The sequence below is a fragment of the Chitinophaga flava genome, from assembly GCF_003308995.1.
Lineage (GTDB): Bacteria > Bacteroidota > Bacteroidia > Chitinophagales > Chitinophagaceae > Chitinophaga > Chitinophaga flava.
The window spans coordinates 461,373-519,043 of the sequence record NZ_QFFJ01000002.1; the positions used below are offsets into that span (position 1 = coordinate 461,373).

Consider the following 57,671-nt stretch of genomic DNA (forward strand, 5'->3'; position numbering starts at 1 on the left):
TTGTCAATCTCCGTAACAAACCCTTTAAACTCAGTCCTGTACTGCTCATTGTACCCCAGCTCTATACTCACTGCATCGCCGGCCTTAAACAAGGTGGCTGCGTTTACCTGGTCTTCCTTCTTAATCAAACCCTGCATAACAGTCGCTTTCTTTGGTATAGTCAGGGTAGCCTTGTCTACCAGATCAAAAATGCTCCGGGTGATTTTGGCTTCTATTGGTTTGATGTTACCGTATTGACCGATGCTGATTTTGCTATTAAGAATGAACATTTCCAATAAATTCAAGCGTGTATATATCATCGCTCAGCAACGAGATCTCGTATGGCCTTGCGTTTTCGGTACTTTTCTCCCGGACGAATTTCATTTCGGTGATCATGGCGTAGGGTCTGCCTTTCAGGAAGATGTTGGTGATAATATTATCAATCGTTATCTTTTCCTTAGACAAAAAAAACGCTTCGATCTTACTCATCGCTTCTGTCGGGCCTCCTTCTTCGTCAGAGATGTCTATTCCTTTGATGTTAATGATGTAGTCATCTCTGCCTGTTACTTCCTTTACGGAGCCGTTTCTTTCCGGCATAGGCGTGGCTGTGTATGTCCGCTTGCAGGTAACTTCTACGGTAGCAAAAGGCAATACATAGTCGTTGAGTTTCACCGGAGAGAAATGTGGCCGCTTCTGGTCGTCGGTAAAGGAATAAGGCTTTCCCAGCTTTGTGAGGCCTGTCTCGCCAACCGCTTTCCTGATGTCAAAGTCTTTTCCTGGATTGCGGTTAAATGCTTCATTATAGAGCTTCGCTAAATCAAATTTTGCCATTGTCAAATTGTTTAAGTGGCCAGTCCGTTCAGGGAATAGAATACCCGGCGCATTTCTTCGCGAATCAGTCCAGTCATTTCTTCAATGCCTTCTTTCGCGCTCATGGCGTGGATTTCCAGCGTTTCAATCTGTTTGCCTATGTTGATCGTGATGGCACTTTTTCCGCCGCTGTTAATGGAGTCTGAGCGATTACCGAGGTTTTGGTCCGGTTGTATGGAGGTAGATGCCGGGGGGCCGCTGATTCCGGTTGTTCCGGTTGCTGTGGGCGCTGTGGTGCCTCCGGTTTTCGGGATAACCTTGAGTCCATTGATTCCGGGGAACTGGGCAGGGGCGAATGCTGCGTTTTGCAATGGATTTGGCGGTGCTGCCGTAGCCGGTGCTGCTTTTTCCTTAGGCTCATTCAGCGGAGCCAGCGGATTTTTCGGATCTAAAAGCTCATGCTTCTTTTTCAGTATATTATCTATACCATTGATCTGGCTGGAAAGGTCTGCTCCGGTTACTTTTTGAATGAGACTAAGCACGGCTCTGATACCTTCCATAAACAGCTCCAGTGGTGCCAGTAAGAAGTTAAGAACAAACTTACCAGCTTCCAGCAGGACATTAAAAAATACCTGTACGCCTTTTTTAAACCATTCAAAATGTTTGTAGGCATATATTAGTCCACCTACCAGTAAGGCAAGTCCGGTTACGATCAACATGATCGGGTTGGCATTAGCCAGCGCATTAAACACTGTCATAGCCAGATTTAGTCCACCTAAAGCAATGGCGTTAAAACCGGTGACGATGGCATTCCAGCTCAGTATAAGAGCGAGTCCGCCTAAGCCTGCGGCTAATAGTATGGCACCAATTTCTCCATCCTTCAATGCCATTCCAAAGTCGGCGAATAATCCTACTACTCCCAGTACGGCGCCGCCTATCACTCCCAGTCCGTTGGAGAACGACTCCTGGATCATGGCCCATTTTCCTCCTAGTGTGGAGGCTTTTGCTTCCATCAGGCCAAAGTACTGGCCTCCGGAACTGGTGGCAGACTTGAAGGATTCCTGGATCATGGATGCCGAGATATTACCGGCTTCCATATTGGCTTTCAGCTGATCCATCGACAGTCCGGAAACTTTTGTCATTTCCACCAGCGGATCAAATCCGGCTGATTTTAATGCAGCAAGATTTTCTTTGGTTAATTTTCCTTCGTCCTGGATGCTTGCATAGGCTGCTGTCAGCGCTTTCATTTTTTCTGCGCTGCCAGCGCTGATGTCTCCCAGCATGCCCAGGGTTGGAACGATCTTATCCATGGAAGTGCCGGCCTTGGCTAATGCGAGTGCATTGGGTGCAAGATCTTCCATGTTAAAGGTGGTATTGTCTGCCATCTTCTGAACCTGCTGCTGCATTTGACCACCCTGAGAGCCGAATGCGGCTTTAAACTCGATGTTCATCTGCTCTTTTGCCATGGCTATGTCGAGGCCTTTGCCCAGCAAATCCAGTCCTACACTGGCAATGTTGCCCATTGCCTCCTGGTAGCCTTCTGCGAGATCATTATTGCCTTCTCCTACCATCCGGGGGGCTCCACCACTACCTCTCCCAGTTCCGCCTCTTCCGCCGGCATTGGTAGCTTTAATGACTTTCTCCAGGTCTTTGAAGGCATCCGTTAAATTTTCGACTTCATCTATTGCATCACTGAAAGAGGCAGCGATATTAGCACCGGCATCATCTGAAATACGGGCGAGTGATTTCAGTCCCGGTGAAAATATATCCATCGCCTGGGTCAGGCGGTCGAGTTCTGATTCAGAGCCTTTTGCCCCTATATCCCTCAGCCTGAAAGCAGCCATATTGTTCATGTCCCTGGTCATCTTCCCGAGGGAGCTCTGAAAATCGGCCATCGTTGACTTGATGTCCATAGTATAAATTTTTTAAAGGCCCCCGGCTACATGCCAAGGGACCTTTGTTTGGCTTCATTTTTACGCATATCTTCCAGTATGGCCCAGTGTTGTGCCCATGAATCATCATCGAGTGAGGAGGGGTCTATACCGAAGTGATAGCGTAACTGGAGGTCTATGTATAAAACATAGTTACTTTGAAAATCGCCTTTGGCGTTTTTTAGAGCTCCCCCAGTTCACCTTTTTTCTTGTTCATCAACTCTTCAACAAAATCGCTGAGGCCAAAGTAGTAACGGTCTTCCTTGCGGATAGCTTCATCGCCTCCGAGCCAGATACCGTTGATAACAGTTTCGTTGAATTTGGCAGGGCTGGAAGAAACCTTTGTGGCAGCCAGGCTGTAAACATCGCGGGATACTGTTCTTAAATAACATACCCGGCCTTCGATTTTGTATGCAAAGACTTTACCGTGTTCTTTTTTCCAGGCATCAATCTGTTCCTGAGATACCTGTCCGATCAGTTGTTTTGACATTGTATACTAAATTTTAGTGTGATAATATTGTTGATAGTTGATGGAAAGGGCCTTAGTTACCGGTCCCTTTGGTTTTGCTGATGGCGAGGCAGATAAACGGTAAGCTCACTTCTTTGAACTTATCACCTTGTTTCATGCCATCTTCGAAATCAGTAAATTCTACGTTGGAGATTTTGTCTACCTGTACATAGGTGTCACCTTCTTTTTTGTAGGTAACGATAATGCTGATAGCCTTACCGGGTACGTCTACGATGTCGCTGTAACCGGCGCTGATAGCTGCTAAGTTCAGCTGGTCAAATTCGCTTTTCAGAATGGTCAGGGTTCCTTCGTATTTTTTATTGCCGCGTTGTACGGCCAGGGGACGGTTGCCGGCGCCATAGATGACTTCTTTCTCCTGTGATTTTTTGTAGGTCAGTCCGCGCAGGCCGGAGATTTCGCGGCCGAAGAGTACTACCTTGACATCCGCCCATTCAAATTCTCTTGAATCAAATATTGCCATTTGCTGTTAGTTTAAAATTGATAGTTAATGATTAAGCAGCGGTGTATCCCAGGAATACATCGATGTATTTGAGGCAACCTTTCGGACGGATACGTACGAAGATGTACACCAGGTTTGTAGCGAGGATATTGAAATCCGGATGGTCGATACCGGCAGCGCTGTACAGACCTGCATAAGCAGATGGATCGGGGTTTACCAGGGCTTCTACCGCAGGTGTACCATCATTATTCTGGCTGATTTCACCTGCCATTCTGCGGCTGATGGCTTCTTCGATGTTTAATGACAGGGCTGCTTCGATGGCGCTGCTCAGGCGGCCATTGTCGTCTACATCCACATCATTTTTCAACTCGTTGTAGTACACTTCATAGGCGATACGTACGGCTTTGTCAATGGTACGGCCATTACGCAGAGAGCTGAAATCGCTGGTGAGGGTACCGAGCATATTATCATCATTAAACAGATAACCAGGTGCAGCCTCATTGCGTTCGAAGGTGATGTAACGTTTTTCCCAGAGAGTGTCGAGGTCAACGCTGTCAATGGCGTCCACGTTTTTGTCACCGATTTTAACGACAGCACTTTCCTGTAGTTTCAGGCTACCGCTTTTAACCCTGCCGATGTTGCGTTGAACAGGCATGCCGGAAGCTCTTCCGAGGGCCAGCAGTAAAGCATGGGGGCCATTGCCGTTGACGGTGCCGAGAACGATACCAATGTTATCTTTCTTGTCGGCAGCATAACTTTTTACGCTGGAAGGGGTTGTGAAACCAAAACCCTGGAGGAGGGCACGGAATGGTTTACGCAGGTTGAACCATTTGGTGGACAGTATCTGCGCTGCATCAGCAGCTTTCACAACATCTGCATCGATACCATCGGTAACGACAGGCGTGTAGCCGGATGCAGGGAATTTAGCGAGGCCGAGCAGGCTGATAGTACCATTGGCGAATGTCAGCAGTTTATCTGCGTTAGCTGGCAGTAACATGTCTTCCATAGTGGTGGCTGCTGCTACGAACAGGCAATACAGTTTGCTGCCTTCGGCTGCTTCTGCAAAAAATCCGTCGTTGATAGCAGTCAGTGCCTGTGCATTGGTAGCCTGGGCTAATTCTTCACCTGCCTGTTTTTTGCTTTTAATCAGTACCGGTGTACCGAAGCCACTGGTGGGTGCTTGCGGGATGGCCATGATAAGGCCGCACACGCCGTCTACATTAGGGGCTAAACCACCAAGGTTGCCGTTAGTTGTTGAAATATTTACTTTTGGTCTTGCCATTTTTCATTTTTTGTAAAATGGATGTATAGAAATTGATAAAAAACTGTGATGGTGTTGTAACTAGGGGATAAGGAAACCTTTGAAAGATGTGGCCAGCCTTGTTCTTTTGGCTACTGTAAAGCCTTCGCGGCTGCCCTGGTCGTTGGTGTTGCCCTCGATAGTATATACCTTGTTGCCGTCAACGCTGATAACAAAACCGGTGTGGCCGAAGCCATTACCATATTCCATGATGAAGATGGCGCCAGGTGTTACACTTTTGATGCTCTGAACTTTTTTCATACCGGTGGTACGCCACTGCAGCAAGACGCCTCCGGTTTTAATCAGTTCATTTTTTACACCCAGTGCGGTGGTAGCCTGTTGCATACACCAGTATACAAATGCCATGCACCATGGATAACCAGGACCTAATCCCACACTTTTGAGATACTGATTTACTTCAGGTCCTGCATTACTTCCCCTGGGATGCTCTTCAACACCTTCCTGGGAAAGGGCTACTGCTAATACTTTTTCTGCCAGTGTCATTGGTTAATGGGTTTAAAAACGGATGATATTGTATTGCATACCGATACCCGCGCTCCATTGAAACTTTCCTCCTGCATAATAATAGCCGATGGAGGGTCCTATGGAAAGCCTGGCCTGCCGGCGGTTCAACGTATTTAAGCTGATCGATTTTAAACCGGTGATGGTGGTATGGGGATTGGCGCTGAAACCATCGATATAGGTAGCTTTTCTGAAAAGCCCTTCTTTCTTTTGGTATGCTGCCAGCCAGATACTGTCACGCATCTTGTAGGTAATTTGAACCGAGTCGTGCAATACGCCATGGATGCTAATCCAGTCGTCTTCGTAATAAAACACCGTCGTGTCCTGTACGTGATTGACGGCTATCGCGGGTATGGTATCCGATGTAATGGTTACAGCGTTGGTTACCTGTTGGATCTTTTCGGGTTTAACAGTAACTTTTTTGCTGATAGCTGCAACTGGTGCCAACGCTTTGTTGGTACTGACAGCGGTTACAGCATGCTGTAGTCCTTCTGCATCCTGATAGTGTTGTACTATCGGAGTGTCGATGGAAGTTATCACCGGCTGTATGGGGTTAACAATTCTGCCACATTCCCGGTATAGCAGCAGCATCGCTAACAGGGTAACAACAAACAATGGGATGTTTCTCACGGGTCAACTTTTTTATTCACCTTCTACGGCGGCAGAAGCTACGGCCACCATCACAGAGCCGGCAATAAACAATGCCTTGGCAACTTCCTGCAGCATGCCCGGCATTTGTACATTGGCCACAGATGGCGCTAATATTGCGCCCGCTCCGGCTATCAGTACTTTGCCAACAATCTTTATTTTCTTGAAAAATCTGGGGGTTGGAGAGGTTAATCTCTCCTTTGTCTCGTTAATGAATTGTTTCATATCTGTCATCTGCTAAAGGTTAACGATCCCCTCCCTCCGGCTACCCTGTCTTACGGGACAGGGAGAGCAAGCGGGAGTATCACGGTTAAATTGTACAACTGATCATCTTCTATCTGCTGTTGCTTGTGTACATCGTTTCGTCCGTAATACAATGTAAAGATGCAATCATCTGAAAGCTTTACCAAATAAGGGTTTCGCTATACTTCTTGTATAGCGGTATCATACTCCGGCTATCTCCGTATCATGCCATGTGAAATTTTATCCAACCTTTTATTAAAGCACTTTTGCATAAACAATTCTTAACAAAAACATTTATCACATGAACAACGTTTTCGTAGATTTTATGAACCTCGTTATCAGCCGCGTGCAGGCGGCCGTTCCTGCCCTTCAGTTTGTCGGACAGGATTTTGGTCAGCTGGAGAAAATAGGCTCAGCTACACCTGCTGCAATTGCTTTTCCATGTGCATTGATTGATCTGCGTGAAATCGTCTGGGAAGATCTGCCTGGCAACGCACAGCAGGGAACCGGAAACCTTCAGATACGTATTGCCGTGGATGCCGCCGGTAATAATGTAAATACCTATTATGCGCTGGAGCAGGCTATCCATAAAGCACTGCAGGGGCAAGTGCTAGGCAATGGTTATGGAAAACTACTCCGTCGTTCTTCTGATAGTGAGCAATTGAGTGATAAACTACATCTGCGTGTGGTGAAATATGCGGTGTCTCTGAGAGACAACAGCACTGTGGATAATAGTACCAAAACACCAAGACCTAACCCGGTTATCAACAAGTATAGCTAACCCGGTATCCGGCGTATTTAATTTGTATATGGCCCCAAACGAAACCGGCGCGGACAAAACAGTATTCAGCTGTTTGTCCGCGCCGGTTTTGTAACCCTTTCTGATAAACTATTTCCAGACCATCCAGGGATATAATTTACGCAATGCTGTCACAGTAGGCTGCTGTGTATTGAGTTGCTTTAATAATTGAAAGTTCACATCCAGTTGTAATCTTTCGATGATAGTATAACCTGATAAATCAAATTCGATGGATAGAATATGAATGATCTCGTCATATCTTTTTCTGCAAATCCGCAAATAGTAATAATGACGATGCACGAGCCTTTCGTCACGCCGTACGATAAGGTCGCGGTTTCTACCCGGTGTCCGACGGCTGGCATCAGCAGGCTGGTCAGACAATAATTGCGAGAATAATGTTTGAACTCCTTTCACCCTGCAAAAATAAAAAATGCTCCCCGTTAGAGGAGCATTAAGATGTTGACAATAGATAAAAGATTACGATTTGTAAATCTGCTCCATTTCCAATTCGCCAGGCAGCATGCTGGAGAGGAGATCGAGCAAAAACACATTTGCCTGTCGTACATTTTCCGGTACGCTTTCCGGATTGGCAAGATTATGTTTTACAGTCTGAATAATTCCCTGCATTAATCCGGAATGTAAACTTTCAGGGCTCACGGTTGGAATGTATAGTAACAAACCTTCATTTTGATAACACACTTTCTTCATAATTTTCTTAGGATTAATTCGCTCACTTCCGTCATTCCATAATAGGTAACCCGCCAGGTACAGCTACAGTATTTTTTTGCTGGTATGGAAACCGACAGTCGAAAGTCCGGCTTGATAATTTTAAGGATGTAAAACTATTTTTTCAGTTAAATGGATTGGTATCGTATGGATTAACAAATCATTTTATGAGTTTAACAGTTGTTCGTTTAAAGATATACTTTTTTTGTGGCTTTTTAAGGTAATATTTTTGCTTTTAATCCGGGTAAAACGGGGGTTATTTTATGCCATTGTTCCATGAAGATGTAATCCGCTACAGTGAAGTGTTTGGTGGCTTCGTTCAGGTTGTAATATACGGCTGGTCTGCTCCGGTTTAATGATTTCCCCGCCTGTGCAAATGTTACGTTGAAAAATCTGATTAAAACATAACAAATAACCTGTCTTGCACAGGCCACATATTTATCATTACGACCAGAAAATAACATTTCCTTACGCAGCTGAAGTGCGTGGCAAATTGTATCTACTACCTGGTCAGCAAAGTCGTTTTCCAGCTGACCATGAATTTTTCTTTTTCTTTTCATGTCAGTTTATTTTTGCGTCTGTTTAAGCATTTTCCGTTTCCGTTTATGCACTTCTCTTTCAAGGCGGCGCATATCTCCTTCACATTCATGAAAGATTTCTACAGCAGCTGGCTGATCGCTGATTCCATTGGCTTCACAAATGGAGATGATTTCCTGTTTATTGAGCGTTGGGAGTTGGATAATACGCCGGCCCAGGCGGGAGTATATTTCCGTATATCCTTTCCGGTTAAGTCTGCGTCCTCTTTCCATACGTTTTACCAGGTGGTTGGTGGCCATCATTACAATACCGCATTTCCCTCTGAGCAGGTTGTACAGCGTGATAAAAAAATACAATACCTGATCACTCAGTTTATCTGCTTCATCGAGGATCAGTAATGGTTCTTCCATTATCAGTAAATGTGATACAATTTCATCCAGCAGGTCACCTACATTATAGCCCTGTGGTTCTTTATGCATGGCTGCCAGTATTTTTCTGAGGAATATTTTACGATTCCAGTGCTCTGCACATTCCAGGTGTATAACCGAAGGTTCTATAGTAGAAAACCTTTGTGCGGCAAAGGTTTTACCGGAACCAGCTGCGCCGGTGATAGCAAATACATTCCCATACATTTTTGCATCTTCGAAGTATGCATCCAGTGTCTGGGAGGCAATAGTTTCCACGAAATGCCAGGCCGGCATTACAGCTTGCTTTTTCATATCTGATATTTTTATCTTTTTTTGTGAGTAGGATTACATTAAATCGAGAGGATCGAAATCGGAGGTTACTGATGGAATAAATTCCAGTATGTTGTCTTCGGCTTGTTGTTTTATTTCTTTGATCATTACCCGGGCTTGCAGGAGGGCCGCGGCATTCGTCCTGTTCTGTTCCAGCAGGGATTCCCGGTTTCTTTTTTTATCTGTTATCATTTTCACCAGCTCTTTTTTGTTATGCAGATGTTGCCATAGGCGTGCTTCATCACCTTCCTGATAGTCGGCACGGGCGGCAGGCAGCTTTTGTTGTGTATGTGCAACAAAACGTAGTTGCTGCCCATCTGTAACAAGTATCCGTGACAGATCAAACGGGTCATATATCAGCTGTACCTTTTTCCCTACATTCCGGAGGTACAGGGCATCCGGTATTTCGTATTCATGTGTCTGGCCTTTAATGGTCATACGTATACCTCCGTTGGTAATGGTGTTGGTATGTGTATGCGACACGCCAAAAATCAGCAGCAGCTGTTCGTCTGAAATACACCGTTGTCCGGATGAATCGCTGGCATTAAAAGCGGCTATCCATTCTTCCTGGCGGCTGCGGCCTGTTGCGGGGTTTCGCTCATGGCGCAAGCCTTCAATAAAGGTTTGTAATATTGGAAAGGCTTCTTCTTTTTCCGGGAAAAGTTTTTTTTGTTTTGCCAGATGATCGGGATTGAGACGACTGCGGGAAGTGATGTTGTTGCCTGCATAGTTATCGAAGCGACGCAGATGCTGATGCCAGCGTTTACCAAAGGTCCGTTCTATATATTTGGAGCGGGGAGCCCTTGCCGCCGCAGGAAAATATCCGGCATCGATTTGTTGATAAAATGATTCCAGCGCCTTTAGGTTCCATCTGTCTGTTTGCAGCTGATGTGGCAGGTACCAGGAGCCCGTGAGTTGATGTATGTGGTGCATAGCATCGAGATAAGCCATTTTCACAAGGTCGGTACTGATATTATCTGCATAGAAGTAACCCAGTGGATAATCATTAAAAGCATCGCTGATAACAACTGCTTTAAACCGGTGGTAGTAGCGGGTAACAAGCTGTTGCTCGTTGCCTGCATGCTCATCTCTGAAATACAGATCTACATCGTTGTCATCAGAACCAACGAGCAACAGCGGTGCGGATGGACGGTTCCGTTTTGTTTGTTTACCAAACTGGTTGTACCATGCAGCACTGCCTTCCCGGAAGAGTTGCAGCTGGTAATAATTGTTGCGTCTGTGATTACCTACTGTGGCGGCGGTAATCGCTGCATAGGCATGCTGAACCGCCCATTGATTATAAGCCCTGGCAATGACAGTATCATCATGCTGATTCGGATGTGCTATCAGCTCCAGTAACATGGATTCTGATAATTCATCTTTTATCTTCGCACTGTTCTGGTTTCCAAACCGCCAGTCTATCAGGCTGGCGTAGCTTAATTCCTGATACTGCCGGATTTTTTCGTTCAGTCTTTTATAGCTGTGTGGTAATAGAATGTCGTGCGTGACAATCAACTCCAGTACAGTTTTCCAGAATGTTTCCTTACTGATGCCCAGCTGTTTCCGGATGAAATATTTTTCTTTGCATACCTGTACCAGCATATCCAGCCAGGCGGCAGCGGTGACGTACTTTTCCACATGTCCTACAGGCAGGCATTTGTTTTCACCATAACGATAGTCCAGGAAAAATTTTTCGGCACGCGGATCTTTCCTGATCAGATGGAGCAGGGGTTGTTTGCATACATAAGCACGTGGATCGCCGTATTTCGCTATAACCAGCTCTTTATATGCCTCAGGTAAAGAGGCATATACAATCAGTACAGAACGGCCATTACCGCCGCGTTCCAGCACTTCTATTTTGTTTCTGCTTTTTAAGGAATCATAAGTTCCTTTGGGGACAAGGCCTCCGGGGTTCTCCTTTGTTTTTATAAATTCGTGCCCTTCTATGCACAATCTGTTACGGGGATCAAACTTCATAGGTTAACAACTTATAACAAGGACTGTAGCCAACATTTTAGGCCGTTTTGATTTTAATTGATACATTTATCGTTTTTTCTCTATTAAAACCATATCGCAAAAATATAACTTTTCTTATAAAGTCAAAATCTTTCTATAACTTTTTCTATATTTATCAGTAATGACAGACGGACAACGTATTTTATATATCAGAAAGCTGATTAAAAAGAGTCAGCAGGATTTTGCGCTGATGTTGGGCATATCACAGGCAGCGCTTTCTGACATCGAGAATGAAAAGAACGGTATATCATATCCGGTATTCAAACGTTTGGTGGAAGAAGTGGGGATTCATCCCTATTGGTTTATGTGGGAGCAGGACCCGATTTTCCGGGATAACAGCTTTCATGATAAATATAAGATTAGTTATAAAGATGCAAGCCCAACTGCAAGCGTAAGTGCAAGCGCAACCTCCAAAAAGGCCACAGGAAAGAAGTCTGGCGTGCAACCGGAGGTAACGATGGAGGATATACTCAAAGAACTGACTATGCTGAGAGGAGAAGTGAGCAAAATCAAGCAGGAAGGGAAGAAGAGCCGATAATGCCTGATTTAGTATTTATTTTAATCAGACCCCTTTTAATCCAATAAACCCAAAAATCCGCTACAGCAAAGGGCCCCGCTGGAATTAACCCTTTTCCCCAGACAATGTTACCAACCCGCTGCAGTGGCTATCAATATATAAATCACCATAGCTGTTTTAAGACGAATCGTTTTAGCAGTATTACATCCGATCTTCTGTAAAATCCGGATAAAAAAATATAAATTGGCTGAGGTTGTGTTAGCACCTTACCATTAAACCGGACCAATGTCAACAGAAGAGGATCTCCATAGTGTACAATGGGAGCGACTTAGAAATGGCGACAAACAGGCATTGTTTGCGCTGTATAACAGCACCTATGCCCATCTGCTGCGTTTCGGCCTGAAACTCTGTGGCAACGATGAGCTGGTAAAAGACTGTATCACCCAGTTGTTTTTACAGCTATGGAATAAACATGCCCAGCTGAAACCAGTTACTAACGTGCCCGCCTATCTGTTTACTGCTCTTAAACGGCAGTTACTGGATCAGTTGGCCTATCAGTCACGGATACACGATGCTATCAGTAAGATAACCGGAAAAGAAGAAGAGAATGAGTTATCTTATGAAGAGATCATCATCCGGGTACAACAGGACGACGAAATCAAACAGCGGTTGCATAGCGCTATAAAAGCACTCACCCCCAGGCAAATTGAGCTGATACGCCTTAAATTTTTTGAAGGACTTAGTTATGAACAGATCGCCGCACAAACTTCACAAACGGTGAAAACGGCCTATAATACGGTCTATGACGCCATTAAAACCCTCCGGAAAAAACTTTCCTGAAAAAAAGTTGCTCAACGCTTAGGAAAAAATGAAAATACTGCCGTCAGTATAAGAAAGGGTATCAGCATGAACTTCCTGGATTATGATGCAACGGAACTTGCATGTGACGAATCTTTCCAGCGTTATTGCCGGGAAGAATGCGAAGCTGACATAATATTCTGGTCGGACTGGATAGCCAGGCATCCCGTGAAAGCAGCTGTGATGGCAGAAGCCAGACAGCTGGTGGAAATACTGTCTGCCCGCCAGGGGGGCCGCGCAGAACAGCTAAAACATTTGAAGGATGGCCTGGCACAGTACGACCTGTTACAAGAGGCTTTACTGGAGCCAGTACCCGTAACGGTAGCCCGGCAAAGGTTACCGGTATGGAAATACGCTGCCATAGTGGGCGGCGTAGTAGTACTGGCTGCCGGTACCTATTTTTTTAGCCGGTATGGCCATGGTACCATGGCCGGACAGCCCGGCGCTACCATCATAGCGGCCGGAGAGGAACCACGTAAATCTGTTGTATTACCCGACGGCTCTTCCCTTATCCTGCGGAAGAACAGCCGCGTGGAGCTGGCACCGGGATTTAATCAGCAGAACAGAGAGCTTACACTGACAGGTGAAGCTTTTTTTGATGTCAACCAGAATGCAAAGCTCCCTTTTATGGTGCATACGGCTTTGCTGGATATTAAAGTATTGGGGACTGTATTTAATGTCAGCGCCTATGTAGGACACCCCGCTACAGAAGCGGCCCTGTTCAGGGGAAAAGTAGAAATCACCTGTGTGCAGCAGCCGCAGCAGAAAATTGTACTGCAGCCCAACCAGAAACTCACCATCCTGACAGATGCCACCAACCAGTCATCCGCTAAAACACCCCTGCTAAAGGTAGTACCACTCGATGCCGACCCGGTGGATCACAAAGCCCGGGAGATTGCCTGGGTACGCAACCGCCTCGAAATGGAGAATGAACCACTATCAGAGATTGCCGGTAAACTGGAGCAATGGTATGGTATCAGGATTGCCTTTGCCGACGAAGCCGTGAAACAGTATCGTTATTCAGGCACTTTTGAAAGTGAAACCATTCTGAAAGCACTGGACGCATTGCAGTTATCCTATCCCTTTAATTTCAAAATGGTAAACGACACAATTATTATCAGTAAATAAAAATCATCGCAATACATCATCAACCAAAGTAAAACGGGGAAGTGTTGGCCCACCTCCCCGGAAATAGGCCAGATAATGTCCTGTACGATCATCAACTAAACCCAATCAAAGGTATGGTAAAACTTGTATTCCTGAAATGGAAAGGGAAATCTGTTCCCGCCGGCAAACTGTTGCTCACTATGAAATTGACCATCTTGCTTTTTTTGACCTGCCTGCAGGTACAGGCTATTTGTTTCGCGCAGGAATCCATTACCCTGCAAGTCAGGGAAACAAGTATCAAACAGTTACTCAAAACCCTGGAACACCAAACCGCCTATCGGTTTGTATTTCATGACAAGACATTGCCGGAAGACAGGAAAGTGTCTGTTTCCGCCAAAGGCGCCACACTCCAGGCCGTACTTTCACAAGCCTTTGCCGGCACACGCCTGGCCTGGTCCCAGAAAGAAGACGGGCTGGTAGTAGTGTACGCCAGCGACCAGGCTGCCCCAAAAGCCGCGGTAGACATGACTATCCGCGGAACAGTAAAAGGCATCGATAACCTCCCGCTGCCCGGTGTGACGGTAAGAGCGGTAGGCACCAATGCCGGTGCACTCACTGCTGCCGATGGAACCTATTCACTCACCGCACCTGATAATGCCCGTCTGCTACAGTTTTCGCTGGTAGGCTACACTACCAGACAGGTGGAGATCAGTAACAGACACGAAATTAATGTTACCCTGCAGGAAGATGTGAAGACACTGAACGCAGTAACGGTAACCGGCTATACGAACTATGCCAGGGACAAGTCCACCGCTTCTGCCGGCGTAGTAGGGGCCGACAAAATAACACAGGTACCAATGGCCAGCTTCGAACAGATCCTCCAGGGGCGTGTGCCCGGCATGATGGTGTCTGCCGGCTCCGGTCAGCCCGGAACAGCTGCCACCGTTACCGTCAGAGGTGTAGGTACCATCAACGGCAGCTCCTCTGTATTATACGTGATGGATGGTATTCCTATCGAAGCAGGACAGTTTCAGGGTATCAACCCCGAAGACATCGCCTCAGTGACTGTATTAAAAGATGCTTCTGCCAAAGCGCTCTATGGCTCCCGCGGCTCCAATGGTGTGATCGTTATCACCACCAAAAAAGGACAGGCGGGTAAAGTATCTTTTTCCTATAAATCACAATACGGCTTCTCTAATATGACCACGCCCAAATTCAAGATGATGAACTCCGCAGAACATCTGCAGTTCGAAGAAGAGATAGGGCTGGAAACCGGTTCCAATCTGGGCCCCGGCTGGGAGTACTCAAAAAAGAACCCCAACTATGCCACCAAAACACCCGAAGAACAAAGGCAAGCGGATCATATATTGGACAGCCTGAGAAATACCAACACTGACTGGCGTAAGATATTCCTGCAAAACGGCCAGTTCCAGGAACATCAGCTGAGTGCCAGCGGCGGCAATGATAACGTTCGTTTTTACAGCTCACTGAACTATTACGATCAGCAGGGTATCGCCAGACGCTCCGGCTTAAAACGTTATAGCCTTAAAAACAATGTGGACTTCAATGCCGGCCGGTTGACCGCCAACATCAACGTGGGACTCGCCTATTCAGAATCTTCCTTCATTGAAAGAGAAGCTTCCAGCAGCGGCCAGAACCCGCTGGCAGCTGTATATTACGCGTTGCCTTATGAATATCCTTATGCAGCGGATGGTACGCTGGTCACTAACTATAACGATGACGTATACCCTGTATATGATCTGCGTGAAGGCAGCAATGCACTCGAAGCCCTGCTTAACACCAGCAGCAAAGACAACCAGTTGAAAAGCATCATCGGTACATCCCTGAATTTCACCATCGCTAAAGGGCTGGTAGCTAAAACCAGACTGGGTCTCGATTTCAGGGAAACTACCACAGAACGTTATGTAAACCCGGATTCCTACTCCGGTTACAAAGTAGACAACGGAGAAAAAGGTAGCTTCGGAGAAGGCGTCACCCGCAACTTCACTCTGGTCACTACTTCCGGCCTTACCTATTCAAAAAATATTGCCAACCGCCACGATTTTGAAGTGTCTGGTTATTTCGAATTTACGAAGAACAACTACCGCGCTTTTGACTACACCGGCTTCGATCTCGATGGCCGTCTGCCAGCCACGCCAGCAGCCATTACGCCAGGATCGCCTTTCAGCCCTGTGCTGGGTGGTGGCCGTACCCGCAGTGCACTGGCCTCTTATATTGCAGTAGGTCGTTACACTTTTGATGAAAAATACACCCTGAACGCCAGCTTCCGCTATGATGGCGCTTCTACCGTGCCTCCTTCCAACAGATGGCATGGCTTCTATTCTGTGGGTATTGGATGGGAAGTGAAGAAAGAGAATTTCCTGAGAGATGTGAGTTTTGTGGATAACCTGCGCTTCCGCGCCAGCTATGGTACTTCCGCCAATCCGTTTTCCACACTGGGGCCCTTCGCCTACTTCCGCACTTATGGAACAGACCAGTATGCAGGTCATCCGGCTATTGTGCCTTCAACGCCAGGAAACCTGGGCTACGACTGGGAATACGCCAAAGAGCTAAACGTCGGTTTCGACCTTGGTATCTGGAACAATCGTATCCGTATCGTGACAGATGTGTATAACAAGATTACCAACAACCTGTTTATAGATCAGCCGCTGTCTATCACTTCCGGCTTCAGCAGTATGTTCCTCAATTCCGGTGCTATGCGCAACAGAGGTATTGAAATGGATGTACAGGTTGATGTGTTGAAACGTAAGGATTTCACCTGGAACGTTGGCTTTAACTTCGCCTATAATAAAAACGTGATCACTGATCTGGGTGGGGCCAACGAATTTGCACAGGGCAATTCACAGATCGTGCGGGTAGGACTGCCTTATGGTTCTCATTACGCGCCCAAATGGGCCGGTGTAGACCCGCAAACCGGCAATCCCCTGTACTACGACAGGACAGGCAAAACTACCAGCGACTATAACGAAACAGCCCTCAGTGTAGCTGAATTTGGTACCTATATCCCGCCCTTCACCGGTGGCTTCAATACCGGTGTGAACTGGAAAGGGATTTATCTGAATGCATTGTTCACCTTCGCTGATAAAACCATGCGTTATCTCAACGAAGACTATTACAATGAAAACCCTGCTTTCGCCAGCAGCAACCAGTCTGTACGCATGTTGTACGACCGCTGGAAGAAACCCAATGATAACGCGATCCTGCCTCGTTTTGGTACTAAACGCGGTTATTCATCCAGAGATATCCAGGATGCTTCTTATCTGCGCTTAAGAAATGTCAGCATCGGTTATAATCTGCCGAAGACAGTGTTGTCGCAGCTGAAATTTGTACAGGGTGTACAGATATTTGCCCAGGCCCAGAATCTGTACACCTGGACCAAATGGAAAAGTTTTGACCCGGAAAATGCCAATGGCGAAGGGCGCTTCGATTATCCCAGTGCACGTACCTACACCTTTGGCCTGAATGTTAACTTTTAAACCACGCAGCACATCATGATCCGTTATTTTCAACATACCGTTAAATACCTGGCGCTGATGCTGCCGGTATGCCTGCTTTCGTGCAACAAACAGCTGGACCTGTCGCCTACCGATAAGATCATTGATCCGGGAAGAACCTTCCGCAATGTGTCTGACCTGAACGGCGGCCTGCTGGGTGCTTACACAAGACTTACCTATAATACAATATACAATGTATCGCTGGTGACAGACGAATGTATGCTGCCCAGTGAAAACGGTACCGGTGGGGGAGTAGCCTCTTACCGCTGGCAGATAGATCCCGGAAGTGGTACCATCACTTCCTCCTTCGATGAGTATTATGTAACGATAGACCGTGCCAACCGCGTGCTGGCGGCCTTACCGAAGATACCTGCCAAAGGAGATGAAGTGGCACAGAAAGAGCAGTACCAGGGTGAGCTGCTGGCACTGAGAGCATACTGTCATTTTCAGTTGCTGCAGAGTTATGCACAGGCTTATACTGCCAGTGCGCTGGGTGTCCCTTTCATGGATGTTTCTGTGATCAGTTCCCCTGCCCGTAATACTTTTGGGGAGGTGATGACCAGAATAGAAGCTGACCTGAAGACCGCCAAAAAGCTGGTCCCTGCTTCTTTTGATGATAACACCCGTATTACCGTGGCAGCTGTTGCTGCTATACAGGCACGGGTAGCCCTATACGAAAAAAAATGGGATGATGCCGTAACCTATGCCACTGAAGCCATCAATGCCATACCACTGGCCTCCATAAGCAAATTCCCCGGTATCTGGAAGGATACTGATGAATCAGAAGTGATCTGGAAGCTGAAACAGATGGCAGGTACCAACAACGGTCTGATCGGCGGTGTATATTTCAAAAAACGTGTAGCCTTATACGTTCCCTCCTTCGAGTTGATCAAACAATTCGATAAAGACAATGATGTACGTTACACTTCCTATATCCAGTATGATGATACGCGTGGATCTGGTAAATCAGCTTATCTGGTGAACAAATATGCCGGAAACTCCGGTAACCCGGGACTGGCGGATATTAAGCTGTTCCGTACCGGAGAGATGTACCTGATAAGATCAGAAGCACTGGCGGAGCTGAACAGGCTACCCGAAGCAACCACCGACCTGAATGACCTGCGTGCTGCACGTATCAACGGTTATGCGCCGGAAGCTTTTGCCGATAAAAATGCACTGATCACCGCCTTATATAACGAACGCTTTAAGGAGCTGGCTTTTGAAGGACATCGTTTGTTTGATCTCCGCAGAAGACAGTTGCCGGTGACCAGAGATCCTGAAGATGCAATAAATACGCTGGGCGCGGTATTGCTGAATCCTGGTGACAGGGGATATGTGTTCCCTATTCCGGATGCGGAGACTAAAGCCAATAAAAACATGGTGCAGAATACGCCTTATTAGTAAACCCATAAGATTGTCAGATGAAAGGATATAAATTGATAGGGTTGTTAACGGTGACGGCTATATATTTTAATGCCTGTCAGCAACAAACAGCTCCTCGTGTGATACCGGGCCGCCCGGCTTCTATCGGCTTTATTGGTGATACAGCCGATGTTACCACACCTGTAAAAGGAGGGGTGGCGCTGATTGGCGGCGGCGGTAATGTAAACGGCGCTTTTCAATGGATGATAGAACGCAGTGGTGGTGGTGATGTGGTGGTACTGACAGCTTCCAACAACGGAAGTTATAATGCAGACATTGATTCCCTGGGTAAGGTAAATTCTGTGGAGACGCTGAATATCACCAGCCGGGAGCTGGCAAATAATGATACCGTAGCGCAGATCATTCGTAATGCGGAGATGTTGTTTATTGCAGGCGGGGACCAGTCCCGTTATATGAACAACTGGCGCGGTACCAAAACAGGGGCTGCGATCAACTACCTGCTGCAGGAGAAGAAAGTGCCGGTAGGTGGCACCAGCGCAGGCTGTGCTATCCTCAGCGGATTGTATTACAGCGGAGAAGGAGGCAGTGCGGTGTCTGACAGTGTGTTGGCTAATCCGTATGATTCACTGGTAACAGTATATAACAACGACTTCCTGCATGCACCTTATCTGTCGTTGGTGATCAGCGACCAGCATTATGTAAAACGTCACCGTCAGGGAAGGCATGTAACGTTTATGAGCCGTATCATTGCTGATCATGGTATTTTCCCCAGAGGCATCGCGCCGGATGAGAAAACAGCCGTGTGTATCGACGAACAGGGCATGGCCAAAGTATTTGGTGCCAGCAAGGCTTATTTTATATTGACAGATAGTCTTAAAAAACCTGAACTTTGTGTGAAAGGGCAGCCGCTGCAGTGGAACTGTAACGGGCAGGCCCTGAAGGTATATGAAGTGCCGGCGTCAGCCACCGGCAACGGTAGTTTCCGGGTATCCGACTTTGATCCTGCAGCTGCGAGCGGTGGTACCTGGTATTGGTGGTGGGTGGAAAATGGCGTGTTGAAAACGAAGCAGATTTGATTATCTTAAAATAATACAGTTTACATGAAAAGAGGTTTTTGCTATCTATTACTGGTTTGTTGCCTGGCTTTGTCCTGGAACACAGGCATGGCCCAGAAAAAGGGGCCTTATGTGCTGGTGATACATGGAGGCGCGGGCACTATCCTGAAAAAGAATATGTCGCCTGAGATGGAGGCTGCTTACAAAGCTTCCCTGAAAAAAGCGCTGGAAAAAGGATATGGTGTTTTACAGTCCGGCGGAAGCAGCCTGGATGCGGTAGAGGCCACCGTGCGGGTGATGGAAGATGATTCTCTTTTTAATGCCGGCAAAGGTGCGGTGTTTACACATGATGGCCGTAACGAGCTGGATGCCGCTATTATGAACGGTAAAAACAGAGCCGCCGGCGCCGTAGCAGGCGTGACTGTGATCCGTAATCCTATCAGCGCTGCCCGTGCTGTAATGGAGAAATCAGAGCATGTAATGATGATAGGCCCCGGTGCTGAAAAATTTGCTAAAGAAGCAGGCTTGGAAATAGTAGATCCTTCCTACTTCAGGACCGAATCCCGCTGGAAAGCGCTGCAGAAAGCCCTGAAAGAAGACTCCCTGGCTGCTGCCCGCTCCAACGCCTATACGAATCCTGCCAAACTGGGTATCATTAACAAAGATAATAAGTTTGGCACCGTAGGTGCGGTAGCGTTAGACAAACAAGGTAACCTGGCCGCTGCTACCTCTACCGGTGGCATGACCAATAAAAAATACGGCCGTGTAGGTGATTCTCCCATCATCGGAGCAGGCACCTACGCCAACAACAATACAGTGGCCGTATCCTGCACCGGCTGGGGCGAGTATTATATCCGCAACGTAGTGGCCTACGATCTCTCTGCCCTGATGGAATACAAAGGTCTCTCCGTACAGGACGCCGGTAAAACAGTGATCAAAAAAGTAGGTGACATGGGCGGCGATGGCGGTCTCATCGCCCTCGATAAAAACGGTAACATGGCCATGCCTTTTAATACGGAAGGCATGTACAGAGGTACTGTTACTAAAGATGGGAAAATTGAAATTTATATCTACAAGGAACTGTGATGTTTATGATTCCGCTGATGTACCTGATGAGCATAGATATTAGCGAAAGAAATATAACATATAAAATTAAGGCTGTTTGATTCAATCAAACAGCCTTAATTTTATATGCCTATCTTCGCTCATCAGGAACATCAACGGAATCATATACATCACAGTTAATGTTATATAATTATGAATTCCGGCTGACTGATATTAGTGTAGGGATTATCGGAATCAACGGCCACTGGCGGATTTGCAGCTAACGATAGGGTTTTCATGTGTTAACGGTTTTTCCTATAGCCTTTACAGTGACCTGTACACCATACTATATTTGTGACCAAAATCTATATGGATGAACGTCCGCGAGCTACATACAGAGACTGACCTGTTCCGTGCGATTGCCAGCGGCAATGAAAAAGCTTTTGAAACGCTCTTCAATAAATATCGTAACAAAGTATACACGATTGCATTTAAGATCACCGGTTCTGAGGAGCTGTCCGAAGAGATCGTACTGGATGTATTCCTGAAAGTATGGTTAAAAAGGGAACAGTTACCCGGGCTGGAATACTTTACAGCCTGGCTATTTACCATTACACGCAATCGTGTGTTTAAGACACTTAAACAACTGGCTCACCGCGCCACTGACCGCCCCATCACCGAGGAAGAAGAATGGTTGTTGACACCGGCAGATACTTCCAGCTCTATGCTGCTGGAGAAAGAGTATCGTCAGATATTACAGGATGCCGTTGGTCAGTTATCTCCCCAGCAAAAGAAAGTATACCATCTGATCAAGGAACATGGTATGAAAAGAGAAGAAGCCGCCAAAGCCTTGAATCTTTCTCCGGAAACCGTGAAACGCCATCTGGCAGAGGCGATGCAGTTTATCCGCACCTATTGCAGCTACCACCTGGGCACCTATGCCGCCCTGCTGATTATTAAGGAATTGTTATGAAGCAGATTTTTTCTGTAGTCCGCTGACCCATTTTTCTTTTTAAGGGATTTCTTTTGATGTAACCGGTCATAAATCCGGTCAACAGGATGTCTTATTTCAAGTCATTATTTCGTAAATCACTGGATCGTACCAATACGGCAGCTGAGGAAAAGGAGCTGCAGGAGCTCATTGCACAGTCGCAGCACGATGAAGAGCTGTTGCAGCTGCTGGATGAGGTAATTGCCGAAACAGAGGAGGAGCTGGTTCTCCCGGAACATCGGGCCGGGGAAATTCTTTCTATCATTCTGCATACCAGGATGCAAAAGAAGAAACAGCACCGGCTGGTGCAGATGGGCTGGTGGGCTGCTGCTGCGGCAGTTTGCCTGCTGCTGGGTGCTTCCTGGTTTTATTTCGGGCATAACACGCGGACAGTCGTTCCCTCTGCTTCACCAACACTGGCCATACAAGACATCCGGCCTGCATCGCAGAGCGCTATACTTACACTGGCTGATGGCAGCCAGGTAGCACTGGACAGCCTGCAACCCGGCAGTATCAGTAATACAACAGGTGCCGCTATCCAATTACAAAAAGGAAGCATTATTTATACAGGTGGTCAGCAAACAGCTGCCGCGTATAACACACTCTCCACCCCACGTGGCCGTATCTTTCATCTGGTGCTGCCTGATGGCTCCGAAGTATGGTTGAATGCAGCCAGTTCTATCCGTTACCCTATCGCCTTTACAGGAGCAGAGCGGGTGGTGGAACTCTCCGGGGAGGCCTATTTCGAGATTAAACAGGCTGCTACCAAACCTTTCCGGGTAAAAACCGGTGATCATCGGGAAATAAGAGTACTCGGAACAGGGTTTAACGTAAACGCCTATACTAATGAGCCCGAAATGGCTACCACACTGTTACACGGTAGTGTTCAGGTGGTGAGCGCCCAACATAAAATGATACTGAAACCCGGTCAGCAGGCGGTAATGAACAATGAAGCTATTCGTCTGCAAGAGGCTGATACCAGCCAGGTGACTGCCTGGAAAGAAGGTATGTTTCAGTTTGATAATACCGATATACAAACTGTCATGAACCAGCTGGAGCGATGGTATGACATAGAAGTGATCTATGAAAAAGGTATTCCTGATATCCGCTTCGGCGGGAAACTGGAGCGAGACCTGAGTCTTAGCCATGTACTCCGGATATTGGAAATATCAAACGTACATTATCAGCTGAACGGAAAAAAACTAATCATCACACAGTAATCAATAATTACATACCAACTATTACTGCGCCAGAATGCGCAGCAGGGCAGCGTTTGCCTGTAACGATCCTTCATACAAATTCTGAAATCATAATGTTCACAAAACAGCTTTACACACAAAGATCTTCATTTCCGCCTGGCCATAGGTCCAGTCAGAACAGCAGCCGGCCATCCGGCAAGCGCCGCCTATGGCCATGTATATTGCTATTTGCCGCTATCCTGTGCCTGGAGGTACAAGCCGGAACCATGGGACAAACCGTCACCCTCGCCGGGAAAAATCTTTCTTTCAGAGAGATCTTTCATGTCCTGGAAAAACAAACCGGATATGTTGTTTTCTACAATACAGCTATGCTCAGTAAAACCAAACCTGTAACAGTGGCGGTAAAGAACATGAGCGTAGTGGATTTTCTCCGCACGGTGATGGCAGACCAGCCGATCGATTTTGAGATCAGCGTGAAAACCATTACCATCAAGGAGAAGAACAGCGTCTCTGTAGAAGTGGTACCAGCGCAGACTAACAGGGAGCTGGCCAAAGACCCGCCAGTAAAGGGAAAAGTGACCGACAATGAAGGTAATCCGCTACCTGGTGCTACAGTAGCCGTTGCCGGCGGTACACGTGGTGTACAGACTAATGAAAAAGGAGAATTCAGTATAGAAGCTGGTAGTAATGCTACGTTGCTTGTTACCTATATTGGCTTTGAAAGAAAAGTGATCTCCCTGGCTCATGATAAACAACCGCTGACGATACAGCTGGTACCGGCTAAAAAAGATATCAACGAAGTAGTCGTAATCGGTTATGGCGCAGTGGCCAAAAAAGACCTTACCGGAGCCGTTTCTGTAGTACGTCCTGCCGATATTGAAGGCCTGCCTGTCACCAGGGTAGACCAGATGCTGCAGGGCCGTATTGCCGGCGCTGAGATCGTATCTACAAGCGGAGAGCCCGGCGCCGGTACGTCGGTGCGTATCCGTGGGACCCGTTCTATCAGCGCCAGCAACGAACCGCTGTATATCGTAGATGGTCTGATGGACGGTATCACCAGTCTGAATGAACTGAACCCTTCTGATATCGCCTCCATCAACGTATTGAAAGATGCTTCTTCCACTGCTATCTATGGTTCCCGTGGTAGCAATGGTGTCATCATCATCACCACCAAATCCGGTGTCAACCGTTCAGGCAAAACCAACTTCACCTTCCGTTCAGACCTGGGCAGCTCCGTATTGCCCCGCTACCTGGACCTGATGAATGCTACTGAGTTTGCCCAGTTACAAAACGATCGTTTTTATTTCAGCAACGCGGCTAACCCTACCCGCCCGCTTGAAGAATATCCTTATCCGGACCCGCTTTCCCTGGGTGAAGGCACCAACTGGACCAAAGAAATCACCCGTGTAGCTCCTTATCAGAACTATACGTTGTCGGCCAATGGCGGTGATAAAGCCACCCAATACTATTTTTCGGCCAACTATAACGACAACCAGGGTATCATCAAAAACAGCGGTATGCAACGTTATCAGGTGCGTTTGAACCTAGACAGGACCATCAGCCGTTACGTGAAGGCTGGTGTACGGTTCAACTATTCACAGCTGATGCGTAAGCTCAATAACGCTGATATAGGCACCAACACGTTATGGTACCGCTCCACTATTTTCCTGGCACCTACCATGGCAGCGTACAAACCTGATGGCAGCTTCAACGATTGGAACACCCAGTGGTACAGCGGTACCTTGTTTGACTCGCCAATAGCCAACGTAGAACTGAAACAGAATGATGCACTGGAGAAAAGCCTTAGCTCTATGGGCTACATTGAAATCACGCCGGTGAAAAATATACTCATTCGTTCAACCCTGTCTTATACAGACTACAGCAAAAACGAGAACCAGTTTACACCATCTACCATGCCTTCCCGCGCCAATGCTAATAGCGGAGGAGCTGCCTATAAACGCAGTTATTATGATAATAACATCCTGAATGAAAATACCATTACCTATAAAAACTCCTGGAACCGTAAGCACAACCTCGATGTGATGTACGGTTTCACCCTGCAGAAGAAAAAATTTAATAATATGACCGCTAGTGGTAGTGGTTATTTTATTGACGGCATTGGTCCAAATGATATAGGTGCACTGCCTTCCAAAGAAACCATCTCTATTGGTTCATCGCTGGAAAACCAGGGCCGCATGTCGCACCTGGCACGCATCAACTATAACTACAAGAATAAATACTATCTCACTGCCACCGGCCGTGCAGACGGTGCTTCCAACTTTTCCAAAGATCACAAATGGGCTTACTTTCCTTCCGCCGCCTTCAAATGGAATGTTACCAGTGAACCTTTCATGAAACGTTTCCGTGATATCAGCGAACTGTCGGTTCGTGTGAGTGGCGGTACTTCCGGTAACGATGCGATATCCCGCTATCAGTCATTATCCCGGATGAACTCCACCTCCTCCGGTTATCTTTTCAATGGTACACAGCCGGTAGCGTATTATCCCGGCCGTATTGAAAACGAAGGACTCACCTGGGAAAAAACTACTTCCTACAATGCCGGTCTGGACTTGTCTTTCCTCAACAAAAGGGTAGACATCTCCCTGGACCTCTATAAAAGTTTTACTTCAGATCTGTTGCTGACCGTTCAGTTGCCGAGCCATACCGGCTACAGCTCCAGGCTGGCCAACATCGGAAAAACATCCAACAAAGGCATTGAGCTGTCCATCAACACTGAAAATATCAGTAGAAAAAATTTCTCCTGGTCCACTACTTTCACCATCGCGCGTAACAAGCAGTTAGTGGAAGATATCGGCGGGCTCGATAAAGTGTCTGTATATGATAATCCTTATGGCGCACAATACATGATGTATGGCTATAAAAAAGGACAACCGCTGAATGCCTTATGGGGCATGCAATACGCCGGCACCTGGAAAAGTCAGGCTGAAATAGACCAGGATAAAATAGATAAAAAGTATGCTTCTGCAGCTGTTAGTTATTATTCTCCCGGTCGTCAGCGCTACATCGATCAAAACCATGATGGTATCCTCGACAACAAAGACCTGGTGTACCTGGGCAACGCAGATCCTGACTTTTATGGTGGTATACAGAACACCGTTCGTTTTAAAAAGCTGAGTGTTTCCTTCTATTTCAACTACAGTGTGGGTGGGCAGATCTATAATCCTACCGAACTGTTTATGGGCACTGGTACTTATCTGAGCAATCAATTCCGTTATATGGTGAATGCCTGGCATCCCGTGCGGAATCCGAATTCCGATTATCCGAGGGCAGACTCCAAAGATGACATTCCCAACGATCGGTTTGTGCATTCGGCCACCTTCCTGCGTTTCAAGAATTTCTCCATTGCTTATCCTTTTGACCTGAGCAAAATCACACATAAGAAACTGCAATCACTTTCGCTGTCGCTGGGTGGCAATAACCTGGTGTTGTGGAAGTATTACAACGGCTATGATCCGGAAGTGTCTACACAGAGTGGAAGCTCTACTATTCGTCGCATGGACAACGGGGCTTATCCGTCCAGTCGTACGATCACTTTTGGTGCTGAATTAAAATTCTAAAAGTATTGGTATGAAAAGAAAATACAGTTATCTCCTTTCTTTATTGCTGCTGGCGGGTGTTAGCTTGTCCACCGGCTGTAAAAAACTGCTGGAGGAAGATCCCAGTAGCTTTGTTAGTCCGGGTGAATTTTTTCAGAACGAGAATCAGTGTATTGCTGCATTGAACGGTTGTTATATTCCGCTCAACAGCGTGTATACAGCTGATTTCATGATTGCGCAGGAAGCTGCTACAGACCTGGCTTTCCTGAACTCATCCGCGCTGGATGCCAAATTCGAAATATCACCAGCCAATCCTGGAATGGGTGATAATTTATGGTCGGCCTGTTATAATGGTATCATGTATTGCAATGCGGCGATATATGGCATTGAAAATGCTAAGGTGGCCGCCGACCGGAAACCTGCGCTGAAAGCGGAAGCGGTGGCGCTGCGGGCGTTGTACTATTATCTCCTTACCAGTACTTTCAACGATGTACCATATTATACGCAGAATATCAGTAGTCTGAGTGCTTTGACTGAGGTGATGAAACTGGGCAGAATGAGTGCGGTGGAAACCAGGGACAAGCTGATCAAAGAACTGCAGGAATATGCGCCGAAGTTGCCACAGGCACGTACTTCAGAGGTGCCTCAAAATAGAATATCTGCCGCTATGGCGTATATGCTTATCGGTAAGATGGCACTGTGGAATAAGGAATATCAGGTATGTGCAGATGCTATGCAGGCTATTCGCAAGATTTATGGCCAACTGGCGCAGTATCCGTTAAAGGATACCTGGTTCCGTAATAAAAACACGCCGGAATCCATTTTTGAAGTACAGTTCACCTGGTCGGCCACCGGTCTGAGGAAAACATCTACAGTGGCCTGTTTCTTTACGCCCACCAAAACAGCAGGTACCAGCACCTATGATGGGGTAAACATACCAGAATTGGGCTCCAAAGCCAATCCTTTCGTCTCCATTACACCTACTGAATACTTCATGGGACTGTATGACTTTGCAGATCCACGTCGTGAAACTATTTTGGCCTACAGCTATAACGGCACCTATTTCAAACGGCCCATGCAAAACAATGGTACCGGCAAAGCCTGGATGGGGCCTAAATTCTGGTGCCCGGGCATGGACAATGTGTCTGATGGTAACAACCAGAAAGTGTTCCGTTATGCAGACGCATTGCTGATGCTGGCTGAAGCGGCCAATGAAACCGGCGACGCAGGGCTCGCACTGCAATGCCTGAACGAAGTTAAATCCAGGGCATACGACGGCCTTAAACTTCCCGCATATCCCGGTAAAGATCAGTTTTTTGAAGAAGTGAAAAAAGAGCGTGCGCGTGAACTGATGGGAGAATACGGTCGTAAATGGGACCTCGTAAGATGGGGGACCTTCTACAAAGTTGTTAGCCAGACATCCGCTACAGAATATGATGTCATCAAAAACAACCTTCGCCCTTACCATGAATACTATCCGATACCGGACAAAGAAGTACTGCGTTCCGGCGGCACCTTAACTAATCCAGCTTATAAATAATTTATCATGAAACGTTTTCTGAAGATTGCTTTTTTATTGTTTTGTCCTTTTTATATAGCCGGTGCTCAGGCACAGGCGCCGCTTCGGGTATTGAGTTATAACATCCTGGAAGGAATGACCACCGATACTACCAAAGGGAAGAAAGTATTTGTAGAGTGGGTGAAACAGTTCAACCCGGATATCATGGCATTACAGGAATGTAATGGATTTACCCAGAAATCACTGGAAGAACTGGCCGCTACCTGGGGGCATCCTTATGCCGTGATCGTAAAAGAGAATGGTTATCCTACCGGCCTCACTTCCAGATATCCTATCACCGATATTCAGAAGGTGAATGAAAACATGACCCATGGCTTTATCATGGCTAACGTGAACGGCTATAACGTTGTTGTGCTGCATCTCAATCCGCACAAGTACCGCAAAAGAAGAGAAGAGATAGCCAGTATCCTGGCCAATACAGAAAGAAAAAATGATAAGGGCAACTGGATCATCATGGGAGACTTCAACTCCAATACACCACTGGATAAAAACCGGCTAGACTCCAACAGAATCAAGGGCTGGCAGGCCAACGCTATCAAGAAAAATCCCAATATCGACAACCTGGTGGATGGCAACCTGATAGATTACGACGTACAGCAGCGTATGCTGAATGCCGGTTTTACAGATGCTATCTATGAATCTGACAGGCAGGAAAAGGCTGTTTCCGGAAAGGATACCATACGTACCACCACCCGCATTGATTACATCTATCTCAGTAAGGACCTGGCAAAGAAGTTAAAGACCTGTCATTTCATTTATGATGATTTTACAGCTAAATACTCCGATCACCAGCCGGTATACATGGAAATTAAAAAATAAAAACCGCCATGGGAAAATATCTGTTTATAACAGCCTGTTTATTATTGGGGATCATCTCGTGTCGCAAAACGGAAGATTATAAATTCAGCACTCCGCTGGGCATTGATACCCGCATTGTGCAGGTAGGCGCTGGCGCCGATACTACCCGCATTATCGTATATGCCGACGGCGACTGGAATATGGAGCTGGCAGCAGAAACACCCTGGCTGCAGCTGCAAACCAGCAGCGGGCATGGCAAAGGCAATGCGCTGATAGAGGTAAAGGACAACAGCGGTCAGTTACCCCGTGCAGCCAAACTGGTAGTCAAAGGAGGCGGTAAATCAGATACCATCGTGTTGCAACAGAAAGGTATTACGCCACTGCTGGCTATCACCGATGAAACAGCACAGACTATCGCCAACGGGGGAACGTACAAATCAGCCATCAATACCAATATACCACTGGATTTGATGACAGTAGGGTATGGCTACGATTCTTCCGGTACCACCAACTGGGTATCCGGCCTGCAGATAAAAGACGGGTATCTGTTTTTTAAGGTAGATACCAACCAGCTGGCGACAGCCCGCAGCGTGGCGTTGCGGTTGAGTTACCTGGATGCACTGGGTACCACCACCAGAGATACCATCCTTATCAAACAACAGCCTGGGATGAGTTATGAAGGCGCCATACAAAAGGATTTTGCCTATGTAAAACAAACACTGGCCAACGGCGTGATCAATGAGAATATCTATGTGGAAGGGGTTGTGGTCAGCGACAAAGGACATCCCAATATCGCCCGCAACCTCAATACACCCGCCAACAAACACAACCTGGATAAAACGGAAAACAGTATAGCCGTTTACGTGCAAAGTCTGGATGGCAGCAGTGGCCTCTATTTCAGGACCAAAACACCTGGTGATAATATCTTTAACTTCAACGACCGTGTGAAAATATGGTTGAAAGGCACCAGCATTCAGCAGTTGCCAAATCCTTCCCGGACCATCATCTCAGACCTGGATGTAGTACATATCATGAAAAAAGATGTAGGTACCGGAGTACTGCAGCCAAGAGAAAAATATATGTCACAGCTGACAGACAATGATCTCTATACCTATGTAAAACTCAAAGAGGTGGAAATATCCGTCCCTAGTGGTTCCTTTACGAATATCAATGAAGGTTATACGGCGAGGATGGATTGTTACCCCACGAGCATCCGCGATATTCAGGGCAGCAGCATGTATATGCTTACCAACCTGGATGTTGCTTACCGTCGCGATGGCAAGCGGGTGCCGCAAGGCTCCGGCAATATCACCGGCATCCTGGTACATGAAGAATACGAACGTTATGGCGGTGATATCGGGCGTTATTCCATTCGTCATCTGAAGAGAGAAGACATCGCGCTGAATGATGACCGGAATAATGGCTTCTCCAATGTGCTGGCAGAATGGAGCCGGTTTAAAACCGAATACGCTACTACGCCTACAGATGCGCAGCATCCGCTTACCCCGGACATCGGCACAGGACGTATTTATCAGAGTGGCAAAAAATGGCTCGACTATACCGCCAACGGTATCTCGGGCACTACGGATTACAACGCGCTGATACAGGAGCCTACCACCAACAAGGGCGCCGTTGCCAATGGTGGCTGGGGCGCCAAAGGCTGGTGGAACAACACTACCAATACCGGTGAATACTGGGCGATAGAAATGTCTACTGCCGGCATCAGCACACCAGTGTCTTTACAGATAGAAGGTAACACCGATATCGGCGGCCCCCGCAACTTCGTAGCTGAATGGTCGGCGGATAATACCAGCTGGAATAGTTTAGGCAGCTTCACATTTGAAGATGTGGCCAACTGGTCTAATACCCTGCTTACACAGGTGGCAGGATATAAAGTGCTGAACTTCCAGCTGCCACAGGCAGCATCCGGACAAGATCATTTGTATGTCCGGTTGAGAGTGGCGAATAAAAACGTAGGCACCACTACCGCAGCTAGCGGCGGAACATTATCGACGACAGCTTCATGCAGATTGGTGCATGTGTCGGTGAAGTATAATAAGTAGGAGAATATTTTTAATAGGGGCCAGGGGATCATCTGAAAAGGTGATCCCCTGCTTCGTTTTTATTGTGCATGTATTATCTTCAGCTTTAGGATTCATTCCAACAAATTAGCAGAAAGATGTTCAGTTTGATAATCAAAGACTGTATTGATCAGGAAGATCTACTAACCAACTTATCACAGTTTTTCAAAAACGAAGTGTCTATCGCTTATCTTGATATGGATAAAGAAAGGCATGAGGATAAGCGATAATCTGCTTAATCCCTATACCTGGATTCTAATCACTGACGCAGGTGAACAAGGAGTTGTCAGGCAGCTGGTAGATGAAAACGACGTTTTTAAAATTATATGATGGTTGCCAAAATCACGGCGCCAACATTTATAGGTACTGGCTGAAATGACATTCTAAAAATGTTTAAAAGATGAGTTACACCTTACATGACTGGCCCTATCAATGGTTGGGGCCATGGAAGGAATACGGAGAAGGTTATGAGAAATATCCTTCTATAAAGGATTTTGTGAATCATGAAATCAATGCAGGTTATGATAAGAGATTAATTGAATATTTGAATAACGGTGTTATTGTTTGTGTAACAAGCGGCATAAGTTTCCCTTCTCCTTTTGATGGACAGATAAAGAGAGATACTGTTGCTTACAGGACCGATGGTAAATGGCTCTGGCTGGATAATATTGCTGACTTTGTCGCAGAGAACGGACTGGTGATACCTGAACAATGGTACTGTGAAATAAGGGAGCGTGATTTTATCATTCCGGATGTGAGTCATGAACAGCTTGAACAGTTGCCACTAATCATTTCCTCCTAAATCCCTTACCTTCGTGGTATGATTATGAACGACGAAGAATTAATCTCCTGGGTGAGAAAATCAATGCAGCCGATAGGGCCTATCAGTACCCGGCCGACAATGGAGGGGCAGGCTATTTATCTGGATGGGATGCTCTTTGCTTATGTGGCAGAGTCGAAGTTATGGTTCAGAACGGATGATGAGAGCGACCTGGCATGGGATGCTGCTGGTAGTGAGTGGTTGAGAAGACCGAAGAAAGATGGTACGCTGGGATATGAACCTTATCGTAGTGCGCCGGAAGGAGCATATACGGATGAGAAGGACCTGCGTAAATGGGCGAAACAAGGTCTGGCAGCAGGACGAAGAGCCAAACAAAACTAGTGAAGCTGACCAAAAAGTAAGAGCTACATTTTGGTCAGTTTTCTTTTTTTAGATAGATTTTTAAGTTTTGAAGCCTTGGCGTTATTATCATGGGTTTTACTTCTAGAGATGTCGCGTTAAACAGTTTATGAGTATTGAGCCACCGTTTTTAGTTTTTGGAGATAAAATTTACGCATATTATGGGCAATGGCAACCGGGCCAACTCAGCTTTGAACCCTTGATCCTCCTCTTAGATTAAACATCGGATGTATTGATTCGTTTTGCATCCCTTATAGGATGCAGATATTGTTTGTAGATCCACTCATGTCAAATAAGTTGACGCTGTGACCTATTTAATATTGTTTTATATCTAATGAAATACTTATGGAAACTGTAGCGCTGTTCTGTTCCCTGCTAATATCGGCCGTCTATTAGAATGTTCAGTTACCACATTATGACATATTTCTTTCAGGAGGTTATAAATAACCGATTTTGTCCTGGCAACATCGGTATGGAGTGGGTTGAAAGAATTAGAAGAAGATTTAAATTCCAAATACCTTCAAGTAAATAATTATGAAAACACTTTCAATTACGCTAAATATATTTATTGTAGTAATTATTGCTTTAACTCCGGGTAGATTTTATAATGATTATACAAGATTTTTCGATTGGATAATCCTTCTCTTGATGATAGTAAATAGTTTTTTCCTGATAAAGAGTGGTAAGAAAAAAATTATAGGGGGATACTTATTATGTTCGTTACTAGCATTAGTTTACTGTTTATCATCTGTATTTTCAAATGATGAAATTGGGTATATCAAACCAAGATTAGGCTATTTGGGTATAAAAGTTGAAATTATATCGCAAAGTGAACTTGAAAAACTTGAATTAATATCGTTTATAACTATAGGGATATTAGTTGTGACTGAATTGATACTACTTTGGAGAACTATAAAATATAAATAAACCCTTATGCCGTCGCACGTGTGTGACATGTGAGCTAAAACAGTGAGTCGCAGCCTGGCCATTACGACAGGCTCTCTTATATAGCCGTATTGTGTTGCAATTGATGTAATAGTAGATTTGATAGTCTAAATGGAAAAGAGTGTTGGAGTATTCGATTTTCAGGACGGAAAGGAAAAAAGAATATGGGTAAAACAGATGAAATTCGCGCCAGATATGAACGTATAATTAAAAGAGGTAGACAATTTGGATATGGTTTTGCTGCCGACAATTTACAATACTTTTTAAATAAATCAGGCGAAGCTATTCATGTACCTTTAGATAAATTGAGGTCTTTTAGAGCTTTTGAAAAAGCTTACAAGAAAAATATCGGGCGATTTGAAAGAAGTTTGATTGCCGTTGCTTCTTCCTTGAAGAATGGTGAGTCTAACGTTCTGGAGGAGTTTTGGGATGTAAAAGTTGCCCCATCCTATTTTAGTGAACTGTTTTTTGCAAGTGGTGCTAGCCAGATTACATCTACCAAGAAATTTAAGTTGGAGAAAAGGACGGCAAGATTTTTTAAAATAATTCGGTTGACCGGTATGATTGGAATGTTGGTTCTGCCGTACACATACCAGGCGAGGGTAATGTTAAAGATGATGACGGTATTTACCTCGAAGAAGAGGGAGGAGCAAAGTCCTACAGTCTTCGGAGCAACTGGACTACCTCTGTTACGGGAAGCATCAAGTTTAATTGGATCTTGTCTGATAATATTGATCTCGAATGGAAAATTGAATCCAAAAAATAATAAGTTGATATATGAAGAGCTTATTGGTTAGATACAAAAAGAGGATAATCCTTTTCTTTATAGGGGCTGTATTGCTGACAGCCGGTATATATTCTTATTGGAATAGCTATGTGAAATTTATTCCGACGGGATTTGACGGCAATGATTTCTGTGTTGTGGAAGAGAATGATTTAATAGTAGAAAACTTGCCTGCAGTATTAAGATACCATGGAATATCTTTTAAGGTAGATAAAGATGGTGATATCTGTGTGAAGCGTTACATCGCGGACGATAGGGAGTTGATATGGAATTTTACTACTAAGTCTATGGATTCCAACTGGATAGCTAATCATCAATAGCGTACTGGCAGCAGGACGACGAGCCAAACAAAACTAATATAAAGAGACCGCTGGTCTCTTTTTTTATTGTCTTAGGGTTAAATATACTTTCCACCCTCACAGCGAAAAAAATATAAGCCTTTGTTAAAATTAAATGTATAACCTACGATAATTTTCTTCATATTTGTTACAAATTCAACCGAAATTATTGCCTGGAGCGAACTGAATGATTCCATGGCTGTGTATCCTGAAATGTGCTGTAAATCAAAGACTGTAGATCCACTACCGAACGAAAGCTGATCCTTGTACTAAAGAGCGTTATGAAATTCTGAAGACGACAATTTATCCACTGATTTTTTGGCGAATGATTATTTCCGGAAACGGTATAACGGAAAAGTATACTCGCCTATTTTTATGCAAACGATTGCAGTTCAATAGATTGAGCGAACCTGGCAGAATATGAAACCAGCCAGGGACGTGATTTTTTTCTGCAATTTATATGCAAACGATTGCAGTTATTTGGCACCAATGCATTAGAAGTATCGGCAACCTCAAACAATCAGCAGTTGCCTCTCCCATATCAGGAGTATCAAAATGCATCAGCGGTTGCAGTAACATCTGAAGAGTCAGATGTATCAGCGGTTAAGGTTGCAAATCCATGCATCAGGAACATCAGCAGCATCAGACTCATCAGCGGTTGCGGTTAATATTATCAACCACTAAAAACAAACCTGTACGCATGTACGAAAATTTACCAGCACCACAATAAGAAGAATACAGCATTAACATCAACCAAGTCAGTTTAATTACTTGCGGGAGCTACGCCAAGGCCCTGCCCGAGAGACCTATGCCTGTCGCAAACGGTCTGCCTAAATAAATTTCACATGAAAAAAAGATTTCTCTTTCTGTTATGCAGTGCGTTTGCCTCATTACTGCTCCTGGTGCCAGGGAAAGTCCCTGCACAACTGTTGGCAGCTGCAAACATCACCAGCCTGCATATGCCTGCCGCCGACGCATTTGCCAACAACGTATTTAAAAAAGAAGTACGGGGCCAGGTGACCGATACCGCCGGATCTCCTATGCCCGGTGTAACTGTCCTCGTAAAAAATAGTCCTAACATCGGCACCACCACCGACATGAACGGACGTTATATCTTGGAAGTACCGGATAACACCACTGTGATGGTGTTTACGATGGTGGGATACACCACCCAGGAAGTGGCGCTCAATGGCCGCAGTGTTATCAACGTTCAACTAAAAAACTCCGCCAGCCAGCTCAGCGAAACAGTTGTGGTAGCTTATGGTAAACAGAAAAAAGCTTCTGTAATCGGTTCAATCACCACCATCAATCCGGGTGAACTGAAAGTTCCTTCCAGCAACCTCACTACCGCCCTGGCAGGACGCCTCGCCGGCGTAATCGCCTACCAGCGCAGCGGAGAACCCGGTATGGACAACGCAGAGTTTTTTATCCGCGGTGCCACCACCTTCGGTTATAAGAAAAGTCCGCTCATCCTCATCGATGGTATTGAATACGATGTAACAGAACTGGCGCGGCTCAATACAGACGATATCGCCAGCTTCTCTATCATGAAAGACGCTACCGCCAACGCGCTCTATGGCGCCCGTGGCGCCAACGGCGTAATCCTCGTTACCACCAAAGAAGGCAAGGAAGGTAAGGCTAAACTCAACCTCCGCCTCGAAAACTCCATCTCTTCGCCTACCCGCGACCTGCAGCTGGCAGATCCGATCACCTACATGGAACAGAATAACGAAGCCGTGCTAACACGAAATCCACTGGCGCCTGTAATCTACTCCCAGAGCCAGATAGACAACACCAAAGCCGGCACCAACAAAGATGTATATCCTACTACCAACTGGAAAGAGATGCTGTTTAAAAAACAAACCGTTAACAAACGCGCTAACTTCAACCTCGGCGGTGGCGGCCAGATAGCCACCTACTTCGTCTCCGGCGGCTATACGAAAGATAACGGTATCCTCAACGTAGACGGACGAAACAATTTTAACAACAACATCGACCTCACTACCTATACCTTACGTTCCAACGTCAATATCCGTGTTACCAAATCCACCAGCGCCATGGTACGCCTGCATGGCACCTTCGATGAATATAAAGGCCCTGTCGATGGTGGTGAAAAACTCTACCAGAAAATGATCTGGTCCAACCAGGTGCTGTTTCCGGCCGTTTATCCAGCTGACGATGCACACCAGTTTGTAACACATCCGCTCTTCGGTAACTTCAACAACGGCGAATACCTCAACCCTTACGCCGACATGGTGAAAGGATACAAACAATACTCCCGTTCGCTCATGCTCGCACAGTTTGAGATCAAACAGGACTTGTCTTCCTTCATCACCAAGGGCCTGTCTGTAAGAGCCATGATGAACACCAACAGGCAAGCCTACTTCGATGTGTCCAGGCAATATATTCCCTTCTGGTACAGCGCTACCAACTATGATAAACTGAATAACACCTACGTGCTCCGGGATATCAACCCTGATCAGGGAACCGATTATCTTAACTATGTACCGGGTAAAAGAACTGTGGCTTCTACGTTTTATCTGGAATCCGCTGTTGACTACAACCGTACGTTCGATAAACACGGCCTGGCAGGTATGCTGATCTTCATTGCACGCAACAATCTCCAGACGATTGATGATAACAGTTCCAATGTGAACCTCCTGCAGAAGTCGCTGCCATCCAGGAACCTGGGACTTTCCGGCCGCGCCACCTATTCTTATGATAACCGCTTCTTTGGTGAGTTCAATTTCGGTTACAACGGCTCCGAACGTTTCTACAAAACAGAACGGTATGGTTTCTTCCCTTCTGCAGGTATAGCCTGGTTTGTGTCTAACGAAAATTTCTTCAAACCATTGGAGCATGTGGTGAACAAACTCAAAGTCAGAGCCAACTACGGCCTGGTGGGCAACGACGCGATAGGTAATGAAGATGACCGTTTCTTCTATCTCTCCAATGTGAATATGAATGATTCCAAAAAGGGCGCTACATTCGGTACCAATGGTGGGTATTCTCGCAACGGTATCTCCATCGGCCGCTACGACAACCAGGCCATCACCTGGGAAACAGCCAAAAACTCTACGTTCGGGCTGGAAGTAAGCCTGTTCAACAAACTGGACATCATCGCTGAATATTTCTTCGAACAACGTTACAATATCCTCATGGACAGGGCTTCCACACCCAAAACCATGGGCTTGCAGGCTACGCCCAAAGCCAATGTAGGCAAGGCTGAATCCAATGCCTTCGACTTCACCGCTGATTATAACAGTAACATCGGTAAAAACCTGTTTGTGACACTGCGTGCCAACTTCACCTACGCCCGCAACAAATTTAAGGCGTATGAAGAACCCCGTTATGATGAGGCTTACCGTTACCACGTAGGTTATCCGATCTCCCAGCGTTGGGGCTATATCGCTGAACGTTTGTTCATCGATGATGAAGAAGTAAGAAGTTCTCCCCAACAGGCTTTCGGTAACTTCAAAACCATGGGCGGCGATATCAAATACCGCGATGTGAACGGCGATGGCCAGATCACGCCCAGCGATATGGTACCCATCGGTTTTCCTACCATGCCTGAAATTATCTATGGCTTTGGTTTCAGCGCCAAATACAAAGGCGTGGATTTCTCAGCCTTCTTCCAGGGATCTGCCCGCTCTTCCTTCTGGATCGATGTACAGGCTACTTCTCCCTTTATCAATAACAGCGAGGATAAATCAGTGATCGGAGAAACACAGCTGCTGAAAGCTTATGCAGACAGCCACTGGTCTGAAGAAAACAGAGACCTGTACGCTTTATGGCCCCGCCTGAGCCCTGTGCTGAATACCAACAGCATGCAAACCAGCACCTGGTTTATGCGCAACGGCGCCTTCCTTCGTCTTAAACAGGTGGAACTGGGTTATACCCTTCCCACCAGCCTGACACGGCGCCTGCATATGTCTAATCTGCGTGTATACGCCAACGCTACCAACCTGCTCACTTTCTCCAAATTCAAACTCTGGGATATTGAAATGGGTGGTAAAGGATTGGGTTATCCGATTCAGCGCGTGGTCAACTTTGGTTTAATGGTTGGCTTCTGATAAATGTGCATCTGACACTAATAAAAAAACAGCAATGAGATATAAAATACTGATCACGCTTGTATTGATAGCCGGGCTGAGCTCCTGCAGCAAGTATCTGGACGTGGTGCCCGACAACGTACCGACTATCGATAATGCTTTTACCCTGCGTACTTCTGCAGAAAAATACCTGTTTACCTGCTATTCCTACATGCCTAAAAACGGGCACTTTAACGATAATGTTGCTTTTAATGGTGGCGACGAAGTATGGTACGATGATCCTATCCGTGATGTGGACCCTACCTTCTTCAACATCGCGAAAGGCTTGCAAAGCATGACCAGCCCGCTGGCTAACTACTGGAGCGGCAGTGCCCGTGGCACTTCCCTGTTTGTGGGTATCCGCGACTGTAACACTTTCCTGGCCAACATCGGTAAGGTAAGAGAACTGCGACAGTATGAAAGAGAGAGATGGATTGCAGAAGTGAAATTCCTCAAGGCTTATTATCACTTCTTCCTGTTCCGCTGCTATGGCCCTGTTCCGCTGATAAAAGAAAATCTGCCGGTGTCTGCCGGTTCCGATGAAGTACAGATATACCGTCAGCCGGTGGATACCTGTATCAACTATATCGTGAAGCTGCTGGATGAAGCGGCCAGTAGTGAGTTTCTACCCAACAAACTGGAAGGTACCGAAAATACAGAGCTGGGCCGTATCACCAAATGTATTGTACTGTCACTGAAAGCCAAAGTGCTGGTGACTGCTGCCAGCCCTTTCTTCAACGGCAATCCCGACTACAGCCGTATGGTGGATAACCGCGGTGTACAGCTGTTTCCCACTTCTTACAACGCTGAAAAATGGAGCCGGGCAGCACTGGCCTGTAAAGAAGCCATTGAGTTCTGTCAGGCCAACGGCTATACGTTGTACCATTTCCCGGGCAACTTCGGCTACAAAATCAATGATACCCTGCAAACACAGCTGGATATTCGTGCAGCCATGACCGATAAACAGAACAACACGGAAGTGATCTGGCCCAATACCAACAGCACTGCCGGCGATATGCAGCGCTGGTCTATGCCGCTGATCGCCAACGGTGCCAGCACCTCCGGCCCTAAAGGGATTATTGCGCCCACCCTCAAAATGGTGGAGATGTTTTACTCCAAAAATGGTGTGCCCATTACCGAAGACCGTACCTGGGACTATAGCAGAAGATATGTGCTGAGAACGGCCACCAATACAGAGAAATATTATGTACGCAGTGGTGAGCAAACAGTAGAGCTGCATTTCGACCGCGAGCCGCGTTTTTATGCAGATGTGGCATTTGACCGTGCCGTTTGGTTTGGTAACTGGGTACTCAACTACAACAAAGACAGCGCCCTGTATTTCGTAAAGGGCAGAGCCACTGAAATAGCTTCCAGAAGAGGTATCAGTAACTATTCTGTAACAGGTTACTGGGTGAAGAAAACAGTAAACATAGAAAGCAGTGCGGCCACTGATGGTAACATCGCCAGTGGCCTGGTGACTTATCCTTGGCCCGAGATCAGGCTGGCCGACCTGTACCTGCTGTATTCTGAAGCACTCAATGAAGTGAATGGCCCCGGTGCCGGTACCACCCAGTGGATCAACCTGGTGAGGGCCCGCGCCGGATTAAAATCAGTAGAAGAATCCTGGACCAACTATTCCAAGAACCCCACTAAATACACTACCAAAGAAGGTATGCGGGAAATTATCCAGCAGGAAAGAGCCATCGAGCTTTGTTTTGAAGGACAACGTTTCTGGGACCTGAGAAGATGGAAAACCGCACACGTAGCGCTCAACAACCCAATCAAAGGATGGGATATCACCCAAAATGCTGCACCGTCTTATTATAAGGAAGTATTGCTGTTTAACCAGCGATTCGGTATGCGGGATTACCTGTGGCCTATAGAAAATGCCGAAATGATCATCAACAAAAACCTTGTACAGAACCCCGGATGGTAATCCTTTTTCATGACACTCAAACTTACTGAAATGAAACATTTCAAAATCTTATCAACAGCTGTCTGCCTCTCCGTTGCCATCCTGTATGCCTGCAAGGAAGATAAAATGATGCCTGTTTCCAACGACAAAACAGCCCCTGGTCCTGTGTCTAATGCCAGTGTAGTGCCACAGGCTGGTGCTGCTGAAATTTCCTACTCACTGCCGGATGACCAGAACCTGTCTTATGTGCGCGCAGAATTTGAGATTAATGGAGAAAAGAAAGAAGCTAAATCTTCTTACTTCAAAAGATCGATAAGGGTAGAAGGCTTTGGTGATACGGCTTTTCACACGGTGAAACTGTTTGCCGTGAGCCGGGGTGAAGTTTCTTCTATACCGGTGGAGGTGAAGGTAAAACCGTTGCCGCCCGCTATCTGGCAGGTGTTTAAATCTTTAGCGGTAACGGAAGCTTTTGGTGGTTTACAGGTTAAGTTCAGCAATCTCGACAGAGGCAAGATTGTGATCGGCACCGTGCTCTATGATCCCAAAGCAAAGGAATGGCGTAATATCAACAACTTTTATTATGGTCTGGATTCCGGCAGATTTACTGTCAGAGGCCTGCAGCCGGTAAAACAGCAGTTCGGCCTTTATGTAAAAGACCGCTGGGACAACAAAAGCGATACACTCAAATTCGAACTGACACCCATATACGAAGAACAGCTGGACAGGAACAAATTTGTGAGCGCTATGAAGAAAAAATATCCGATTCCGCAGGTAGCGCCGTTGCCTAAAACACCGGGTGTACAGATCGTAGAGCCGGGTAATCTGTCTTCCTGGCCTATTGAAAACATGTGGAATGGGGTGATTGGCAACGAAGGATTTCATACCACGGAAAATAAAGACGTACCTATCTGGATTCCGATAGACCTGGGAGTGAAAGCGGTGATCAGCCGCTATAAGATCTGGCAGCGTCAGGCGGGATATATCTACAACCATGGAAATCCGCATGAATGGGAGCTGTGGGGCACCAACAACCCTATGGATGTCAACAGCTGGGTGAAACTGGATCATCAGATTATGGAGAAACCTTCCGGGCTGCCGTTAGGCCAGAACTCCAATGAAGACATCGATGCTGCCGCAGCCGGACAGGAATACGAACTGCCCATCGGCACACCAGCAGTAAGATATATCGCCTGGAAACATATCGACAGCTGGGCCGCCATCGATGGTATCATCGGACATCTGCATATCAGTGAAATAGCTATCTGGGGACAAATCAAACAATAATCAAAAGAATTTTATGATGACACATATAAATCGATGGGTGAAAGGTAGTCTGCTCCTGGGCGCTGTGATGGCGGCTTTCTCTGCCTGCACCAAAATGGACGATACCTACAAACAGTTCCTGGAAGGAGGTGAAATCATCTATACCGGCAGGGTAGACTCTCTGAAAGTATTTCCAGGCAAAAACAGGGTGCTGTTGTCCTGGTATCTGGTTTCTGATCCTAAAATTACCAGGTGCCGGGTGTTCTGGAATCAGCGAAGCGATTCTGCAGAGGTGGCGGTAAAACGTACCGGTGGCGTAGACACCGTGAAACTGCTACTGGATAAATTACCGGAAAATATTTATACTTTCCAGGTATATACGTACGATAATGCCCGCCACTCTTCAGTGAAAGAAGAAGCTATCGGTAATGTTTACGGTGACGCCTACACGGCAACTTTATCCAACCGTCCGGTGCGGTCTGCAAAGTATGATGCCACCAAAAAGGAAACCACTATCTGGTGGTTTGGGGTGAATAGCCAGGTGGTAAAGGTGGAAGTGGTATATACCAATACGGCTGGTGTGGAAACAACGCTCACGCAGGTGGCCGACAGTGTGCCTGCTCTGCCGCGTGACCCGATGGAGTTCAGGGCTTCGCTTAAACTGCCCGGTTACCAGGCTGGTACGCCCTTTAAGTATAGAACAGCTTATAAACCGGTTAAAATAGCGATTGATACTTTTTATACTGCTTATGAAACGCAAACGGTTCAGTAGTCAAAACAAATCCACTATATGAAAACAATGATGGCAGGCTTGCTGACAGTACTCGTGATCAGCACTCACACAGCCTCAGCACAAAAAAAATCCGGAGCAGCGGACCTGGTCCACTTTCCGAAAGGTTGTTCTCCCAAAGAAGTAGGTAAGCGTGTGGCAGCACGTTTTGTGGCTTCACCACATGCTAATTTCGGGCGGCCAGCACCGCCTTCCCGTATTAACTATCCGGAAGTATGCACCTGGTATGGTGCTTTGGCGTTTGCCCGCGAGAGCGGTGATAAAGCGCTGACACAACAGCTGGCTACGCGTTTTGAGCCGTTGTTCACTACAGAATCAAAGCTGGTGCCCGTGCCCGACCATGTGGATTACACCGTGTTTGGTTCGGTGCCGCTGGAGTTATACATGCAAACCAAAGATGCCCGTTATCTGGAGATGGGGCAACGTTTTGCCGACAAGCAGTGGGGACCTCCGGAAGGGCCGCGTGTGAAGCCTGAATCACAGGGGTTTTATGACCGCGGACTTACCTGGCAGACAAGGATGTGGATAGATGATATGTTTATGATCACGGCGGTACAATCGCAGGCTTACAGGGCTACTGGTAATGTGGAATATATTAACCGCGCTGCGCGCGAGATGGTAGTATACCTGGATTCATTACAGCAACCCAATGGTCTTTTTTATCATGCACCGGATGTGCCTTATTTCTGGGGCCGTGGCGATGGCTGGATGGCAGCCGGTATGAGTGAGCTGTTGCGTTCATTGCCTAAAGATAACCCTAACCGCGAACGTATCATGAAAGGCTATAAGATCATGATGGCTTCGTTGCTGAAGTACCAGGCGTCTGATGGTATGTGGCGGCAGCTGATCGATGATCCGGAGTCCTGGCCTGAAACGTCCGGTACTGGTATGTTCACCTTTGCGATGATCACCGGTGTGAAAAACGGCTGGCTGGATGCGGCTACTTATGGGCCGGCAGCCAGGAAGGCCTGGATGGCATTAGTTACTTATATCGATGAGCATGCGGATGTGCGGGAAGTATGTGAAGGTACCAACAAGAAAAACGATCGGCAATATTACCTTGATCGTAGCCGTATTACCGGTGATATGCATGGGCAGGCGCCGGTGTTGTGGTGTGCTGCTGCGTTACTGAGATAACCTGCTGTAGATAAATACAGCGCAAACAAAATGCTTCCGGCGCAACGATGGAAAGCGTTTTGTTTGCGCTGTTCTTTTTTGCGCTTTTATGAGAATCATCCGTTTTAATAAATCTTCAGCCGGGTAGCTTCGTCTGTAGCTTCATCTTTTTTCTCCTCTTCGTCTGTTACGTTCTCCTGTTCTTCCTGTTCCATGTTTTCTTCTGGCTCCATGGCTGCCTCAGCGGCAGCCTCTCGTTTATCTTCTTCTTCCAGCAGTTCATCAATTTCTTCATCATATTCCTCTTCATTCAGCAGGTCTTCAGAAGAGTCTGTTCTGCGTGATTGTTCGTCCTGATTGCCTTTGGGCGGTACAGGTTGTTGGTGGTGATTGATGATGTCATCCGGTTGAAGCTCGTCTTCACGCAGGGGTCCTATGGTTTTTTTCTGCGTTGTCATATCTTGTAGTTTAAATGGATGTACCCCAAAGATACGCCACATTTAAACAATGGTTTTTTACTATCAGCTCTAACTATGTATATAATAATTTATAATTATAACTAATACGAATTTAATTATTAAATAATAATATTTGTTACTAATTTATACGGTCGAAATGAATGGCCACTGTATGAGAAACCTGGCTTTTTCTCAGCCATATAAATTGTATTCCACGGTATGATTTATATAAAAGAAGAGATATGAATAAAACAGATGCTGAATTGGTATTACGGCTCCGTAACAGCGACGTGAGCGCTTTTGACAGCTTATATACAAGTTATCATCAGGCCGTATACCGGAATATCCTCAAACTTGTGAAAGATGTTGCAGTAGCAGAAGACATCTTGCAGGAAGTCTTTGCCAGGTTGTGGGAGAAGCGTCGGGAAATCCAGGCTGAGCAGTCGGTAGGTGGCTGGTTGTTTGTGATCAGTTTTAACCTCTCAGTCAGCTGGATGCGTAAAAAACTGAAAGAACAGGCTTTACATAAAAATCTGCTTGACCTGGGACCGGAAGACCAGCTTATGCTGGACCGTAAAAATATGGACGAAGAGCAGTATAACCTCCTCGAACAGGCGATTGCACAATTATCTCCCAAAAAAAGGACTATTGTTACCCGTTGTAAGCTGGAAGGCAAAACCTATGATGAAGTAGCCAGTGAACTCAATATCTCCCGAAATACCGTTAAAGAACATCTGTCTGCAGCCATGATTAAACTCAACGACTACATACTTCGCAATGGTGACCACAAATACATTGTCCTCTTTCTCTTTTTTTTCACACATCACAATTCTTCCAACTAATAAATATCTACATGAAATGAATTAGAATAAAAAAAATATGTTTTTTCTCCGGAAATCACCCCCCCACATTTTATCAACCTGCGTATTTAAATTAAACCGTCACGATAGTGCACAACAGAAAGGAATACCTCAGACAACTGCTACATACGGAGAACTGGTCTGCCGCAGAGCAGGAATGGATGCTACAGTACCTGGATGAAAACGATCTGTCTGACCTTGAAGTAGTAGCAAGAGAATATTATCAGGCGGAAGGCCCTGAAGTAAAAAATCTGCTGGACGAACGGTTGTCGGCACTGCTGCTGAAAAAAATTCACCGCCGTGCTGGTATTACCCAACCAGGTATTTTTACGCTGTACGGAAGAAAAATCGCCGCCGCAGCTGCAATAATCCTGGTAGCCGGTGCCTCCTGGTACCTGGTGATACAGCAACAGGTAAAACAACTCGTGACAAACAGCGGTAACGCCCGGAAAACAGTGACATTGCCCGACGGCTCTGTAGTATACCTGGAAAAAAGTTCCAGTATCACCTATGCGGAAAATTTTGGAAAAAAAAACAGGACCCTGCAGCTCAATGGAGAAGCCTTCTTTGAAGTAAGCCAGGACAGCCATCACCCGTTCATCATTTCTTCTGCATTGATCAATACCACCGTACTCGGAACTTCCTTTAATATGGAAGCCCGTAACAGGGAAGTTGCCAAGGTAGTAGTTGTGTCCGGGATGGTACAGGTAAATACCAATGAAGGCGGAACAAACAGTCACAAACCGCTGGTACTCAGTGCCAACAAAAGCGCGGTATATCACCCCGCCTCCAAAGGACTGCAGCTGGCAGATGCAACAGACGATGCCCGTTTTTTCACCCAAAAACAAAACGGAAAATTCGTCTACAAAGGACAAGCCCTGACTATGGTGCTCAACGACCTGCAACGGTTCTATAATGTACCGCTCAGGTCCGAAAAAAAGCTGGAACAGTGTAACTTTTACGGGGACTTTAATACTGCAGATGACCTGCAACAAGCTTTAACATTAATTGCCGTGACCTTGAATGCCAAGATTAGAAAAGATGCTAACGGAAACGGGTATATGATAGTAGATGGCAATTGCCGATAATAACCAATTAAAGATAACCGTTAACCAAAATCATAGACAAGATGAAATACTTGTTTTGTTGTAGCAATTAACCTGACTTATAGAAATAATAAGTGTATTGCTGGTAAGCTATCCTGTTAACTTTTAGCCCGGAAATGATTCTCATCCCTGGTTATCTGCCTTGATGGAATACGTCTGTATTCTTTCAACAGGGCATCCTATTGCCAATACATTCCCATAAACTTTTTCATTTCACAACCGAACTAAATCGCTATATGACACAGACTATACCTTGCTTATCAGGCTAATAATTGTCAATTAGACACTAATAATTATCACTGCACAGCAGAAGACCCTTTATTGCCCGGCTTCGCCAAATGACCGGATAGGGATTCCTATTGCCCGGAATGAACAAACATTTATTTATTATGCTTAGAAAGACCCGACACTACACACTTTTTATAACATTGTTCCTGTCTATACTACATATACAGGCACAAGCTGTGGACCTTCAGGATGCACTGGATAAAAAAATAACCTTACATCTGCACGATGTAATACTGAAAGATGCACTGGAAAAAATCAGTAACCTCGCCGAGGTGTCTTTTGTATATGTTGGCAGCGAAGTGCTCAATGCCAATAAAATCAGCATCTCCGCCCGCAACGAAAAAGTAGGGGACCTGCTGAATAAAATACTGACACCTTATGCGTTGTCCTATAGCGTCATCTACGACCGCATCGTGATCAAACATGATGCTGCCAAAAAGATGGCATCCCTTACCGTCAGTACTCCGAGGCAGGTCACCCCCCGGCTTACAGACATCAAAGGCATTGTGACTTCCGAGAAAAAAGAACCGCTGCCAGGTGTAACCATCCTGGTGAAAGGATCCGGAAGAGGCACTACTACCAACGCCAAAGGTGAATTTGAAATCAAAAAAGTGGCCAGCGATGCCATCCTGGTTTTTAACTTCACCGGCTACAAAATGGAAGAAGTGCACTCCAGCGAATTTAAAAGCGGTGCGCTTACCATTATCCTCAAAGAAAAACCAACCCGCCTGCAGGAAGTGGTGGTGACCGGTTTTCAAAGTATAGACAAAAGCAAGTTCTCGGGTGCTGCCACCAGACTCAAAGGCGAAGACGTGAAAATCGACGGCATCACGGATGTAAGCCGTATGCTCGAAGGACGTGTGGCCGGAGTGGCCGTACAAAACGTGTCCGGCACCTTCGGTACCGCGCCCAAAGTAAGGGTCCGCGGAGCTACCTCCATCAACGGTGACAACAAACCGCTATGGGTAGTGGACGGAGTTGTTCTCGAAGATGTGGTGAATATCTCCAACGATCAGCTGTCCAGCGGAGACCCAACTACTTTGCTGGGCTCCGCCGTGGCCGGCCTCAATGCCAACGATATCGAGAGTTTCGATATCCTCAAGGATGCCGCCGCCACCGCCCTCTACGGCGCCCGCGCCATGAACGGCGTAGTAGTGATCACCACCCGTAAAGGCCGCGCCGGAAAACCAGTCATCGCCTACAGCGGCAACTTCAGCACTCAGCTGAAACCCACCTACAAAAACTTCAACATCATGAACTCCGGCCAGCAGATGTCTGTGCTGGCTGAACTCGAACGTAAAGGCATACTCACTTCGGATATCCTTTCCCGTGGTGACATCGGCGTATTCGGAAAATTATACGAACAGCTGGACGCCAACAAAGACGGCGACTTCCCGCTACGCAATGATCCCGCTGCCATGAAAGCATTCCTGCTGCGTTATGCCAATGCCAATACCGACTGGTTTGGACTCCTGTTCCGCAACAACTTCGTACAGGAACATTCTTTAAGTATCTCCTCCGGTACCGATAAATCACAATCTTACTTCTCTACCAGCTTCTACAGCGACAACGGCTGGACACTGGCAGATAAAGTAAATCGTTATACACTCAACTATCGCAATACTTACAAGTTCTCCGACAGGCTCTCTGCCGGCTTCTCTGCATTGGCTTCCGTACGCCAGCAGAAAGCTCCCGGCGCACTCACCCGCAGCAGCAACCCGGTAGAAGGACAGTACGACCGCGATTTTGATATCAACCCGTTCAGTTATTCCCTCAATACCAGCCGTACACTCACCGCCTACGACGAGAACGGACACCTCGAATATTTCAGACGGAACTTCGCACCGTTTAACATCATCAACGAGCTGCGTAACAACTCCCTCAACCTGAACATGATGGACCTCCGCCTGCAGGGCGATCTGGGCTGGAAGCTGACCCGCAACCTCCGTTATGAATTCACCGGCGCCATCCGCTACGTGAAATCATCCCGCGAACACCAGATCACGGAAGAAGCCAATATGGCCAACGCTTACCGTGCTGCCGGCAACGCTACCATCGCCAGAAACAATAAGTTCCTCTACCGCAACCCCGACGATCCCGATGCGCAGCCGGTTATCGTGCTGCCTGCCGGCGGTTTCTACAACCGCACGGAAGACCAGCTGATGAACTTCGACTTCCGTAACGGTCTCGTCTATACGGACACATTTGCCAGAAAACATAATATCAACCTGTTAGTCGGTCAGCAAGTAAAATATGCCGACCGGCAAAGTGCTTCCAATACAGGTTATGGTTATCAGTACGACAACGGTGGTACACCCTTCGTAGACTATCGTATCCTGAAACAAACCATTGAAAGCAATTTCCCTTATTACAACATGGGCCGTGACTATGACCGCTTTGCGGCTTTTTATGCTTCCGGCACCTATGCTTTCAATAATAAATACAACCTCACCGCTACCGGTCGTTATGATGGTTCCAACAGACTGGGACAGTCACGCAAAGCCCGCTGGCTCCCCACCTGGAGCGTTGCCGGTTCCTGGAACATAGAGCAGGAGCGTTTCATGCAAAAAGCAGCCTGGCTCAACTACCTCACCCTCCGTGCCAGCTATGGCCTCACCGCCAGTATGGGCCCGGCTACCAACTCCAACATCGTATATCAGACCATCAACACCAGAAGGCCACACCTCAATGAAGTGGAGTCTGTGATAAGCCTCTCACATCTGCAGAATGACGACCTCACCTGGGAAAAACTGTACACCACCAACCTGGGACTGGACGGCGGATTTTTTAACAACCGGGTCAACTTCTCCCTCGATCTCTATACCCGTAAAAGTTTCGACCTGATCAGCATTATCAAAACATCCGGCATCGGTGGTGAAATGTACAAAGCAGCCAACTATGCTGATATGACTTCCAAAGGGCTGGAGCTGCTGGTAGGTGGTGATGTGGTGCGCAAAAAGGACTGGGGCTGGAAAGCCAATGTCACCTTCGGTTACAATACTAACAAAATCACCAATGCTAAAAATATTCCGGCCATCTTCGACCTGGTAGTGGCAGAAGGCGGCAACAGGGAAGGATATCCGGTACACAGCCTCTTCTCTCTGCAGTATCAGGGCCTTTCTCCCAAAACCGGCGTGCCTTCTTTCATCAATCAGAATGGTGAGGTAAGTCCGGATGTAAACCTGCAGGACCTCAAAACAGGCCACCTTGTATACGAAGGAGCGGTAGACCCGCCGATAACCGGTGGTTTTTCCAATACCTTCCGCTACAAAGGACTGTCACTTAATATCTTCTTTACCTATCAATGGGGCAATAAAATCCGCCTCTATCCTGCGTTTAAGACAGCTTACTCCGACCTGGACGCAATGCCTAAAGAGTTTTATGACCGCTGGGTAATGCCGGGCGATCAACAGACCACCCGTGTTCCTTCTATTCTGGATGCTTATGAGCAGACACTGATCCGGGGCGCCTATCCTTACAATAACTACAACTATTCTACGGAAAGGGTGGCCAAAGGAGATTTTGTGCGGTTGAAAACCGTGTCCCTGACCTATCAGCTGCCGTCTTCTCTGATCCGCCACATCGGCTTCAGCAATGTGGCGGTCAGCGGCGCTGCCATCAATCCATGGCTCATCTATGCGGATAAAAAACTCCAGGGCCAGGACCCTGAGTTCTTCAACTCCGGTGGTGTGGCACAGCCAATCCAGAAACAATTCACCTTGTCAATCAAAGTTGGTATCTAAAAACGCACTTATGGAACTGAGATATATAACCTGTACGCATAAACGATTTATTAAACCGCTGGCGATGGCCATGCTGACCATGGGCCTGCTCACCCTGAGCAGCTGCCGTAAATACCTGGAACAGGTGCCTGATAGCACCTGGACAGACCTCAGCACACCCGCCAAGGTATCCAAACTACTGGGTACTGCCTATCCGCAGTCTTCCTACATCGCCATGTGCGAAGCCATGTCTGATAACGTGGCCGATAAAGGTGCCGGCGTGATCAGCCGTCCTAACCAGGACGCCTATCTGTTCAAGGATATACAATCTATTGAGCAGGATTCTCCTGAGGCTTACTGGACGGCCTGCTACAAAGCAATCGCTGCTGCCAACCAGGCGCTGGAAGCCTGCGGTAAAGCTGCAGACCCGAAAGAATATACGGCCCAGCGCGGAGAAGCACTGGTGGCCAGAGCCTACGCCCACTTTATGTTGGTGAATATTTTTTCAGAGATGTATGATGAAGCCACAGCAGCAGCTGCACCAGGTATTCCTTACGTGACCGCACCGGAAACAGTAGTCATCAAACAATATGAACGTAAGACAGTAGCCTATGTATACGATATGATAGAGAAAGACCTGCTGGAAGGGCTGCCACTGATCAGCGACGAAGGCTACAGTGTACCACGTTATCATTTTAACCGCAGCGCTGCCTTTGCCTTTGCCACCCGCTTTTATCTCTTCAAAAAAGATTATGCTAAAGTGGTGGAATTTGCTGACCAGGCTTTTGCCAGCAATGATGTTGCCAGCAATATGCGTGGCTGGAATAGCAACTACAGCAGTATGTCACCGGACCAGCTCTTCGATCTCTATGCCAATGCCAAGGAGAACGCCAACCTGCTGCTCGTGGAAACACAATCCCTTTATGGTCGTTATGTTGGGCAATATCGTTATGACCTCGACTATGCCCATGAAGTGCAGATACTGGGGTATAATGTGACTGGTGGCCGCTGGGCTTATCCGGTATACTACACCGGCTCACAGAATTATTTCGTGCCCAAGCTCTCTGAATACTTTGTGAAATCCTCTGTCAACGCTACTATCGGAGAGCCCTATGTGATGGTGCCATTGTTTACTACAGAAGAAGTGTTGTTTAATCGCGCAGAAGCCAATACGCACCTGGGCAAAACAGCTGCCGCGCTGAAAGACCTGAACCTCTTTGCCAGCAAACGGATACGCAACTATAGCCCGGCTGCACATACCATTACCACAGCCTCTATCCGCAGTTTCTACGGCATTGCCAGTGAAAAGGACGGCCTGATACATACTATCCTGGATTTCAAACGGGCAGAATACCTGCAGGAAGGTATGCGCTGGTTTGATCTGCAACGCTATAAAATGACCGTAGTACACACTACCCGGGAAGGGGAGGTGCTGGAACTGAAAGCCGGCGATAAACGCTGCGTATTCCAGATACCGCAGTCTGCCACCTCTTCCGGCATCGAATTAAACCCTAGATAATATCATTCGAAATATCAAAATCGCTGTATATGAAAGTTTTTTTGCTCGCTATGTCTCTTTTTCTGCTCGTGTCCTGCAGCAAGAAAGATGATCTGGGTAAGGTAGAAGATATTCCTGGTCTGGGCGGCGATACCTGGGTGAAAGGCCCGCTGGACCGTTGGTTGTATGATACCCTTACCATTCCTTACAACATCGCCGTAAAATATAAATGGGACCAGTTCGAATTTGAACTGAATAAAACGTTGGTGCCTCCCCGTGAGGAAAAGGTGATCCCGGTAATGAGTGCCATTAAAAAGGTATGGATGAACACTTACATCGCAGAAGCCGGTGATCTGTTCTTCCGCCGCTACTGTCCCAAATTCTTTATCCTCAGCGGAAGTGCCAGCTGGAACGAAAACGGAACCATCACACTGGGTACTGCCGAAGGTGGCCGCAAAGTGGTGCTTTACCTCGTCAATGATTTTATGACCAAAGATATGCCTGGTTATAAACCCTCCGATTCTGCCAATGTAAAACAGATGTTCCATGTAATAGAACACGAGTTCGGACATATCCTTCACCAGACCGTGATGTATCCGGTAGAGTTCAAACGCGTGACTGCCGGACTTTATACGGCCAACTGGAATAACATCAATGATATGGCTGCACATCAGGATGGTTTTGTGACGCCTTATGCCATGTCAGGGTATGATGATGATTTTGTGGAGATGATATCCACGATGCTGGTAGAAGGAAGGGCCGGGTTTGACAAAATCGTGAATAGCATTCCTCCCGGATTCAGTATCAACGGCACTTCCCAGGCAGACGCCATCGCCCGCCTCCGCAAAAAGGAATCTATTGTGGTGAGCTATTTCCAGACGGTATGGCATATCGATTTTTATAGCCTGCAAACCCGCACCAGGAAAGAAATTAACAAGCTTTTGTATTAAAACTGTCACGCCGGCAACGTAGAAAAATATTGGTATGAGAAAAAAACTTTTATGCTTACTGTTGGTCCTTACCGGAATATATTCCTGTAAGAAAGAAACAGATCCGCTGTTCGACAAGTCTCCTGATGAACGGATCAATGATACGATCCAGCGTTATCAGAGTATACTGACCCAGTCGCCCTATGGCTGGAAAGCCCTGGTATATCCAGGTGGTACACCTAAATCGGTGTACAGTTTTTATTTCCGCTTTAATGATTCCAACCGGGTACAGATGTTCAGTGATTTTGACCCGTCCACCACAGCTACTATGAAGGAAAGCAGCTGGCGCCTTAAAGCCCTGCAGCAGCCAAGTCTGCTGTTTGATACCTATTCCTATCTCCATGTACTCTGTGATCCGGACGCTGGCCAGAATGGCGGCAACTACGGAAAAGGTCTGGGATCTGATTTTGAATTTGCCATCAATGGCATGGCAGGCGATACCCTGCTGCTGACCGGCCGCTTCAACAAAAGCAAGGCTGTGTTGGTAAAAGCTACCCAACAGGACCAGAGCGATTATTATCAGCATCGTATCAACCGTAACATTGACAGTGTAAGCAGGATACTGACCTATTTCCGCAGACTGACGACCAGTACCGGCAGATATGATGTGGAAGTAAACCCGCTGACACACCGGATCACTTTTACCTGGGTGAGCAACGGACAGGTAAAACAGATGACTACCGGTTACTACTACACGCCAGGCGGCATCGCACTTTCTCCTGCCCTTACAGATGGTACCACCACTATCAGCAGCCTCGATAATCTCACCTGGGATGGTGCTGCTGTAAAAGGCGCCGTTAACGGGCAGCCCGCCAGTATCAGCGAAACCGTGCGTCCTGTTGCCATAGATGGCACAGCACCCAAACGCTGGTATCAGTTTGCGGTTAATCAGCGCCGTTACTGGACTACGGGAACAGGCTTCCATGTAAATGGTGTGGACGATGCCTTTGGCATACGCTCACTGCCTGGTTTTATTGATGCTACCTACTGGCCTGAAGCGGGTTCTGGTATCGATGCCTTCGGGATTGTTGTTCCGGAAGATGGCCAATCCACACTTAGCTACGGTGTGCTATACAGTGCGCCCACGTTTACCACTGATGGCCGTATCATCTTCAAAGACCTGGGACTTTTTGGTGATATGCCGGCAAACAATACGCCGGTGCTCAAAAGCCGCGCCCTGATGGCCGACCCGAATGGGTACTTCCTGGTACAGACCAGTGATGCTACCTATGATATGGTCAGCGCCAAAGACGGGAAATCGTGGATCTCCTGGGAGTTCAGATAACCTTGTTAAACCCCTCTGAAAAATCAGCAAATAGTTTTTTATATGAGAAATTATACGCTTTCGTTTATTCACAAAACCTCCGTCATGTTGGTTTTACTGCTGATGCTGGCCTTCCGGCTGTCAGCACAAACCGACGTCGCCATCGGCAATGATCCGACAGGGAACTCCAGTACCGGATATCCCTGTCCGTTGCAGGATTATTATGAAGGGAACAGGGCGCAGTACCTGTTTAAAGCTTCAGAACTGACGGCCGCCGGCATGGGGCCGGGATTTATCTCCGGTATCAAATTCCTGGTTAAAAACCTGAATGGTACCGACCTGATAGAGCAGTATGGCATCAGTATTGGCACTACGACCGTCAGTACCCTCGATGACAACAGCTGGGTACCCGGTGCTACCGTGGTACGAACTCCCGCAGACTACGCGCCTGTAACGGGAGTGAACAGCTTCCCGTTCACCAGCAATTTTTTCTGGAATGGAACGGACAACATTATCGTAGAAGTTTGTAGCGGTTCGCCTATCAGCACCACTGGCACCTTCTACTCCAATAACCCTGAAGTTCCGTTTACCACCGGCCTTTCGTTCAATGCTTCCCATACCTACCGGGCGGATGATGAAGATAACCTCTGCGGTACTACCAGTACCACCAACAATGGTTCCATGACCACCCGTCCCAATATCGTATTTACCTGGGTGCCTGCTGCTGCCTGTACAGGCACACCTACAGCAGGTACAGCAGCTACAGATGTTACCAGCGTTTGCCTGAATTCCACGTTTAACCTCAGACTCAATGGCGCCACTGTTGCGTCCGGACTTACCTATCAATGGCAGCAGTCAGCCGACAATGCCACCTGGACCAACATCACAGGAGCCACCAACAGCCAGTATACCGGTACACAATCTGCCAGTACCTGGTATCGTTGTGTGGTGACCTGTACAGCCAGCACCCAGAGTGCCAACTCTACCAGCGTAAATGTAACCTCTCCATCACTGGTAGGTGGTACTTTCTCTATTAACAAAGGATTGCCCACAGGTGGTACCAACTTTGCTTCTTTCAATGATGCCTATAACTATCTCAAATGTGGTATCAATGCTGCAGTTATATTCAATGTAGTGGCAGGCTCCGGCCCCTACAACGAACAACTCACCATCAAACCCGTACCTGGCGCCTCCGCTACCAATACCATCACCTTTAACGGTAACGGAGATACGCTGACATTCAACGGTACTTCTTCCAACAGAGGAGTGATACAGCTGGATGATGCTGACTATATCACTTTTAATAACCTGGTGATAAAAGCCAAAGGTAGTGGCAGCTCCGGTTATGGATGGGGCGTATTCCTCACCAATGATGCCGATTACAATACCATCAGCAACTGTACCATCCTGGTGGATTCTGTTTCTACCAGCAGCAGTAACTACGCCGGTATCGTGATCAGCAGTTCTTATACATCTTCCACTATTTCCGGTGATGCCAAATGCGATTTTAATACATTCAATAACAATAAGATCGTAGGTGGTTATTACGGTATTACCATGTCTGGCAGCAGCACGATGGCCAATGGCAACAACCGTATCACCAACAATACCATTACCGAATTCTATTATGCTGGTGTTAATATCAGCGGATCATTTAACACGTTAGTTGAAAATAATATCATCAGCAGACCTGCACGTTCTGTCGTGTCTACCTTCTATGGTATTTATTTATCCAGTCTCAACACGAAAGCCAATATCACCCGCAACAGGATCACCAATCCTTTCGGCGGATCTCCCAACAGTACCAGTGCCAGTTATGGTATCTATTTCTCCAGTGCCAAAGCATTTACGCAACTGGAAAACGTAGTGTCCAACAACCTGATGTACAACTTTACCGGTAAAGGCGATGCCTATGGTATCTACAACTACGGTTCTGACAACGTATGGTACTATCATAATACCATTGCGCTGGATGGTACTTCCACCAGCTCGACCACTTATACCACCAGAGGTTTTTATCAGACTACCAAAGCAGATGGTATTGAATTTCTCAATAACATCATTGCAGTAACCCGCGGTGGTGGCGGCAGCAAGTATGCTGTATATTTCAGTGCCACTACCAGTACCATTCATGCCAACAATAATATCTATTTTATGTCGGCGCCGGGTGGTACCAGTTATACCGGTTACTTTACAACCAATCGCAGCACATTGCTCGACTGGCAGACTGCTTCATCGCAGGATACTGTGTCGCTGGCTTCTAATCCGTTGTTTGCAGGACCTGCTTCGGGAAATTATCAACCAACCAGTGCATCTGTTGATAACAAAGGATTCCCGGTGGGCATCGCTGTTGATATCAACAATAATACCCGCAGCACGACCACGCCAGACATCGGTGCTTATGAGTTCACACCAGGCCCTTGTGTCACGCCGCCACTGGCCGGCGATGCTACTGTGGGAGCAACGCCCGTATGCGTAACCCGTAAAGTGGCATTCAGTCTGATCAACAACAGTATCGGGCTGGGACAAACCTATCAATGGGAGAGTGCTACTACTGCCGCAGGTCCTTATACCGCGGTAGGTAATCCGCTTACCAATCCGGATACGGTTATCACGGCAACGACTACACTGTATTACCGTGTGGCTGTCACCTGTAGCGGTAATACGGCTTATAGCACGCCGGTACTGCTGACTGTAAATCCTGCTTTCCCGGGTGGTACTTATACCATCAATAGGGGAGCACCCGCCAGCGCTACCAACTTCGTCAGCTTTAATGCTGCCAAGGCAGCCATGGAATGCGGCATCGCCGGTCCGGTGGTATTCAACGTAGTACCAGGTTCCGGTCCTTACAAGGAACAGCTGATACTGGATTCCATTTCCGGTATGTCATCTGTTAATACCATCACCTTTAACGGTAACGGTGATACGATCCGCTTTGCTGCTACAGATGATAATGAAAGGGCTGTTATCAAACTTCGTGCAGCCGACTACGTTACCTTCGATAGCCTGGTGATAGATGCCAGAGGCGGTAGTAATGGTTATGGCGTGCATATCCTCAATAATGCCGATAACAATACCATCAGCCGTTGCCGCATAATGGTAGATACTGTTTCCACCAACTCCGGACTGGCAGGTATTGTGATCAATGGTGGTGATGGCAGCGTCAGCACCAGCACCAATAACCTTTGCGACAGCAACGTGGTGCGTGGCAATAATATCCTCGGTGGTTATTATGGCGTGGTGATTTATGGCGCTAATGCGGCTCCACCCACCAATAACCGGATAGAAAACAATACCATCCGTGAATTCTATTCATATGGTATTTCGTTGTCTAACACAGTTAACACAGTGGTAGATCACAACGATATCTTCCGCCAGAACCGTATCAACATATCTTATTCCAGCTACGGTATCAGTGTGAGCAGCAGGGGAGATGGTGTGGTACTCAATGGTAACCGCATTCATGCCCTGTTTAACGCAACGCAGGGAACAACCAACTCCTTCTATGGTATTGAGTTTACCAGCGCCAGCGCTACTGCGGCAAGTCCTGCCCGGATTATCAATAACCTTATCTATGATATCCGTGGTGCAGGTACACAACGTGCCTTCTACAATTACAATAGCAGCTTTACACTGTATTACCACAATACCGTAGCGCTGAATGATGCCCTGAATACAGGTAACGCTGAAACAACCGGCTTGTATCAATCCAGCTCTCCATCAGGTATCCGTTTCTATAATAACATCCTCGACATCAGTCGTGCCGGCGGTGGCAGCAGAACTGGTCTGTCTATCACCAGTGGCACCGACTTTAAGTCTGATTACAACGATATCTTTGTGAAGAGTGCCCGCAATACCGCCTATACCGGTAATAACGGCACCAACTATGTAACCCTCGCCGACTGGCGTGCAGGGGCTAAGCTCGACAGTAACTCCCTGGCAGTGTCTCCTGTATATGCAGATCCGGCCAGCGGTAATTTCGCCCCTGTTATCTCTCCGCTCGACAACAGCGGTACACCGGTAGGCGTAACCACAGACATCCTGAACGTTACCAGAAGTACTACCACACCGGATATGGGTGCTTATGAAATCAGCATACCGGATTGTACTTCTCCGCCAGTAGCAGGTGCTGCTACAGTAGTTCCTACTACACCTGTTTGTATG

46 protein-coding genes (2 of these 46 cut by a window edge) are annotated in these 57,671 nt (G+C 46.8%); 31 read left to right on the forward strand and 15 right to left on the reverse strand.

The features are described from left to right. The 9 genes from DF182_RS18285 to DF182_RS18325 form a co-directional block, all read right to left on the reverse strand. Positions 1 to 269, reverse strand: the beginning of a protein-coding gene (locus DF182_RS18285; RefSeq protein ID WP_113617274.1) for a hypothetical protein. It extends 694 nt beyond the left edge of the window; the window shows 269 of its 963 coding nt (coding positions 1-269); the start codon lies at positions 267 to 269; its stop codon lies beyond the left edge, outside the window. Continuing rightward, positions 256 to 810: a DUF6046 domain-containing protein gene (locus tag DF182_RS18290; RefSeq protein WP_113617275.1), complete on the reverse strand. Its 555-nt coding sequence runs from the start codon at positions 808 to 810 to the stop codon at positions 256 to 258. The genes DF182_RS18285 and DF182_RS18290 overlap by 14 nt, the downstream gene beginning before the upstream one ends. A gap of 11 nt (positions 811 to 821) precedes the next feature. Beyond that, a complete protein-coding gene (locus DF182_RS18295) occupies positions 822 to 2,702 on the reverse strand; it encodes a tape measure protein (protein ID WP_147243471.1) in 1,881 nt (626 codons plus the stop codon). 199 nt (positions 2,703 to 2,901) lie between these two features. Next, positions 2,902 to 3,210, reverse strand: coding sequence for a hypothetical protein (locus DF182_RS18300; RefSeq protein ID WP_113617277.1), 309 nt, complete (start codon positions 3,208 to 3,210; stop codon positions 2,902 to 2,904). Positions 3,211 to 3,262: 52 nt separating this feature from the next. Continuing rightward, the gene (locus tag DF182_RS18305; protein ID WP_113617278.1) at positions 3,263 to 3,709 is read right to left on the reverse strand and encodes a hypothetical protein; all 447 of its coding nucleotides are present in this window, start codon (positions 3,707 to 3,709) and stop codon (positions 3,263 to 3,265) included. Positions 3,710 to 3,740: 31 nt separating this feature from the next. Next, the gene (locus DF182_RS18310; RefSeq protein ID WP_113617279.1) at positions 3,741 to 4,970 is read right to left on the reverse strand and encodes a DUF2586 family protein; all 1,230 of its coding nucleotides are present in this window, start codon (positions 4,968 to 4,970) and stop codon (positions 3,741 to 3,743) included. 60 nt (positions 4,971 to 5,030) lie between these two features. Next, entirely contained in the window at positions 5,031 to 5,492 is a 462-nt protein-coding gene (locus DF182_RS18315; protein WP_113617280.1) for a CHAP domain-containing protein, read from the reverse strand. Positions 5,493 to 5,504: 12 nt separating this feature from the next. Beyond that, positions 5,505 to 6,140 (reverse strand): DUF6549 family protein, encoded by a 636-nt coding sequence (locus DF182_RS18320; protein ID WP_147243472.1) that lies wholly within the window; start codon positions 6,138 to 6,140, stop codon positions 5,505 to 5,507. Positions 6,141 to 6,152: 12 nt separating this feature from the next. After that, complete coding sequence (locus DF182_RS18325; RefSeq protein ID WP_147243473.1) at positions 6,153 to 6,383, reverse strand: hypothetical protein; 231 nt, start codon at positions 6,381 to 6,383, stop codon at positions 6,153 to 6,155. A gap of 319 nt (positions 6,384 to 6,702) precedes the next feature. On the opposite strand from DF182_RS18325, the gene DF182_RS18330 reads away from it, so the two are divergent. Continuing rightward, positions 6,703 to 7,182 (forward strand): hypothetical protein, encoded by a 480-nt coding sequence (locus tag DF182_RS18330; protein WP_113617283.1) that lies wholly within the window; start codon positions 6,703 to 6,705, stop codon positions 7,180 to 7,182. A 108-nt stretch (positions 7,183 to 7,290) separates the two neighbouring features. On the opposite strand, the gene DF182_RS18335 is transcribed toward DF182_RS18330, so the two are convergent. The 5 genes from DF182_RS18335 to DF182_RS18350 form a co-directional block, all read right to left on the reverse strand. Further along, positions 7,291 to 7,614: a hypothetical protein gene (locus tag DF182_RS18335; protein WP_147243474.1), complete on the reverse strand. Its 324-nt coding sequence runs from the start codon at positions 7,612 to 7,614 to the stop codon at positions 7,291 to 7,293. A 63-nt stretch (positions 7,615 to 7,677) separates the two neighbouring features. After that, the gene (locus DF182_RS32130) at positions 7,678 to 7,908 is read right to left on the reverse strand and encodes a hypothetical protein (protein WP_147243475.1); all 231 of its coding nucleotides are present in this window, start codon (positions 7,906 to 7,908) and stop codon (positions 7,678 to 7,680) included. A gap of 233 nt (positions 7,909 to 8,141) precedes the next feature. After that, positions 8,142 to 8,486: a hypothetical protein gene (locus tag DF182_RS18340; protein WP_113617285.1), complete on the reverse strand. Its 345-nt coding sequence runs from the start codon at positions 8,484 to 8,486 to the stop codon at positions 8,142 to 8,144. Between the two features lie 6 nt (positions 8,487 to 8,492). Beyond that, the gene (locus DF182_RS18345; protein WP_113617286.1) at positions 8,493 to 9,182 is read right to left on the reverse strand and encodes an ATP-binding protein; all 690 of its coding nucleotides are present in this window, start codon (positions 9,180 to 9,182) and stop codon (positions 8,493 to 8,495) included. Positions 9,183 to 9,215: 33 nt separating this feature from the next. Then, the gene (locus DF182_RS18350; RefSeq protein WP_113617287.1) at positions 9,216 to 11,177 is read right to left on the reverse strand and encodes a Mu transposase C-terminal domain-containing protein; all 1,962 of its coding nucleotides are present in this window, start codon (positions 11,175 to 11,177) and stop codon (positions 9,216 to 9,218) included. A 160-nt stretch (positions 11,178 to 11,337) separates the two neighbouring features. Here DF182_RS18350 and DF182_RS18355 point away from each other — a divergent pair, with 160 nt between their 5' ends. The 23 genes from DF182_RS18355 (at position 11,338) to DF182_RS18465 (ending at position 43,343) form a co-directional block, all read left to right on the forward strand. Then, positions 11,338 to 11,754, forward strand: a complete 417-nt coding sequence (locus tag DF182_RS18355; RefSeq protein WP_113617288.1) for a helix-turn-helix domain-containing protein — start codon at positions 11,338 to 11,340, stop codon at positions 11,752 to 11,754. 264 nt (positions 11,755 to 12,018) lie between these two features. Beyond that, on the forward strand, positions 12,019 to 12,573 hold the full coding sequence (locus tag DF182_RS18360; RefSeq protein ID WP_113617289.1) for an RNA polymerase sigma factor: 555 nt from the start codon (positions 12,019 to 12,021) through the stop codon (positions 12,571 to 12,573). A 66-nt stretch (positions 12,574 to 12,639) separates the two neighbouring features. Then, a complete protein-coding gene (locus DF182_RS18365; RefSeq protein WP_113617290.1) occupies positions 12,640 to 13,719 on the forward strand; it encodes a FecR family protein in 1,080 nt (359 codons plus the stop codon). Between the two features lie 113 nt (positions 13,720 to 13,832). Further along, positions 13,833 to 17,195, forward strand: coding sequence for a TonB-dependent receptor (locus DF182_RS18370; protein ID WP_211327161.1), 3,363 nt, complete (start codon positions 13,833 to 13,835; stop codon positions 17,193 to 17,195). 15 nt (positions 17,196 to 17,210) lie between these two features. Beyond that, the gene (locus DF182_RS18375; RefSeq protein ID WP_113617291.1) at positions 17,211 to 18,614 is read left to right on the forward strand and encodes a RagB/SusD family nutrient uptake outer membrane protein; all 1,404 of its coding nucleotides are present in this window, start codon (positions 17,211 to 17,213) and stop codon (positions 18,612 to 18,614) included. A 20-nt stretch (positions 18,615 to 18,634) separates the two neighbouring features. Then, positions 18,635 to 19,672 (forward strand): cyanophycinase, encoded by a 1,038-nt coding sequence (locus DF182_RS18380; RefSeq protein WP_113617292.1) that lies wholly within the window; start codon positions 18,635 to 18,637, stop codon positions 19,670 to 19,672. Between the two features lie 24 nt (positions 19,673 to 19,696). After that, complete coding sequence (locus tag DF182_RS18385) at positions 19,697 to 20,737, forward strand: isoaspartyl peptidase/L-asparaginase family protein (protein ID WP_113617293.1); 1,041 nt, start codon at positions 19,697 to 19,699, stop codon at positions 20,735 to 20,737. A gap of 331 nt (positions 20,738 to 21,068) precedes the next feature. Continuing rightward, a complete protein-coding gene (locus DF182_RS18390; protein ID WP_113617294.1) occupies positions 21,069 to 21,668 on the forward strand; it encodes an RNA polymerase sigma factor in 600 nt (199 codons plus the stop codon). Between the two features lie 86 nt (positions 21,669 to 21,754). After that, on the forward strand, positions 21,755 to 22,906 hold the full coding sequence (locus DF182_RS18395) for a FecR family protein (RefSeq protein WP_113617295.1): 1,152 nt from the start codon (positions 21,755 to 21,757) through the stop codon (positions 22,904 to 22,906). Positions 22,907 to 22,998: 92 nt separating this feature from the next. Beyond that, the gene (locus tag DF182_RS18400; protein WP_113617296.1) at positions 22,999 to 26,463 is read left to right on the forward strand and encodes a SusC/RagA family TonB-linked outer membrane protein; all 3,465 of its coding nucleotides are present in this window, start codon (positions 22,999 to 23,001) and stop codon (positions 26,461 to 26,463) included. 10 nt (positions 26,464 to 26,473) lie between these two features. Continuing rightward, positions 26,474 to 27,982 carry a RagB/SusD family nutrient uptake outer membrane protein gene (locus DF182_RS18405; protein ID WP_113617297.1) on the forward strand — a complete coding sequence of 503 codons (1,509 nt, stop codon included), beginning with the start codon at positions 26,474 to 26,476 and terminating at the stop codon, positions 27,980 to 27,982. Between the two features lie 6 nt (positions 27,983 to 27,988). After that, positions 27,989 to 28,840: an endonuclease/exonuclease/phosphatase family protein gene (locus tag DF182_RS18410; RefSeq protein ID WP_113617298.1), complete on the forward strand. Its 852-nt coding sequence runs from the start codon at positions 27,989 to 27,991 to the stop codon at positions 28,838 to 28,840. An 8-nt stretch (positions 28,841 to 28,848) separates the two neighbouring features. After that, positions 28,849 to 30,882, forward strand: a complete 2,034-nt coding sequence (locus tag DF182_RS18415; protein WP_113617299.1) for a DUF5689 domain-containing protein — start codon at positions 28,849 to 28,851, stop codon at positions 30,880 to 30,882. A 418-nt stretch (positions 30,883 to 31,300) separates the two neighbouring features. Beyond that, positions 31,301 to 31,702, forward strand: coding sequence for a hypothetical protein (locus DF182_RS18420; RefSeq protein WP_113617300.1), 402 nt, complete (start codon positions 31,301 to 31,303; stop codon positions 31,700 to 31,702). A gap of 18 nt (positions 31,703 to 31,720) precedes the next feature. After that, positions 31,721 to 32,062 carry a TfoX/Sxy family protein gene (locus DF182_RS18425; RefSeq protein ID WP_113617301.1) on the forward strand — a complete coding sequence of 114 codons (342 nt, stop codon included), beginning with the start codon at positions 31,721 to 31,723 and terminating at the stop codon, positions 32,060 to 32,062. 552 nt (positions 32,063 to 32,614) lie between these two features. Continuing rightward, positions 32,615 to 33,007, forward strand: a complete 393-nt coding sequence (locus DF182_RS18430) for a hypothetical protein (protein ID WP_113617302.1) — start codon at positions 32,615 to 32,617, stop codon at positions 33,005 to 33,007. Positions 33,008 to 33,189: 182 nt separating this feature from the next. Beyond that, positions 33,190 to 33,822, forward strand: a complete 633-nt coding sequence (locus DF182_RS18435) for a hypothetical protein (RefSeq protein WP_113617303.1) — start codon at positions 33,190 to 33,192, stop codon at positions 33,820 to 33,822. After that, positions 33,803 to 34,129, forward strand: coding sequence for a hypothetical protein (locus DF182_RS18440; protein WP_113617304.1), 327 nt, complete (start codon positions 33,803 to 33,805; stop codon positions 34,127 to 34,129). Before DF182_RS18435 ends, DF182_RS18440 begins: the two co-directional genes overlap by 20 nt. Before the next feature lie 863 nt (positions 34,130 to 34,992). Then, on the forward strand, positions 34,993 to 38,220 hold the full coding sequence (locus tag DF182_RS18445; RefSeq protein ID WP_113617305.1) for a SusC/RagA family TonB-linked outer membrane protein: 3,228 nt from the start codon (positions 34,993 to 34,995) through the stop codon (positions 38,218 to 38,220). Positions 38,221 to 38,254: 34 nt separating this feature from the next. After that, the gene (locus DF182_RS18450) at positions 38,255 to 40,174 is read left to right on the forward strand and encodes a RagB/SusD family nutrient uptake outer membrane protein (RefSeq protein ID WP_113617306.1); all 1,920 of its coding nucleotides are present in this window, start codon (positions 38,255 to 38,257) and stop codon (positions 40,172 to 40,174) included. Between the two features lie 30 nt (positions 40,175 to 40,204). Beyond that, entirely contained in the window at positions 40,205 to 41,437 is a 1,233-nt protein-coding gene (locus DF182_RS18455) for a DUF5000 domain-containing lipoprotein (protein WP_113619628.1), read from the forward strand. Between the two features lie 13 nt (positions 41,438 to 41,450). After that, positions 41,451 to 42,188, forward strand: a complete 738-nt coding sequence (locus DF182_RS18460; RefSeq protein WP_113617307.1) for a DUF4998 domain-containing protein — start codon at positions 41,451 to 41,453, stop codon at positions 42,186 to 42,188. A gap of 18 nt (positions 42,189 to 42,206) precedes the next feature. Next, complete coding sequence (locus DF182_RS18465) at positions 42,207 to 43,343, forward strand: glycoside hydrolase family 88/105 protein (RefSeq protein ID WP_113617308.1); 1,137 nt, start codon at positions 42,207 to 42,209, stop codon at positions 43,341 to 43,343. 104 nt (positions 43,344 to 43,447) lie between these two features. On the opposite strand, the gene DF182_RS18470 is transcribed toward DF182_RS18465, so the two are convergent. Next, a complete protein-coding gene (locus tag DF182_RS18470; RefSeq protein WP_147243476.1) occupies positions 43,448 to 43,780 on the reverse strand; it encodes a hypothetical protein in 333 nt (110 codons plus the stop codon). A gap of 242 nt (positions 43,781 to 44,022) precedes the next feature. Between DF182_RS18470 and DF182_RS18475 the strand changes: the two genes are divergently transcribed. The 7 genes from DF182_RS18475 to DF182_RS18505 all read left to right on the forward strand — a co-directional run. After that, positions 44,023 to 44,622, forward strand: coding sequence for an RNA polymerase sigma factor (locus DF182_RS18475; protein WP_113617310.1), 600 nt, complete (start codon positions 44,023 to 44,025; stop codon positions 44,620 to 44,622). A gap of 107 nt (positions 44,623 to 44,729) precedes the next feature. After that, positions 44,730 to 45,728 carry a FecR family protein gene (locus DF182_RS18480; protein WP_113617311.1) on the forward strand — a complete coding sequence of 333 codons (999 nt, stop codon included), beginning with the start codon at positions 44,730 to 44,732 and terminating at the stop codon, positions 45,726 to 45,728. A gap of 407 nt (positions 45,729 to 46,135) precedes the next feature. Beyond that, a complete protein-coding gene (locus DF182_RS18485) occupies positions 46,136 to 49,777 on the forward strand; it encodes a SusC/RagA family TonB-linked outer membrane protein (RefSeq protein ID WP_113617312.1) in 3,642 nt (1,213 codons plus the stop codon). Between the two features lie 10 nt (positions 49,778 to 49,787). Further along, entirely contained in the window at positions 49,788 to 51,275 is a 1,488-nt protein-coding gene (locus DF182_RS18490; RefSeq protein ID WP_245957483.1) for a RagB/SusD family nutrient uptake outer membrane protein, read from the forward strand. A 29-nt stretch (positions 51,276 to 51,304) separates the two neighbouring features. Further along, the gene (locus tag DF182_RS18495; protein WP_113617313.1) at positions 51,305 to 52,204 is read left to right on the forward strand and encodes a zinc-binding metallopeptidase; all 900 of its coding nucleotides are present in this window, start codon (positions 51,305 to 51,307) and stop codon (positions 52,202 to 52,204) included. 34 nt (positions 52,205 to 52,238) lie between these two features. Continuing rightward, on the forward strand, positions 52,239 to 53,528 hold the full coding sequence (locus tag DF182_RS18500) for a DUF4302 domain-containing protein (protein WP_113617314.1): 1,290 nt from the start codon (positions 52,239 to 52,241) through the stop codon (positions 53,526 to 53,528). A gap of 84 nt (positions 53,529 to 53,612) precedes the next feature. After that, positions 53,613 to 57,671: the 5' end (the start) of an Ig-like domain-containing protein gene (locus DF182_RS18505; protein ID WP_161964180.1), read on the forward strand. 4,842 nt of this gene lie beyond the right edge of the window; 4,059 of the gene's 8,901 nt are visible here — the first part of the coding sequence; its start codon is at positions 53,613 to 53,615; its stop codon lies beyond the right edge, outside the window.

Coding starts and splice junctions, on each gene's coding strand:
- DF182_RS18290 (WP_113617275.1), bottom strand. CDS start 810: ATGGCAAAATTTGATTTAGCGAAGCTCTATAATGAAGCATTTAACCGC.
- DF182_RS18295 (WP_147243471.1), bottom strand. CDS start 2,702: ATGGACATCAAGTCAACGATGGCCGATTTTCAGAGCTCCCTCGGGAAG.
- DF182_RS18300 (WP_113617277.1), bottom strand. CDS start 3,210: ATGTCAAAACAACTGATCGGACAGGTATCTCAGGAACAGATTGATGCC.
- DF182_RS18305 (WP_113617278.1), bottom strand. CDS start 3,709: ATGGCAATATTTGATTCAAGAGAATTTGAATGGGCGGATGTCAAGGTA.
- DF182_RS18310 (WP_113617279.1), bottom strand. CDS start 4,970: ATGGCAAGACCAAAAGTAAATATTTCAACAACTAACGGCAACCTTGGT.
- DF182_RS18315 (WP_113617280.1), bottom strand. CDS start 5,492: ATGACACTGGCAGAAAAAGTATTAGCAGTAGCCCTTTCCCAGGAAGGT.
- DF182_RS18325 (WP_147243473.1), bottom strand. CDS start 6,383: ATGAAACAATTCATTAACGAGACAAAGGAGAGATTAACCTCTCCAACC.
- DF182_RS18330 (WP_113617283.1), top strand. CDS start 6,703: ATGAACAACGTTTTCGTAGATTTTATGAACCTCGTTATCAGCCGCGTG.
- DF182_RS32130 (WP_147243475.1), bottom strand. CDS start 7,908: ATGAAGAAAGTGTGTTATCAAAATGAAGGTTTGTTACTATACATTCCA.
- DF182_RS18340 (WP_113617285.1), bottom strand. CDS start 8,486: ATGAAAAGAAAAAGAAAAATTCATGGTCAGCTGGAAAACGACTTTGCT.
- DF182_RS18345 (WP_113617286.1), bottom strand. CDS start 9,182: ATGAAAAAGCAAGCTGTAATGCCGGCCTGGCATTTCGTGGAAACTATT.
- DF182_RS18350 (WP_113617287.1), bottom strand. CDS start 11,177: ATGAAGTTTGATCCCCGTAACAGATTGTGCATAGAAGGGCACGAATTT.
- DF182_RS18355 (WP_113617288.1), top strand. CDS start 11,338: ATGACAGACGGACAACGTATTTTATATATCAGAAAGCTGATTAAAAAG.
- DF182_RS18360 (WP_113617289.1), top strand. CDS start 12,019: ATGTCAACAGAAGAGGATCTCCATAGTGTACAATGGGAGCGACTTAGA.
- DF182_RS18365 (WP_113617290.1), top strand. CDS start 12,640: ATGAACTTCCTGGATTATGATGCAACGGAACTTGCATGTGACGAATCT.
- DF182_RS18370 (WP_211327161.1), top strand. CDS start 13,833: ATGGTAAAACTTGTATTCCTGAAATGGAAAGGGAAATCTGTTCCCGCC.
- DF182_RS18375 (WP_113617291.1), top strand. CDS start 17,211: ATGATCCGTTATTTTCAACATACCGTTAAATACCTGGCGCTGATGCTG.
- DF182_RS18380 (WP_113617292.1), top strand. CDS start 18,635: ATGAAAGGATATAAATTGATAGGGTTGTTAACGGTGACGGCTATATAT.
- DF182_RS18385 (WP_113617293.1), top strand. CDS start 19,697: ATGAAAAGAGGTTTTTGCTATCTATTACTGGTTTGTTGCCTGGCTTTG.
- DF182_RS18390 (WP_113617294.1), top strand. CDS start 21,069: ATGAACGTCCGCGAGCTACATACAGAGACTGACCTGTTCCGTGCGATT.
- DF182_RS18395 (WP_113617295.1), top strand. CDS start 21,755: ATGTCTTATTTCAAGTCATTATTTCGTAAATCACTGGATCGTACCAAT.
- DF182_RS18400 (WP_113617296.1), top strand. CDS start 22,999: ATGTTCACAAAACAGCTTTACACACAAAGATCTTCATTTCCGCCTGGC.
- DF182_RS18405 (WP_113617297.1), top strand. CDS start 26,474: ATGAAAAGAAAATACAGTTATCTCCTTTCTTTATTGCTGCTGGCGGGT.
- DF182_RS18410 (WP_113617298.1), top strand. CDS start 27,989: ATGAAACGTTTTCTGAAGATTGCTTTTTTATTGTTTTGTCCTTTTTAT.
- DF182_RS18415 (WP_113617299.1), top strand. CDS start 28,849: ATGGGAAAATATCTGTTTATAACAGCCTGTTTATTATTGGGGATCATC.
- DF182_RS18420 (WP_113617300.1), top strand. CDS start 31,301: ATGAGTTACACCTTACATGACTGGCCCTATCAATGGTTGGGGCCATGG.
- DF182_RS18425 (WP_113617301.1), top strand. CDS start 31,721: ATGATTATGAACGACGAAGAATTAATCTCCTGGGTGAGAAAATCAATG.
- DF182_RS18430 (WP_113617302.1), top strand. CDS start 32,615: ATGAAAACACTTTCAATTACGCTAAATATATTTATTGTAGTAATTATT.
- DF182_RS18435 (WP_113617303.1), top strand. CDS start 33,190: ATGGGTAAAACAGATGAAATTCGCGCCAGATATGAACGTATAATTAAA.
- DF182_RS18440 (WP_113617304.1), top strand. CDS start 33,803: ATGAAGAGCTTATTGGTTAGATACAAAAAGAGGATAATCCTTTTCTTT.
- DF182_RS18445 (WP_113617305.1), top strand. CDS start 34,993: ATGAAAAAAAGATTTCTCTTTCTGTTATGCAGTGCGTTTGCCTCATTA.
- DF182_RS18450 (WP_113617306.1), top strand. CDS start 38,255: ATGAGATATAAAATACTGATCACGCTTGTATTGATAGCCGGGCTGAGC.
- DF182_RS18455 (WP_113619628.1), top strand. CDS start 40,205: ATGAAACATTTCAAAATCTTATCAACAGCTGTCTGCCTCTCCGTTGCC.
- DF182_RS18460 (WP_113617307.1), top strand. CDS start 41,451: ATGATGACACATATAAATCGATGGGTGAAAGGTAGTCTGCTCCTGGGC.
- DF182_RS18465 (WP_113617308.1), top strand. CDS start 42,207: ATGAAAACAATGATGGCAGGCTTGCTGACAGTACTCGTGATCAGCACT.
- DF182_RS18470 (WP_147243476.1), bottom strand. CDS start 43,780: ATGACAACGCAGAAAAAAACCATAGGACCCCTGCGTGAAGACGAGCTT.
- DF182_RS18475 (WP_113617310.1), top strand. CDS start 44,023: ATGAATAAAACAGATGCTGAATTGGTATTACGGCTCCGTAACAGCGAC.
- DF182_RS18485 (WP_113617312.1), top strand. CDS start 46,136: ATGCTTAGAAAGACCCGACACTACACACTTTTTATAACATTGTTCCTG.
- DF182_RS18490 (WP_245957483.1), top strand. CDS start 49,788: ATGGAACTGAGATATATAACCTGTACGCATAAACGATTTATTAAACCG.
- DF182_RS18495 (WP_113617313.1), top strand. CDS start 51,305: ATGAAAGTTTTTTTGCTCGCTATGTCTCTTTTTCTGCTCGTGTCCTGC.
- DF182_RS18500 (WP_113617314.1), top strand. CDS start 52,239: ATGAGAAAAAAACTTTTATGCTTACTGTTGGTCCTTACCGGAATATAT.